General features: G+C 65.6%; 56 protein-coding genes (2 of these 56 running past the window's edge). 42 read left to right on the top strand and 14 right to left on the bottom strand.

Annotation, left to right across the window (positions count from 1 at the left end):
- Positions 1-669 carry the 5' portion of a YggS family pyridoxal phosphate-dependent enzyme gene (locus ACUH78_RS07400; RefSeq protein WP_445333036.1) on the bottom strand. It extends 39 nt beyond the left edge of the window, so 669 of the gene's 708 nt are visible here — the first part of the coding sequence; it begins with the start codon at positions 667-669; its stop codon lies beyond the left edge, outside the window.
- A gap of 114 nt (positions 670-783) precedes the next feature.
- On the opposite strand from ACUH78_RS07400, the gene ACUH78_RS07395 reads away from it, so the two are divergent.
- Both ACUH78_RS07395 and ACUH78_RS07390 read left to right on the top strand, forming a co-directional pair.
- Entirely contained in the window at positions 784-1827 is a 1044-nt protein-coding gene (locus ACUH78_RS07395; RefSeq protein WP_418365466.1) for a type IV pilus twitching motility protein PilT, read from the top strand.
- A gap of 40 nt (positions 1828-1867) precedes the next feature.
- Positions 1868-3001, top strand: a complete 1134-nt coding sequence (locus tag ACUH78_RS07390; RefSeq protein ID WP_418365465.1) for a PilT/PilU family type 4a pilus ATPase — start codon at positions 1868-1870, stop codon at positions 2999-3001.
- Positions 3002-3052: 51 nt separating this feature from the next.
- On the opposite strand, the gene ACUH78_RS07385 is transcribed toward ACUH78_RS07390, so the two are convergent.
- From ACUH78_RS07385 to argS, 4 genes are all read right to left on the bottom strand, one after another.
- A complete protein-coding gene (locus ACUH78_RS07385) occupies positions 3053-3487 on the bottom strand; it encodes a PilZ domain-containing protein (RefSeq protein WP_445333037.1) in 435 nt (144 codons plus the stop codon).
- Between the two features lie 2 nt (positions 3488-3489).
- On the bottom strand, positions 3490-4116 hold the full coding sequence (locus ACUH78_RS07380) for a thiol:disulfide interchange protein DsbA/DsbL (protein ID WP_418365463.1): 627 nt from the start codon (positions 4114-4116) through the stop codon (positions 3490-3492).
- A gap of 93 nt (positions 4117-4209) precedes the next feature.
- A complete protein-coding gene (locus ACUH78_RS07375; protein ID WP_418365462.1) occupies positions 4210-4806 on the bottom strand; it encodes an SPOR domain-containing protein in 597 nt (198 codons plus the stop codon).
- 16 nt (positions 4807-4822) lie between these two features.
- A complete protein-coding gene (argS, locus tag ACUH78_RS07370; protein ID WP_445333038.1) occupies positions 4823-6586 on the bottom strand; it encodes an arginine--tRNA ligase in 1764 nt (587 codons plus the stop codon).
- 226 nt (positions 6587-6812) lie between these two features.
- Between argS and ubiB the strand changes: the two genes are divergently transcribed.
- The 17 genes from ubiB to ilvA all read left to right on the top strand — a co-directional run bounded on the left by ubiB (position 6813) and on the right by ilvA (position 23168).
- Positions 6813-8342 carry a ubiquinone biosynthesis regulatory protein kinase UbiB gene (gene ubiB, locus ACUH78_RS07365; protein ID WP_435750019.1) on the top strand — a complete coding sequence of 510 codons (1530 nt, stop codon included), beginning with the start codon at positions 6813-6815 and terminating at the stop codon, positions 8340-8342.
- A gap of 4 nt (positions 8343-8346) precedes the next feature.
- Entirely contained in the window at positions 8347-9276 is a 930-nt protein-coding gene (locus tag ACUH78_RS07360) for an arginase family protein (protein WP_435750018.1), read from the top strand.
- Positions 9277-9454: 178 nt separating this feature from the next.
- Positions 9455-10915 carry a high affinity choline transporter 1 gene (locus ACUH78_RS07355; protein ID WP_435750017.1) on the top strand — a complete coding sequence of 487 codons (1461 nt, stop codon included), beginning with the start codon at positions 9455-9457 and terminating at the stop codon, positions 10913-10915.
- 122 nt (positions 10916-11037) lie between these two features.
- Positions 11038-12054, top strand: coding sequence for a ubiquinone anaerobic biosynthesis protein UbiU (gene ubiU, locus ACUH78_RS07350; RefSeq protein WP_418363796.1), 1017 nt, complete (start codon positions 11038-11040; stop codon positions 12052-12054).
- Positions 12055-12086: 32 nt separating this feature from the next.
- The gene (locus ACUH78_RS07345; RefSeq protein WP_435750016.1) at positions 12087-12998 is read left to right on the top strand and encodes a U32 family peptidase; all 912 of its coding nucleotides are present in this window, start codon (positions 12087-12089) and stop codon (positions 12996-12998) included.
- Positions 12999-13032: 34 nt separating this feature from the next.
- Positions 13033-13566 carry a ubiquinone anaerobic biosynthesis accessory factor UbiT gene (gene ubiT / locus ACUH78_RS07340; protein ID WP_445333039.1) on the top strand — a complete coding sequence of 178 codons (534 nt, stop codon included), beginning with the start codon at positions 13033-13035 and terminating at the stop codon, positions 13564-13566.
- A 158-nt stretch (positions 13567-13724) separates the two neighbouring features.
- The gene (thiL, locus tag ACUH78_RS07335; protein ID WP_445333040.1) at positions 13725-14684 is read left to right on the top strand and encodes a thiamine-phosphate kinase; all 960 of its coding nucleotides are present in this window, start codon (positions 13725-13727) and stop codon (positions 14682-14684) included.
- 38 nt (positions 14685-14722) lie between these two features.
- Entirely contained in the window at positions 14723-15205 is a 483-nt protein-coding gene (locus tag ACUH78_RS07330; RefSeq protein ID WP_435750013.1) for a phosphatidylglycerophosphatase A family protein, read from the top strand.
- A gap of 4 nt (positions 15206-15209) precedes the next feature.
- Positions 15210-15707 carry a CinA family protein gene (locus ACUH78_RS07325; protein WP_445333041.1) on the top strand — a complete coding sequence of 166 codons (498 nt, stop codon included), beginning with the start codon at positions 15210-15212 and terminating at the stop codon, positions 15705-15707.
- A 153-nt stretch (positions 15708-15860) separates the two neighbouring features.
- Positions 15861-16895 (top strand): recombinase RecA, encoded by a 1035-nt coding sequence (gene recA, locus ACUH78_RS07320; protein WP_418363802.1) that lies wholly within the window; start codon positions 15861-15863, stop codon positions 16893-16895.
- 14 nt (positions 16896-16909) lie between these two features.
- Entirely contained in the window at positions 16910-17359 is a 450-nt protein-coding gene (locus ACUH78_RS07315; RefSeq protein ID WP_445333042.1) for a regulatory protein RecX, read from the top strand.
- Positions 17346-18068, top strand: coding sequence for an LPS export ABC transporter ATP-binding protein (gene lptB, locus ACUH78_RS07310; protein ID WP_435750010.1), 723 nt, complete (start codon positions 17346-17348; stop codon positions 18066-18068). The genes ACUH78_RS07315 and lptB overlap by 14 nt, the downstream gene beginning before the upstream one ends.
- Before the next feature lie 21 nt (positions 18069-18089).
- Positions 18090-19547 carry an RNA polymerase factor sigma-54 gene (locus tag ACUH78_RS07305; RefSeq protein WP_445333043.1) on the top strand — a complete coding sequence of 486 codons (1458 nt, stop codon included), beginning with the start codon at positions 18090-18092 and terminating at the stop codon, positions 19545-19547.
- A gap of 17 nt (positions 19548-19564) precedes the next feature.
- On the top strand, positions 19565-19888 hold the full coding sequence (hpf, locus tag ACUH78_RS07300) for a ribosome hibernation-promoting factor, HPF/YfiA family (protein WP_418363806.1): 324 nt from the start codon (positions 19565-19567) through the stop codon (positions 19886-19888).
- Between the two features lie 140 nt (positions 19889-20028).
- The gene (gene ptsN / locus ACUH78_RS07295) at positions 20029-20514 is read left to right on the top strand and encodes a PTS IIA-like nitrogen regulatory protein PtsN (RefSeq protein WP_418363807.1); all 486 of its coding nucleotides are present in this window, start codon (positions 20029-20031) and stop codon (positions 20512-20514) included.
- On the top strand, positions 20483-21448 hold the full coding sequence (gene hprK, locus ACUH78_RS07290; protein WP_418363808.1) for an HPr(Ser) kinase/phosphatase: 966 nt from the start codon (positions 20483-20485) through the stop codon (positions 21446-21448). The genes ptsN and hprK overlap by 32 nt, the downstream gene beginning before the upstream one ends.
- A gap of 196 nt (positions 21449-21644) precedes the next feature.
- Positions 21645-23168: a threonine ammonia-lyase, biosynthetic gene (gene ilvA, locus ACUH78_RS07285; RefSeq protein ID WP_445333044.1), complete on the top strand. Its 1524-nt coding sequence runs from the start codon at positions 21645-21647 to the stop codon at positions 23166-23168.
- Here ilvA and ACUH78_RS07280 read toward each other — a convergent pair.
- The gene (locus tag ACUH78_RS07280; RefSeq protein ID WP_445333045.1) at positions 23141-23782 is read right to left on the bottom strand and encodes a 5-formyltetrahydrofolate cyclo-ligase; all 642 of its coding nucleotides are present in this window, start codon (positions 23780-23782) and stop codon (positions 23141-23143) included. The genes ilvA and ACUH78_RS07280 overlap by 28 nt on opposite strands.
- 63 nt (positions 23783-23845) lie before the next feature.
- Here ACUH78_RS07280 and ACUH78_RS07275 point away from each other — a divergent pair, with 63 nt between their 5' ends.
- The 5 genes from ACUH78_RS07275 to ACUH78_RS07255 are packed head-to-tail and all read left to right on the top strand — an operon-like array spanning position 23846 to position 29512.
- A complete protein-coding gene (locus ACUH78_RS07275; protein ID WP_445333046.1) occupies positions 23846-25801 on the top strand; it encodes a lytic transglycosylase domain-containing protein in 1956 nt (651 codons plus the stop codon).
- 55 nt (positions 25802-25856) lie between these two features.
- Positions 25857-26816, top strand: coding sequence for a complex I NDUFA9 subunit family protein (locus ACUH78_RS07270; RefSeq protein ID WP_445333047.1), 960 nt, complete (start codon positions 25857-25859; stop codon positions 26814-26816).
- Positions 26817-26847: 31 nt separating this feature from the next.
- Positions 26848-27492 carry a glutathione S-transferase family protein gene (locus tag ACUH78_RS07265; RefSeq protein ID WP_445333048.1) on the top strand — a complete coding sequence of 215 codons (645 nt, stop codon included), beginning with the start codon at positions 26848-26850 and terminating at the stop codon, positions 27490-27492.
- Positions 27492-28712 (top strand): multifunctional CCA addition/repair protein, encoded by a 1221-nt coding sequence (locus ACUH78_RS07260; RefSeq protein WP_445333049.1) that lies wholly within the window; start codon positions 27492-27494, stop codon positions 28710-28712. The genes ACUH78_RS07265 and ACUH78_RS07260 overlap by 1 nt, the downstream gene beginning before the upstream one ends.
- Entirely contained in the window at positions 28709-29512 is an 804-nt protein-coding gene (locus tag ACUH78_RS07255) for an alpha/beta hydrolase (RefSeq protein WP_418363815.1), read from the top strand. Before ACUH78_RS07260 ends, ACUH78_RS07255 begins: the two co-directional genes overlap by 4 nt.
- A 15-nt stretch (positions 29513-29527) precedes the next feature.
- On the opposite strand, the gene ACUH78_RS07250 is transcribed toward ACUH78_RS07255, so the two are convergent.
- The gene (locus ACUH78_RS07250) at positions 29528-30703 is read right to left on the bottom strand and encodes a class I SAM-dependent methyltransferase (protein ID WP_445333050.1); all 1176 of its coding nucleotides are present in this window, start codon (positions 30701-30703) and stop codon (positions 29528-29530) included.
- Positions 30704-30794: 91 nt separating this feature from the next.
- Here ACUH78_RS07250 and ACUH78_RS07245 point away from each other — a divergent pair, with 91 nt between their 5' ends.
- The 3 genes from ACUH78_RS07245 to ACUH78_RS07235 all read left to right on the top strand — a co-directional run bounded on the left by ACUH78_RS07245 (position 30795) and on the right by ACUH78_RS07235 (position 33534).
- Positions 30795-31568 carry a pteridine reductase gene (locus tag ACUH78_RS07245; RefSeq protein WP_445333051.1) on the top strand — a complete coding sequence of 258 codons (774 nt, stop codon included), beginning with the start codon at positions 30795-30797 and terminating at the stop codon, positions 31566-31568.
- 63 nt (positions 31569-31631) lie between these two features.
- Positions 31632-32573: a tRNA 2-thiocytidine(32) synthetase TtcA gene (ttcA, locus tag ACUH78_RS07240; RefSeq protein ID WP_418363818.1), complete on the top strand. Its 942-nt coding sequence runs from the start codon at positions 31632-31634 to the stop codon at positions 32571-32573.
- A gap of 100 nt (positions 32574-32673) precedes the next feature.
- Entirely contained in the window at positions 32674-33534 is an 861-nt protein-coding gene (locus ACUH78_RS07235) for an FHA domain-containing protein (protein WP_445333052.1), read from the top strand.
- A 61-nt stretch (positions 33535-33595) separates the two neighbouring features.
- On the opposite strand, the gene ACUH78_RS07230 is transcribed toward ACUH78_RS07235, so the two are convergent.
- The gene (locus ACUH78_RS07230; RefSeq protein WP_418363820.1) at positions 33596-33979 is read right to left on the bottom strand and encodes a PsiF family protein; all 384 of its coding nucleotides are present in this window, start codon (positions 33977-33979) and stop codon (positions 33596-33598) included.
- A 119-nt stretch (positions 33980-34098) separates the two neighbouring features.
- Here ACUH78_RS07230 and ACUH78_RS07225 point away from each other — a divergent pair, with 119 nt between their 5' ends.
- The 3 genes from ACUH78_RS07225 (at position 34099) to ACUH78_RS07215 (ending at position 38952) form a co-directional block, all read left to right on the top strand.
- Positions 34099-34497, top strand: coding sequence for a YqaA family protein (locus tag ACUH78_RS07225; RefSeq protein ID WP_445333053.1), 399 nt, complete (start codon positions 34099-34101; stop codon positions 34495-34497).
- 67 nt (positions 34498-34564) lie between these two features.
- The gene (locus ACUH78_RS07220) at positions 34565-34945 is read left to right on the top strand and encodes a RidA family protein (RefSeq protein WP_445333054.1); all 381 of its coding nucleotides are present in this window, start codon (positions 34565-34567) and stop codon (positions 34943-34945) included.
- Between the two features lie 128 nt (positions 34946-35073).
- Entirely contained in the window at positions 35074-38952 is a 3879-nt protein-coding gene (locus ACUH78_RS07215) for a DUF3683 domain-containing protein (protein WP_445333055.1), read from the top strand.
- 61 nt (positions 38953-39013) lie between these two features.
- Here ACUH78_RS07215 and ACUH78_RS07210 read toward each other — a convergent pair whose 3' ends face one another.
- The 3 genes from ACUH78_RS07210 to pyrE all read right to left on the bottom strand — a co-directional run bounded on the left by ACUH78_RS07210 (position 39014) and on the right by pyrE (position 41186).
- Positions 39014-39796 carry an NAD-dependent deacylase gene (locus tag ACUH78_RS07210; RefSeq protein ID WP_445333056.1) on the bottom strand — a complete coding sequence of 261 codons (783 nt, stop codon included), beginning with the start codon at positions 39794-39796 and terminating at the stop codon, positions 39014-39016.
- 81 nt (positions 39797-39877) lie between these two features.
- Entirely contained in the window at positions 39878-40561 is a 684-nt protein-coding gene (locus ACUH78_RS07205) for a hypothetical protein (protein WP_445333057.1), read from the bottom strand.
- Positions 40542-41186 carry an orotate phosphoribosyltransferase gene (gene pyrE, locus ACUH78_RS07200; RefSeq protein ID WP_445333058.1) on the bottom strand — a complete coding sequence of 215 codons (645 nt, stop codon included), beginning with the start codon at positions 41184-41186 and terminating at the stop codon, positions 40542-40544. Before pyrE ends, ACUH78_RS07205 begins: the two co-directional genes overlap by 20 nt.
- 41 nt (positions 41187-41227) lie before the next feature.
- Between pyrE and ACUH78_RS07195 the strand changes: the two genes are divergently transcribed.
- Entirely contained in the window at positions 41228-42010 is a 783-nt protein-coding gene (locus tag ACUH78_RS07195; RefSeq protein ID WP_445333059.1) for an exodeoxyribonuclease III, read from the top strand.
- A 68-nt stretch (positions 42011-42078) separates the two neighbouring features.
- Here ACUH78_RS07195 and ACUH78_RS07190 read toward each other — a convergent pair whose 3' ends face one another.
- Genes ACUH78_RS07190 through ACUH78_RS07180 form a run of 3 tightly spaced genes read right to left on the bottom strand, consistent with a single transcriptional unit; the run spans position 42079 to position 44417 of the window.
- On the bottom strand, positions 42079-42744 hold the full coding sequence (locus tag ACUH78_RS07190) for a hypothetical protein (protein WP_445333060.1): 666 nt from the start codon (positions 42742-42744) through the stop codon (positions 42079-42081).
- A gap of 48 nt (positions 42745-42792) precedes the next feature.
- Positions 42793-43629 (bottom strand): formylglycine-generating enzyme family protein, encoded by an 837-nt coding sequence (locus tag ACUH78_RS07185; protein WP_418363829.1) that lies wholly within the window; start codon positions 43627-43629, stop codon positions 42793-42795.
- Positions 43630-43658: 29 nt separating this feature from the next.
- A complete protein-coding gene (locus ACUH78_RS07180; RefSeq protein ID WP_445333061.1) occupies positions 43659-44417 on the bottom strand; it encodes a class I SAM-dependent methyltransferase in 759 nt (252 codons plus the stop codon).
- Between the two features lie 472 nt (positions 44418-44889).
- On the opposite strand from ACUH78_RS07180, the gene nosZ reads away from it, so the two are divergent.
- The 11 genes from nosZ to ACUH78_RS07125 form a co-directional block, all read left to right on the top strand.
- Entirely contained in the window at positions 44890-47178 is a 2289-nt protein-coding gene (nosZ, locus tag ACUH78_RS07175) for a Sec-dependent nitrous-oxide reductase (RefSeq protein WP_445333062.1), read from the top strand.
- 97 nt (positions 47179-47275) lie between these two features.
- On the top strand, positions 47276-47584 hold the full coding sequence (locus ACUH78_RS07170; protein ID WP_445333063.1) for a c-type cytochrome: 309 nt from the start codon (positions 47276-47278) through the stop codon (positions 47582-47584).
- A 92-nt stretch (positions 47585-47676) separates the two neighbouring features.
- Positions 47677-48387 carry a c-type cytochrome gene (locus ACUH78_RS07165; RefSeq protein ID WP_445333064.1) on the top strand — a complete coding sequence of 237 codons (711 nt, stop codon included), beginning with the start codon at positions 47677-47679 and terminating at the stop codon, positions 48385-48387.
- Positions 48388-48479: 92 nt separating this feature from the next.
- A complete protein-coding gene (locus ACUH78_RS07160; RefSeq protein WP_445333065.1) occupies positions 48480-49472 on the top strand; it encodes a hypothetical protein in 993 nt (330 codons plus the stop codon).
- Positions 49473-49487: 15 nt separating this feature from the next.
- Positions 49488-50882 carry a nitrous oxide reductase family maturation protein NosD gene (gene nosD / locus ACUH78_RS07155; RefSeq protein WP_445333066.1) on the top strand — a complete coding sequence of 465 codons (1395 nt, stop codon included), beginning with the start codon at positions 49488-49490 and terminating at the stop codon, positions 50880-50882.
- Entirely contained in the window at positions 50879-51763 is an 885-nt protein-coding gene (locus tag ACUH78_RS07150) for a 4Fe-4S dicluster domain-containing protein (RefSeq protein ID WP_445333067.1), read from the top strand. The genes nosD and ACUH78_RS07150 overlap by 4 nt, the downstream gene beginning before the upstream one ends.
- Entirely contained in the window at positions 51760-52737 is a 978-nt protein-coding gene (locus ACUH78_RS07145) for a NapH/MauN family ferredoxin-type protein (RefSeq protein ID WP_445333068.1), read from the top strand. Before ACUH78_RS07150 ends, ACUH78_RS07145 begins: the two co-directional genes overlap by 4 nt.
- 50 nt (positions 52738-52787) lie before the next feature.
- Positions 52788-53645, top strand: a complete 858-nt coding sequence (locus ACUH78_RS07140) for an ABC transporter ATP-binding protein (protein WP_418363838.1) — start codon at positions 52788-52790, stop codon at positions 53643-53645.
- Positions 53646-53647: 2 nt separating this feature from the next.
- Positions 53648-54142: a hypothetical protein gene (locus ACUH78_RS07135; RefSeq protein ID WP_445333069.1), complete on the top strand. Its 495-nt coding sequence runs from the start codon at positions 53648-53650 to the stop codon at positions 54140-54142.
- Positions 54143-54147: 5 nt separating this feature from the next.
- Positions 54148-54975, top strand: a complete 828-nt coding sequence (locus ACUH78_RS07130; RefSeq protein ID WP_445333070.1) for an ABC transporter permease — start codon at positions 54148-54150, stop codon at positions 54973-54975.
- An 18-nt stretch (positions 54976-54993) separates the two neighbouring features.
- On the top strand, positions 54994-55785 hold the 5' portion of the coding sequence (locus ACUH78_RS07125) for a prenyltransferase (protein WP_445333071.1). 168 nt of this gene lie beyond the right edge of the window; the window shows 792 of its 960 coding nt (coding positions 1-792); the start codon lies at positions 54994-54996; its stop codon lies beyond the right edge, outside the window.

Genomic DNA, 55785 nt, shown 5'->3' with positions numbered 1-55785 from the left:
GAAGATCGCGGTGCCGACGCGCACGATGGTCGCCCCTTCGGCAATGGCCGGCTCGATGTCGTGCGACATGCCCATCGAGAGCGTATCGACTTCCAGCCCACCTTTGAGGAGCGCATCACGCAGACTGCGCAGCAAGCCGAAGCGGGCACGCAGAAGTGCCACATCCTCAGTCGGCTCGGGAATGCACATCAGGCCGCGCAAGCGAAGCTGTGGGAGAACGGCAACCGCGTGCGCCAGCTCGATCGCCTGCTCGGGCGCGACGCCGCTCTTGCTGTCCTCACCGCTGACATTGACCTGGACGCACACGTTCAGCGGCGCCAGGTGCACATCGCGCTGTGCGGACAGACGTTCGGCGATCTTCAGCCGGTCGATGCTGTGCACCCAGTCAAAGGCGTTCGCCACCGGCCGCGTCTTGTTGCTCTGCAGCGGACCGATGAAATGCCACTCCAGCCCCATCCCGCGCAGGGCCTCGACCTTGTCCACGCCCTCCTGGACGTAGTTTTCACCGAACACGCGCTGTCCAGCCTCGGCCGCCTCGCGCACCGCTTCGGCCGGCCAGGTCTTGCTGACGGCCATGAGCCGGACATCATCAGTGGAACGTCCGACAGCGTGGGCAGCGGCCGCGACACGGCTGCGGACGGCAAGCAGGCGCTCGGCGATTGTCGTCATGATTCGTGGCCTATTTCCTTGGGGAGCGAAGCGCGAAAAGTATAGCATTGCGCTGTTCGCCCGATTTTCGTTCAACCTGCCCCGCATACGGGGCGCCACTGCGCCGGAAAGACCATGGACATCACCGAACTGCTCGCCTTCGCGGTCAAGAACAAGGCCTCCGACCTCCACCTTTCCGCCGGTCTGCCGCCCATGATCCGCGTACATGGCGATGTCCGGCGCATCAACCTGCCGCCACTCGAGCACAAGGAAGTGCACGGCATGGTGTACGACATCATGAACGACGGGCAGCGCAAGCAGTTCGAGGAAACCTGGGAGTGCGACTTCTCTTTCGCCGTGCCCAACCTCGCCCGCTTCCGCGTCAACGCCTTCAACCAGAATCGCGGTGGCGCAGCCGTCTTCCGTACCATTCCCTCCAAGGTACTTTCGCTTGAAGAACTGAACTGCCCGAAGATCTTCAAGGATATCGCCAGCCAGCCGCGCGGCATCGTGCTCGTCACCGGCCCGACCGGCTCCGGGAAGTCCACTACGCTCGCGGCGATGGTCGATTACGTGAACGAAAACGAGTATGGCCACATCCTCACCGTCGAAGATCCAATCGAATTCGTGCATGAATCGAAGCGCTGCCTGATCAACCAGCGCGAGGTGCACCGCGACACCATGTCCTTCAACAACGCCCTGCGCGCCGCGCTGCGCGAAGACCCGGACGTGGTACTCGTGGGCGAGATGCGCGACCTCGAGACCATCCGCCTCGCGCTCACTGCGGCCGAAACAGGCCACCTCGTTTTCGGCACCCTGCACACCTCGTCGGCAGCAAAGACCATCGACCGTATCGTCGACGTCTTTCCCGCAGCGGAAAAGGACATGGTGCGCTCGATGCTGTCGGAGTCCCTGCGTGCGGTGATCTCGCAGACGCTGCTCAAGACCAAGGATGGCCAGGGCCGGGTGGCGGCGCACGAGATCATGATCGGCACCCCCGCGATCCGCAACCTGATCCGCGAAAACAAGATCGCGCAGATGTACTCTTCGATCCAGACCGGCCAGAACGCGGGTATGCAGACCCTGGACCAGTGCCTCGCCGACCTGGTGCGGCGCAATGTGGTCTCGGCGGCAGAAGCCCGCCACAAGGCGCAGAACAAGGAAAGCTTCGCCGGTTGACCGGCATCCCCCACTCTCCCGCCCGCAGGAGCACAAGCAGATGGAACGCGATCAGGCCCTCAAGTTCATGCACGATCTGCTGCGGCTGATGCTGCAGAAGAACGGTTCCGACCTCTTCATCACCGCGGGCTTTCCGCCCGCGATCAAGATCGACGGCAAGATCATCCCGCAGTCCAACCAGATCCTGCAGCCCCAGCACACTTCCGAACTCGCCCGCGCGGTGATGAACGACCGCCAGGCCGCCGACTTCGAGGCCCACAAGGAGTGCAACTTCGGCATCTCTCCCGCCGGGATCGGGCGCTTCCGCGTAAACGCTTTCGTGCAGCAGGGCCGCGTCGGGCTGGTGCTGCGTACCATTCCGCAGAAGATCCCGAATTTCGAGGAACTGGGGCTGCCGCCGGTGCTCACCGACATCGCGCTCTCCAAGCGCGGGCTGGTGATCTTCGTGGGCGGCACGGGCACCGGCAAGACGACCTCGCTCGCGGCGATGGTCGATTACCGCAACGAAAACACCTACGGCCACATCATCACGGTCGAGGACCCGATCGAGTTCGTGCATCCACACAAGAACTGCATCGTCACCCAGCGCGAGGTCGGCATCGACACCGAGAACTGGGAGGCTGCGCTGAAGAACACCCTGCGCCAGGCCCCGGATGTGATCCTGATGGGCGAAATCCGCGACCGCGAGACCATGGACTATGCGATCGCCTTCGCCGAGACCGGGCACCTGTGTCTGGCGACGCTGCACGCCAACAGCGCCAACCAGGCGATCGACCGGATCATCAACTTCTTCCCGGAAGACCGCCGCACGCAGCTGCTGATGGACCTGTCGCTGAACCTGCGCGCGATGATCTCGCAGCGCCTGCTGCCGGTGAAGGATCGCAAGGGCCGGGTGCCCGCGGTCGAGGTACTGCTCAACTCGCCGCTGATTTCCGACCTGATCTTCAAGGGTAACGTCCCCGAGATCAAGGACATCATGAAGCGCTCCCGCGAGCTCGGCATGCAGACCTTCGACCAGTCGCTGTTCCAGCTCTACGAGGACGAACTCATCACCTACGAAGATGCACTGCGCAACGCCGACTCGATCAACGACCTGCGCCTGCAGATCAAGCTGAACAGCCGGCACGGCGAACCCATCGCCGACGGCGCGCTGAGCAATCTCGGCCTGATCTGAGCTCACCCATCCCCAGGCGGGCGTCGAGGGACGCACGCCCGGGAAATGCGCTCAGATCAGCGACGGACCGGCGACGATCGCCGCAGCATCCTTTTCGCTGATGCGCACACTGGCGTTCATGATCACCAGCGCGATGAGCCAGTCGCGAAGGCGCTCGGCGCCACGAACTTCCAACTCCACGAAGCGGCAGCCGATCTGCCCGGCCGACTCGGTGCAGTTCATCGGCTCGGCGCGACCACGGATCCGGTCCGGAACGCCTTCGCGTTCGAGCACGAACTCGAACACACTGCCGGAACCGAGCGGAACGTCGGCTCCGATCGAGAAACCCTCGATCGAGATGTCGCGCAGTGCCGTGCGCTGATCACCCGAGCGCAGCCAGATGTACGGGACACCACGACGGGAGGCGATGAAGCGCTGTATGCGCCGCCGCTCACCCCCCTCCATGGCCGCGAGAGCCGGCGCGTGCGCGTGCGCGTTCGCCCCCACCCTCAGCCGCGCTCCTGGCGCACTCTGGCGATGAGTTGATCGGCCACCTTGAGAGTGTTCTCATGGCTACCGGTCATTGATGCCGAGGTCAGGTACTTGCCGCCGACGACGATCGCCGGCACGCCCTGGATCTTCATCGCGCGTGCGAGCTGATCCGAGCGCTGCACCAAGGAGCCGACGCCGAAGGACTTGTAGGTTTCCATGAACTTCGCGGGGTCGGCGACCTTGCCGGTGACGAACTCTCTGACCTGCTCCTCGTTGAAGAGGGGGCGCTTCTCGTCCTGAACCGCTGCAAATACGGTCGAATGGACCGTATCGAGTTCCCCTGCGATCTCGGCGGTGTAATACAGCCGTGCCAGCCCGGCAAGCTGGGCATTGTTCCAGACCGCGGGCACGACACGCAGGACCACATCCTCGGCGAGCGTCTTCTTCCACGCCGAGACCAGCGGATCGAAGTCCCTGCAGTGCGGGCAACCGTAGTGGAAGAACTCGTACACTTCGATCTTCGAGGGGTCGTCACCCGGCTGTGCCGGGTCCAGAACCTGGAAGGGGTCGGCCGCCCCCGCCAGGCCTGCATAGGGCAGCGCAAGGGTCAGACCGGCAAGCTTGAGGGCATCACGACGATTCATGCAGAACTCCGTTGGCTAGGTATGGGGCTGTTGATCCGGCCTTGCTCTGACGCGGCGGACGGCCGGTTGTTCCGCACCGCGCGGCCTCCACGCTCAGGGGTTGCGGCTGACCGAAGCGTTGAATCCGGCCTCGGCCAGGCGGGCCCGCATCGGGTTCATGTCTTCGGGAGTGGCAAACGGTCCCACGCGCACGCGATGCACGACCCGCCCATCGGAAAGCTGGGCACGCTGCGCGCTGGCCTCGATGCCCGACAGCGCAAGGCGGGCCTTGAGGTTGTCGGCTTCGCTCGGATTTTCGAAGGCGCCAACCTGGAGATAGAGCCGCACAGGCGACGGCTGCACGGGCTGCGGCACGGCCTCGACCACGGGCACGGGCTGCACTGCGACCTGCCCGGGTGCGGGCACATTGTCGCCCTGCGGAAGAATGCGATAGAAATCGAAGTCCTGCTTCGCGACCGGCCGGTCTCCCGGCTTTCCGGGCAGCGCGGCAGGCCCGCCCTGCGATGGCGCCTCCACACGCGGCACGGTAGGTGCCGGCTGAAAGGGGTTCGAACGGGTGAAATACCACGCAGCCCCCGCAGCGATCATCGCTCCGAGCACCAGCCCGATGAAGATGCCGATGAGCGTACCCCCCGCGCTTCGGGCGGGCGGGCGCGCGGGCTTGCGGACGGGCTTTCGATCACGACTCACGAGCACTCTCCGTGGCTTACATCGACTCGGGCGCGGATACGCCCAGCATCTTCAGTCCGGTGACCAGCACCTGGCGTACCGCGGCGGCGAGCGCAAGGCGGGCGAGCTTGAGTGCCTCGTCCTCGACCAGCATGCGCTCGGCGTTGTACCAGCTGTGGAAGTCGCCAGCTAGATCCTTGAGATAGAAGGCGACCTGATGCGGCGCGTAGTCGGCAGCGGCGTTCTGCACCAGTTCGGTGAAGCTCGCCAGGCGCGCGCACAGGGCGAGCTCGCGCTCGTTCTGCAACAGGCCGAGATCGGCCTCGGCCAGTTCGACAGTCTCCCCGCCCCACTGGCTGAGCACCGAGCACACCCGGGCGTGAGCGTACTGCACGTAGTACACCGGGTTCTCGTTGCTCTGGCTCTTGGCGAGGTCGAGGTCGAAGTCCAGGTGCTGGTCGGACTTGCGCAGCACGTAAAAGAAGCGGCACGCATCATTGCCGACTTCCTTGCGCAGTTCACGCAGGGTGACGAACTCGCCCGAGCGCGTGGACATCGAGGTCTTCTGACCGTTGCGGTACAGCACCGCGAACTGCACCAGCGCCACCTCGAGCTTTTCCGGCGGCAGGCCGAGCGCGGCGATAGCGCCCTTCACGCGCGGGATGTAGCCGTGGTGGTCGGCGCCCCAGATGTCGATGATGCGGTCGAAGCCGCGCTCGTACTTGTTGAGGTGGTAGGCGATGTCGGAGGCGAAATAGGTGTACAAGCCGTTCTCGCGCTGCACGACGCGGTCCTTCTCGTCGCCGAAGGCGGTGGAGCGGAACCACTTGGCGCCGTCCTGCAGGTAGATGTGGCCCTGCTTCTCAAGTTGGGCGACCGCGCGCTCGACCAGGCCGGTGTCGAACAGGCTCTGCTCCGAGAACCACTTGTCGAAGCGCACGCCGAACTCCTGCAGGTCCTCGCGACCGTCTCCCAGTTGCTCGTTGAGTGCGAAGCCGTGCACCCAGGGGTAGTCCTCGCCGAGCAGTTTCTTGGCGTTGGCGATCAGCGCGTCGAGGTGCTCCTCGCGTTGCTGCTTGGCCTCATCGTCCTTGCGCTCGATCGGCGGCAGGCCAGGCGTGCCCGCGAGCACCTGCTCGACCGTTACCTTCGCAAAGCGGTCCTGATGGGCGTCGCGCATGTCGCGCCCCATGTCGATCACGTAATCGCCCTGATAGGCGTTGGGCGGGAAAGGAATCTCGACACCGAAGAAGGCGAGATAACGCAGCCAGGTCGACAGCGCCAGGATGTCCATCTGGCGGCCGGCGTCATTGACGTAATACTCACGCGTGACGTCGTAGCCGGCAAACGCCAGCACGTCCGACAGCGAGGCACCGTAGGCCGCACCACGGCCATGGCCGACGTGCAGCGGTCCGGTCGGGTTGGCGGAGACGAACTCGACCTGCACCTTGACGCCCTTGGCAGCGCCGCGGCCGAAATCCACACCCTTGCCCAGCACCTCGCGCACGATCGCGGTCTTGGCATCGGCTGCCAGGGTGAAGTTGATGAAGCCCGCACCGGCAACCTCGGCCTTCTCGACCAGCGTCGAGGACGGCAACTCTGCCAGCAACAGGTTGGCGAGTTCGCGCGGATTGCGCTTGAGCGGCTTGGCCAGCTGCAGCGCGAGGTTGGTGGCGAAATCACCGTGGCTGGCCTGTTTCGGGCGCTCCAGCAGGATCGGGGTATCGACCTGATCGGGCGCTACGCTCTTCAGCGCGGTTTTCAGCAGATCGGTCAGAAGGACTTTGGGGTCGGCGCTCATGGCACTCGGATTGAATTCGAAACGGCGGATTATAGCGGAACGGAAAGCCCCGCCCCGGCGAGGATGTGAGCGCGCTTTGCAGGCCAGACGCACAGCACGCGCCCCCGGAGGGTGCCAACCCCGCAGGAGCGGGGGGCGGTACGGTCGGGCGAGCACTTGGGCGCGCGTTCCATCCACGCCACTTTCGGGCTAAAGTCCGCGGTTTGCATCTGTCCGGCTTTCCACCGTGCGCATCTTCCGTCTCGTCAAGATTGTTTCCGTCAGCCTTCGCTTTGGCCTCGACCGCATGGTGCTCGACGCCGACAGCAGCGGCCGGCTGGCACACGTGTGGCACAAGGTCTTCTTCTGGCGGACATTCACCGAATCGCGCGGCGCGCGTCTGCGCCAGGCGCTGGAGTCGCTCGGGCCCATCTTCGTGAAATTCGGCCAGATGCTGTCGACCCGGCGCGACCTGCTGCCCCCCGACCTCGCCGACGAACTTGCCCTGTTGCAGGACCGCGTACCCCCCTTTCCCACCGAGCAGGCGCTGGAAGTCCTCGAAGGCTTCTACGGCAAGCCGATCGACGAGGTGTTCGACGACTTCGAACGCACCCCGGTCGCCTCGGCCTCGGTGGCGCAGGTGCATTTCGCCCGCCTTCCGGACGGCACCGACGTCGCGGTCAAGGTGCTTCGCCCCGGCATCGAACGCGTCATCGAGCACGACCTCGCGCTGCTCGAGGTTGCCGCCGTGCTGCTGGAGCGTATCTGGCCCGAAGGCCGGCGCCTGAAGCCGCGCGAGGTGGTCGCCGAATTCAGCAAGTACCTGCACGACGAACTCGACCTGATGCGCGAGGCGGCCAACTGCTCGCAGCTGCGGCGCAACTTCACCGATTCGTCGCTGCTGATCGTGCCCGAGGTCTATTGGGACTGGTGCGGCCGCAAGGTCATGGTGATGGAGCGCATGCGCGGCGTGCCGATCTCGCAGACGCCAGCACTGCTCGCCCAGGGCACCGACCTGAAGGCTCTGTCGCGCGCAGGCGTGGAGATCTTTTTCACCCAGGTGTTCCGCGACGGCTTCTTCCACGCCGACATGCACCCGGGCAACATCTTCGTGCATCAGGACGGGCGCTACATCGCGCTCGACTTCGGCATCATGGGAACGCTGAACGAGGAGGACAAGAACTACCTCGCGCAGAACTTCCTCGCCTTCTTCAAGCGCGACTACCGTCGCGTGGCGCTCGCCCACATCGAGGCTGGCTGGGTGCCGGCCAAGACACGGGTAGACGAATTCGAAGCGGCGATTCGCACCGTATGCGAGCCGATCTTCGACAAGCCCTTGAAGGACATTTCCTTCGGCAAGACCCTGCTACGCCTGTTCCAGACCGCGCGCCGCTTCGAGATGGAAGTACAGCCGCAGCTCGTGCTGCTGCAGAAGACCCTGCTCAACATCGAGGGTCTCGGCCGTCAGCTCGATCCCGAGCTCGACCTGTGGAAGACTGCCAAGCCCTTCCTCGAGCGCTGGATGGACGAGCGCATGGGTGTGCGCGCCCTGGTGCGCGGCATGAAGGAGGAAGCCCCGGCCTGGGCCGGTACGCTGCCGCAGCTGCCCCGCCTCGTGCATCAGGCGCTGACCGAGTCACAGCGTCATCAGACTGCACAACAGCAGCGACTCGAAGAACTCGCAGCGAACCAGCGCATGCATGGCCGCCTGCTGCTGCTCGTGGGCGCAGCCGCGATGGCCCTGCTCGGCCTGGAGCTCCACCGCCTCTTCGGCTGACCGCATGCACACAGCCCAGCCGAGCGCACCCCCACCGGTCCGGCTCATCGGCGCAGCTTCGGCCCTGGGCGCGCCGCACCCGGGCAGCGCAGACGCACCTGCCGCGCTGCTGCGATCCGGCCTGGTGCGCCGATGCGCCGAACTCGGCCTCGCCCTGGAAACTGCCCTCGTGCTCGCCCCCGAAATGTCCCCGAGCGAAAACGCTGGCGAAGGCACCACGATGAGCGCACGCCTCGCCACCAACGCGCGCTTCGCAGCCCGCCTTGCCGATGCACTCGCAGCGGCACCCGCAACGGCGCGCACATTCGTCCTCGGTGGCGACCATGCGATTGCGGCCGGCAGCTGGCGCGGACTCGGACGGCAGGCCGGCCTGGCGCCGGGCCTGCTGTGGGTGGACGCCCACCTCGACAGCCACACCGAGACCACGACGCACTCCGGCAACATCCACGGCATGCCGCTCGCAGCACTGCTGGGTGCAGGCCCGGCCGCACTGGCCGGGATCGAGGGCCCCACCCTCGACCCCGCCCGCACCTGCATCTTCGGCGCGCGGGCCTGGGAAGCGGAGGAACACAGCCTGCTTGAACGCCTTGGCGTGCGCGTTTTCGCGGCGAACGAGATCCACGCACGCGGGTTTCAGACCTGCTTCACGGAGGCGCTCGGCATCGTGCGCGCCGACCGGCGTGCGGGGTTCGGCCTGAGCCTGGACCTGGATGCGCTCGACCCGCAACACTTCCCGGCAGTGACCTGCCCCGAGCCCAACGGCCTCGAGCCGCTAGCGCTGGAGGCGGCGCTGCACACACTGCGCAATTGCGCCGGCTTCCGCATGCTGGAGATTGTCGAATACCGCCCCGACCTCGATGTGGACGGACGCTGCGCGATCTGGATTGCCCGTCTCGCGGCAGCCGCGCTCGTGAGCGGCACCCCGCACACCTGATGTGGCCTGCGCGACGACCCCGGTCGCGCGTTGCGTCGACGCAATAATTCACGGCCGATCAAGCCCTTGGAGGGGAATTCGCCGCCCCCGCAGCAGCATTCTGTTGCTACACTCCGCCCTCTTTTCGCTTGCCACCCTGCTCATCGCGCGCGGATGCGCCATCACGAAGGGCCTAATCATGCTGCTCTGGCTTGTCGTCGCTTATCTCGTCGTTTCCATCGCCATCGGCCTGTATGCCGCCACCCGGGTGCACAACGCTCGTGACTACATCACCGCAGGCCGCAACCTGCCGATGTTCGTCGTGCTCGCGATGGTGTTCGCCACCTGGTTCGGCGCCGAGACGGTGCTCGGCATCTCGGCGACCTTTCTGGAGGAAGGCTTCCGTGGCCTGATCTCCGACCCGCTCGGTGCCTCGGTGTGCCTGGTGCTGTTCGGCCTCGTCTTCGCCCGCCCGCTGTACCGCATGAACCTGCTCACGCTGGGCGATTTCTTCCGCATGCGTTACAACCGCACGACCGAACTGGTGCTCTCGATCTGCATCGTGCTGTCCTATCTCGGCTGGGTGGCGGCGCAGATCACAGCCCTCGGCCTCGTGTTCAACGTGCTGTCGAGCGACCTGGTGAGCATGAACCAGGGCATGCTGATCGGCGCCGGCGTGGTGCTGGTCTACACCCTGTTCGGCGGCATGTGGTCGGTCGCGATGACCACCTTCGTGCAGATGATCGTGATCGTCATCGGCCTCGTCTGGGTCACCTGGATGGCGGGCGACATGGCAGGCGGCTTTGACAACGTGCTTTCCAAGGCCGCAGCCGAGGGCAAGTTCGACTTCCTGCCCTCCCTCGACATGGTCGACATGATTGCGTGGATCGCCGCCTTCGCCACCATGGCGCTGGGCTCGATTCCGCAGCAGGACGTGTTCCAGCGCGTGAACTCCTCCAAGAACGAAGCCGTCGCGGTGTGGGGCACCACGCTCGGCGGGGCGAGCTACTTCTTCTTCGCCGCCGTGCCGCTGTTCCTCGCCTACACCGCCAACATCATCGACCCGGCCATGGTCGAGCGCCTGATGGAGCAGGACTCGCAGCTCATCCTGCCGACGCTGATCCTGCAGTACATGCCCTTCTACGCGCAGGTGATCTTCTTCGGCGCGCTGCTCTCGGTGATCATGAGCACCGCGTCCGGCACCCTGCTCGCACCCTCGGTGACCTTCTCGGAGAACGTACTGCGCGGCTTCATCCCCGGCATGAGCGACCGCGCCTTCCTGCTCAGCACGCGCATCACCGTGATCGTGTTCACCGCACTCGTCACCTGGTACGCGACGAGCACCGAATCATCGATCCACGAGATGGTCGAGAACGCCTACCGCGTGACCCTGGCCGGCGCCTTCGTACCGCTGGCGGCCGGGCTGTTCTGGAAGCGCGCCAACAACCTCGGCGCGGCGCTGGCAGTCATCCTCGGTCTTTCGACCTGGATCCTGTTCGAACTGTTCGTTCCCGAAGGCGACATCGAACCTCAGTTGTACGGTCTGGCCGCGAGCGCGCTCGGCATGCTGGCAGGCGGCCTGCTCGGGCCGAAGCAACACCATCGCCCGCACATGGGCGGGCGCCACGCGGCAGCGGGGACCTACCACACCCCGCGCTGAACGGCGCCCCCCGAGACGGGCAACAAATCCAGCCGGCCGCCCCGCGTTTGACGGTAATCAACGCGCGAGCGGCCGGCCTCGTATATGGTTGCGGCGTTTTTTCCCTTGGAAATCCGCCTGCCATGACCGCGTCTTCCCCGATCGAGCTCGTCTGCCCCGCAGGCAGTCTGCCGGCCCTCAAGACCGCCGTCGACCACGGTGCCGACTGCGTGTACCTCGGCTTCAAGGATGCCACCAACGCGCGCAACTTCACCGGCCTCAACTTCGATCCGCCGCAGATGCGCGAGGGCATCGCATACGCCCACGCTCGTGGCAAGAAGGTGCTGCTGGCCCTCAACACCTACCCGCAAACCAGCAACTGGTCGAGCTGGACCCAGGCAGTGGACCGCGCAGCCGAGTTCGGACTCGACGCACTGATTCTCGCCGACCCCGGGCTGATGGCCTATGCGGCCAAGACCCACCCGCACGTGCGCCTGCACCTGTCGGTACAAGGCTCGGCCACCAGCTACGAGGCGATCAATTACTACCACGAGCGCTTCGGCATCCAGCGCGCAGTGCTGCCGCGCGTGCTGTCGATGGCCCAGGTCGAGAGCGTGGTCGCCAACACCCCGGTCGAGATCGAGATCTTCGGTTTCGGCGGACTGTGCGTGATGGTCGAGGGCCGCTGCGCGCTATCGGCCTATGCCACGGGCGAGTCCCCGAACTGCAATGGCGCCTGCTCGCCGGGCAAGCACGTGCGCTGGGAAGACACCCCGCGCGGGATGGAAACGCGCCTCAACGGCATCCTGATCGACCGCTTCGCCGAAGGTGAGCGCGCAGGCTACCCGACGCTGTGCAAGGGCCGCTTCGAGGTCAATGACGAGACCTACTACGCACTTGAAGAGCCGACGAGCCTGAACACCCTCGAGCTGTTGCCCGAACTTGCCCGCATCGGCATCCGCGCGATCAAGATCGAGGGCCGCCAGCGCAGCCCTGCCTATGTCGCCCAGGTGACCAAGGTATGGCGCGCCGCGCTCGACAAGCTCAAGACCGGAGGCGCGGAGAACTTCAGCGTTCTGCCCGCCTGGATGGCCGAACTCAACAAGGTCTCCGAAGGCCAGAGCCACACCCTGGGCGCCTACTACCGCCCGTGGAAGTGAGCCCCGCCCCTACCCCAACGAGAACACCCCTCATGAAACTCGCCCTCGGCCCCCTGCTCTACTACTGGCCGCACCAGAGCGTGCTCGATTTCTACGCCGACATGGCCGAAGCGCCGGTCGACAGCGTCTATCTCGGCGAGACCGTGTGCTCGCGCCGCCATGAACTGCGCCTGGAGGACTGGATTGAAGTCGGCAAGGTGCTTTCCGCTGCTGGCAAGGAAGTGGTGATGAGCACCCAGGGTCTGATCGAGTCCGAGTCCGACCTCAAGGTGCTGCGCCGCATCGTGCGCCAGAGCGCCGAAGGCGACCCCGGCTTCCGCGTCGAAGCCAACGACATGGGCGCGGTGCGCCTGCTCGTCGAAGCCGGCGTGCGAAACTGGATCGCCGGCCCCACGCTGAACATCTTCAACCCCGGCACGCTGCAACTGATGATCGACTCCGGCGCCACACGCTGGGCGGTCGCCCCCGAAATGTCAGGCGCAGCCCTCGCCGAAGTGCGCGCAGCGCTCGCTGCGCCGGTCGAGACCGAAGTCTTCGCCTATGGCCGCCTGCCGCTGGCGCACTCGGCGCGCTGCTTCACCGCACGCCACTTCAACCTGCAGAAGGACACCTGCGAGTTCCGCTGCCTGTCGATCATGGACGGCATCACCCTGCGCACACGCGAAGGCGAATCCTTCCTGACCCTGAACGGCGTGCAGACGCAATCGGCGCGGGTGCACAACCTGCTCGGCGACCTGCCCGCAGTGGGGCAGAACGCCGAAGTGCTGCGCATCAGCCCGCAGGGCGCGAACACGCGCAGCATTGTCGAAATCTTTCGCGCTGTGGTCGACGGTAAGCGCGCACCCGCCGACGCACTCGCCGCAAGCCGCGAATGGATGGTCGAGGAGCCCTGCAACGGGTTCTGGCATGGCCGCGCCGGGGTGGAACAATACGTCGCCGCCTGACTCAGCCTGCCTAGCCCTGCAACGGAGCCCGAACATGCCCGCCCTGCCCTCGCTTCCCCGCCCGCCCCTGCCCGCCGAGCTCCTGCCCGGCAGCCTCCGCCAGCGCATCGGTGAGCGCCTGGAGAACTTCCGCGTCCCGGACTTCAAGGTGCCCGCCACGCTCGCGAAGCTGGTGTCGCGCCTGCCCCAGCAACCGCCCACCCACGTGCTGACGCTGGCCCTGAACCTCGCGCTCGGTCGCATTCTGCCGCGCGAGACGCTGGCGCCGCTCACCGGACACCACCTGCAGATGCGGGTGCTCGACGCCGGCCTCACGCTCGATTTCACGCTGGACGAGAGAGGTTTCCGCCGCGTCACGCCCACGCCCGGCAACAAGCCGGCGCTGATCATCTCCGCGACCACCCGCGACTTCATGGCGCTGGCGCTACGCGAGGAAGACCCGGACACCCTGTTCTTCAGCCGCCGCCTGCGCATGGAGGGCGACACCGACCTCGGCCTGCTGGCCAAGAACACTCTGGACGCAGTCGACTGGGACGCGCTGAAGGCGAAGCTCACCGGTCGACGCTGAATCCACGCATCCGCCCCGCGGTCGTAGCCGCCGGGCACCCACCCCGAAGCCTCCGCCGCATACCGATGCGCCGGGGGCTTCGCACATACAGCGACTGCGTTAAAGTAGGCGTCCGCCCCGCCCCCCTGCGTTCCGCGCGCACGCCGGCCCGCATCACGATGCCTTCCGAATTCGACCTGATCCGACGCCACTTCACCCGCACGCCCCGCCACACCGTGCTCGCCGTCGGCGACGACGCCGCCCTGCTGCAGCCCCGCGCAGGCATGCAGCTCGCCGTCTCGACCGACATGCTGGTCGCCGGCACGCACTTCTTCGCCGACACCGACGCCTGCGACCTGGGCTGGAAGGCCCTGGCGGTCAATGTGTCCGACCTCGCCGCCATGGGCGCAGAGCCGCGCTGGGCGTTCCTCGCGCTCGCGCTGCCGGCGCCGGACGAAGACTGGATCGCGGCCTTCGCCGAGGGCTTCTTCGCGTGTGCGGAGCGCTTCGGCGTTGACCTCGCCGGTGGCGACACCACCCGCGGGCCGCTCACGCTGTCGGTTACCATCGCCGGCGAGGTCCCGCCCGGATCAGCCATCACCCGCACCGGCGCGCAAGCTGGCGACGAACTCTGGGTGTCTGGCCAGCCCGGCCTGGCCGCACTCGGGCTGGCCGCCCTGCGGGGCGAAGCGACCCTGGCCGGGGCCGCACGCACACGCTGCCTGCAGGCGCTGCAGCGTCCGCAGCCGCGCGTGGGGCTCGGAAAAGCGCTGCGGGGGATCGCCTCCGCAATGCTGGATGTTTCAGACGGGCTGCTCGGCGACCTTGGCCACATCCTGGACGGCTCGCAAGTCGGCGCCATCCTCGAAGCCGGGGCGCTTCCCACCGCGGCGCTGCGCGCCACCGCGACCCCCGAGGCGACCTGGCACCGCTGCCTGCTCGCCGGCGGGGACGATTACGAGTTGCTCTTCAGCGCCCCGCCCGAACGACGCGGCCAGGTCGAGGCGCTGTCACAGGCGCTGCACTTGCCGCTGCACCGCATCGGCACGCTGAATCCCGAAGCCGGAACCCTGAAGCTGCGCGAACACAATGGCACGCTGGTGCACCTGACGCGCAGCGGCTACGATCACTTCCGCTGACCCTGCTGCCCACACCCGACCCGAGAGAATCCGCCCCGATGCGCCCCACCCTCCGCCTGATGATGAGCCACCCAGCCCACTTCATCTCCCTGGGCTTCGGCTCCGGCCTGTCGCCCTGGGCCCCGGGGACGGCCGGCACACTGCTCGCCTGGCTTCTCTACCCGCTCCTCCGCACACCGGTGTCCGAGTTCGTCTTCCTCGCGCTGCTCGCGAGCTTCTTCGTCGCAGGCGTGCTCGCAGCCGAGCGCACCGGCAAGGCCCTGGGCGTACCGGACCATGGCGGCATCGTGTGGGATGAGATGGTGGCCACCTGGCTGGTGCTGATGTTCGTCCCTGGCACCCTCGCATGGCAGGCGGTGGCCGTCGGACTGTTCCGCGCCTTCGACATTCTCAAGCCGCCGCCGGTGCGCTGGGCGGACCACAGCTTCAAAGGCGGCTTCGGGGTCATGCTCGACGACCTCTTCGCCGCAGGGTACACACTGCTCGCGGTGGCCGCGCTGGTCGCCCTCTTCGGCGCCTGAGCCCATGAACGACAGCGAGCTTGATACGCTGGCGTGTGCAGCCGGTGCGGCACTTGCGGGGCGCGGGTGGTGCATGGCCACGGCCGAGTCCTGCACTGGGGGCTGGATCGCCGAAGCCGTCACGGCCATCAGCGGCAGCTCCGCCTGGTTCGACCGCGGCTTCGTGACTTATTCCAACGCTGCCAAGATCGACATGCTGGGCGTGTCCCCAGCCACCCTCACCGCACACGGCGCCGTAAGCGAGACCACGGCACTCGAGATGGTGGCCGGCGCACTCGAACGCAGTCTGGCAGACATCGCGGTGGCGGTCTCCGGCATCGCCGGACCGAGCGGCGGCACCCCCGACAAGCCCGTCGGCCTGGTGTGCCTGGCGTGGGCCACGCGCAACGTGCCGGCGCGCGCGCTCACCCTGCGTTTCGCGGGCGACCGCTACGCCGTGCGTCGGCAAACCGTTCTGCGCGCCCTGCAGGGTATCGTTGAGCTCGCCTCGCCCGCCGATTGAATCACGGCCTGCCTCCAACTGCTTGCAGCCGTCCAGGGCTTCACGTATTTACTGTACTCCCATACAGGCCTTACACTGATGGCGGCGGCACGGCAGACCGCAGGCCTGCAATCTTTGTGCCATAATTCGCTCAACCAGACAGGACGCACTCCAATGGACGACAACAAGGCCAAGGCTCTCGCCGCAGCGCTCTCGCAGATCGAGAAGCAGTTCGGCAAGGGCTCGATCATGCGCATGGGCGACGGCAACGTCGAGCGCGATATCCAGACCGTCTCCACCGGGTCCCTCGGGCTCGACATCGCACTCGGCCTCGGCGGCCTGCCGCGCGGTCGGGTGGTCGAAATCTACGGCCCCGAATCTTCCGGCAAAACCACGCTCACGCTGCAGGTCATCGCCGAGATGCAGAAGCTCGGGGGCACCGCAGCCTTCATCGACGCCGAGCACGCGCTCGACGTCGGCTACGCCGAGAAGCTCGGCGTCAACATCGAAGATCTGCTGATCTCGCAGCCCGACACCGGCGAGCAGGCGCTGGAAATCGCCGACATGCTGGTGCGCTCGGGCGGCGTGGACATCGTGGTGGTCGACTCGGTCGCCGCGCTCACGCCCAAGGCCGAGATCGAAGGCGAGATGGGCGACCAACTCCCCGGCCTGCAGGCCCGCCTGATGTCGCAAGCGCTGCGCAAACTCACCGCAAACATCAAGCGCACCAATACCCTGGTCATCTTCATCAACCAGATCCGCATGAAGATCGGTGTGATGTTCGGCAGCCCGGAGACGACCACCGGCGGCAACGCGCTCAAGTTCTATGCCTCGGTGCGCATGGACATCCGCCGCACCGGTACGATCAAGAAGGGCGACGAAGTGGTCGGGTCCGAGACCCGCGTCAAGGTGGTCAAGAACAAGGTCTCGCCACCATTCAAGGAAGCGCACTTCGACATCCTCTACGGCGAGGGCATCTCACGCGAGGGCGAGATCATCGACCTCGGCGTGGAGCGCAAGATCGTCGACAAGTCCGGCGCCTGGTACGCATACAACGGCGACAAGATCGGCCAGGGCAAAGACAACTCGCGCGAGTTCCTGCGCAACAATCCCGCGCTCGCACGCGAGATCGAGAACAAGGTCCGCGCCGCGGTCGGCCTGCCCGAGATGGCGCCTGCCAGCCCGGCTTCCGCCCCTGCCGAGGCCTGAGCGGAGCCGCGCACATGGGCGAGCCGAGCCTGCGCGAGCGCGCGCTTCGCCACCTCGCCCGCCGCGACCACTCGCGTGCCGAGTTGGCGCGCAAGCTCGCCTCGCATGGCGAGCACGACGAGATCCAGGCCGTGATCGCGCGCATGGGCGAACTCGGCCTGCAGTCCGACAGCCGCTATGCCGAAGCCTTCGTGCGCGGCAAGTCGGCCCGCTTCGGCGAGACACGGCTGCGCAGGGAGCTCACACTGCGCGGAATCGACCGTGATCTGATCGACGCTGCGCTCGCGACCGAGTGCGTAGAATCGGAGCTCGACCGTGCTCGCAGCGTGCTGCGCGGCCGATTTTCCACGCCGCCCAGCGAGACCCGTGAATGGGCCCGCCAGGCGCGCTTCCTGCAAACCCGGGGCTTTGCACCCGAACTGATCCGCAAGCTGCTGAAAGAGCCCCACGATGAGTCTGCTTAAGGTCGCAGGACTGCAAAAGCGCTACAAGGCGCGCACCGTGGTGCACGACGTTGGCTTCGAGGTCGGCTCGGGCGAGGTGGTCGGCCTGCTCGGACCCAACGGCGCAGGCAAGACCACCTGCTTCTACATGATCGTCGGCCTCGTGCGCGCAGACGGCGGGCAGATCACCCTGGACGGGAAGGATCTGACCCATCTGCCGATCCACGCCCGCGCACGCCTGGGCCTTTCCTACCTGCCGCAGGAGATGAGCGTCTTCCGCAAACTCACCGTGGCCGAGAACATCCAGGCGGTGCTCGAGTTGCAGGGGCTGGACAAGCGCAATGTCAGCGAGCGGCTCGAAGAGCTGCTGATCGAACTCGGCATCCACCACCTGCGCGACAGCACCGCGATCTCGCTGTCGGGCGGCGAGCGCCGCCGCTGCGAGATCGCCCGTGCGCTGGCCACCGATCCGCGCCTGATCCTGCTCGACGAACCCTTCGCCGGCGTGGACCCGATCGCGGTCATCGACATCCAGAAGATCATCCGCTTCCTGAAGGAGCGCGGCATCGGCGTGCTGATCACCGACCACAACGTACGCGAGACGCTCGGTATCTGCGATCGCGCCTACATCATCAGCGAAGGCCGTGTGCTCGCCAGTGGCGCACCGACCGAGATCATCGAGAACGAGCAGGTGCGCCAGGTCTACCTTGGCGAGCACTTCCGGCTCTGACTGCGCGCCCCTCCTCACGCCATGAAGCCCAGTCTCCAGCTCAAGCTCTCGCAGCACCTCACACTGACGCCGCAACTGCAGCAGTCGATCAAGCTGCTGCAGCTATCGACGATCGAGCTGAATCAGGAGATCGAGCGCTTCCTGCTGGACAACCCGATGCTCGAGCGCGAGGAGGGCGAAGGCGAGTTCCTGCCCGCCGCCGCAAGCACGCCCAGCGAACAATCCCACCAGGAAGCGCCGCAGGGCGAAGGCCCCGCCGAGTCCGGCAGCGAGGCCCTGCAGCATGAAGGCGGAGAGGGCAGCAGCGAGGATGAAGGCATCGACTGGTCCAGCGTGGGCACCGGGGCCTCCAGCCGCAGCGAGGACGATGAGGACGTCGATTATCAAGAGTTTCAGGCCGCCGGCATCGCGCTGCGCGACCACCTCGATCAGCAGATCGCCCTGTCGCCGCTGTCGGATCACGACCGCGCACTGGTGCGATTCATCGTCGAGGCGCTGGACGATGACGGCTATCTGCATCAGCCGCTCGAGGAACTGCTCGAACTGCTGCCGCCCGAATCGGGCATCGAACTCGAAGACCTGAGCATTGCCCTGCACCACGTGCAAAACCTCGAACCAGCGGGCATCGGCGCGCGCTCGCCGCAGGAGTGTCTTGCGCTGCAGTTGCGCACACTGCCCGAGTGCGCGACGCGAGCACTCGCCCTCGAGGTCGCCACCAAGCACCTGGAACTGCTCGCCGAACGCAACTTCGCCAAACTGAAGAAGCTCACCGGCTCGGACGACGAAGCGCTGCGCGCAGCGCACGCACTGATCTGCAGCCTCGACCCGCACCCCGGCTCGCGCTATTCCACCAGCGAGACGCGCTATGTGCTGCCCGACGTGGTCGTACGCAAGGTGCGCGGGCGCTGGTCGGTCAGTCTCAACCAGGACGCCATGCCGCGCCTGCGCATCAACCGCCTGTACGCCAGCCTGCTGCAGCAGAACCGCGCCCAGGGCGGCGGACTGGGCGGCCAGCTGCAGGAGGCACGCTGGCTGATCCGCAACGTGCAGCAACGCTTCGACACCATCCTCCGCGTTTCCCAGGCCATCGTTGACCAGCAGCGGCAGTTCTTCGATCATGGCCCTGTGGCCATGCGCCCGCTCACGCTGCGGGAGATCGCCGACCAGCTTGAACTGCACGAGTCGACCATTTCGCGCGTGACCACGCAAAAGTACATGGCGACACCGCGCGGCGTATTCGAGCTCAAGTATTTCTTCGGCAGTCATGTCGCCACCGACACCGGTGGGGCGGCCTCTTCCACGGCGATTCGCGCGCTGATTCGCCAGTTGGTGGAAGCCGAAGACAGCAAGAAACCGCTGTCCGACGCCAAGATTGCCGAGATTCTAGGCCAGCAGGGTATCGTGGTCGCACGGCGCACCATCGCCAAGTATCGCGAATCCCTCAATATCCCGCCGGTCAGCATGCGCAAATCCATCTGACAACCACAGGAGTCACCATGAATCTCAACATCACCGGGCATCATGTCGAAGTTACCCCGGCCATCCGCGACTACGTCACCTCCAAGCTCGATCGCGTCATCCGCCACTTCGACAACGTCACCAGCGTTGCGGTAATCCTCTCCGTCGAGAAGCTCAAGCAGAAGGCCGAAGTGACCCTGCACGTGCGCGGCAAGGACATCTTCGTTGAAAGCGACGATGCCGACCTGTACGCCGCCATCGACTCGATGACCGACAAGCTCGACCGCCAGGTGCAGAAATACAAGCAGAAGATGGCCGAGCACAACCACGAGTCGCTGAAGCACCAGACCCCCGAGGACTGAGCCTTTCGTTACAGCCCCATGACCGGGGCGCGGTTGTGGTTATAATGCGCGCGTTTTGACCACGCCTGCGGCGCCCGCCCCGGAACGACAGTCGCCCCGGCGACCTGGAAGACCGGGGCGTCGTGTTTGCACACCTGCGAATGAGCCTGATATCCCAACTCCTGCCACTTCCCAATGTGGTGGTCGACCTCGACGCCAGCAGCAAGAAGCGCGTCTTCGAGCAGGCCGGCCTGCTTTTCGAGAACAACCAGGGCATCGGTCGCAGCACCGTTTTCGACAGCCTGTTCACCCGCGAACGCCTGGGCTCCACCGGCCTCGGGCAGGGCATCGCGATCCCGCACGGCCGCATCAAGGGTCTCAAGGATGCAGCGGGCGCCTTCCTGCGCCTGGCCACGCCAGTCCAGTTCGATGCGCCGGACGGTCGCCCGGTCAGCATGCTGTTCGTACTGCTCGTGCCCGAACAGGCCAACGAGACACATCTGCAGTTGCTCTCCGAGCTTGCGCAGATGTTCAGCGATCGCGCATTCCGCGAAGCACTGCTGAATGCGCCGGATGCGGCACACATCCACCAGATGTTCATGAACTGGGGCGCCCATGCGGCAGACCAGCCTGACCCGGCTGTATGAGACCCATCGCGACAGCCTCAGCCTGATCCACGTCAGCGGGCCGCTCGAGGCCCGCCTCAGCGTGGGCGAAGAGCGCATCTGGCCGGCCGATCTGGTCGGCCACCTCAATCTGATCCACCCCACCCGACTGCAGGTGCTCGGCAGCGCCGAACTGGCCTGGGCGCAACGCCACTCCAACGAGAAGGTCGCTCACCATCTCAACGAGATCCTGTCGGCGCACCCGCCAGCCATCATCGTCGCCGACGGCTGCGAGGTGCCCAACATCCTGCACGGCATCTGCGAGGCCCACGACGTAGCGCTGTTCACCGCGCGCCACCCTTCGGCAGGCGTGATCGACCAGCTCCGCCTCTATCTCTCGCGCGAGCTCGCCGAGAAGGTCTCGCTCCATGGCGTGTTCATGGATGTGCTGGGGCTCGGCGTACTGATCACCGGCGACTCCGGGGCCGGCAAATCCGAGCTCGGCCTGGAGCTCATCTCGCGCGGCCACGGCCTCGTCGCGGACGACGTGGTCGAATTCTCGCGCATCGCGCCCACTGTACTCGAGGGGCGAAGCCCCGAGATGCTGCAGGATTTCATCGAGGTACGTGGCCTGGGGCTGCTCGACATCCGCACGATCTTCGGCGAGACCGCCTGCCGCCGCAAGATGCGCCTGCGCCTGATTTGCCACCTCGACCGCCGCCAGCCCGGTCCTGGAGATCCGAGCCGTCTTCCGCTACAGCAGGAGACCCAGGACATTCTCGGCGTGAAGATCGCCCGCGTCGTGCTCCCGGTGGCCGCCGGGCGCAACCTCGCCGTGCTGCTCGAAGCTGCGGTTCGCTCCACCATCCTGCGCCTGCGCGGCATCGACTCCACGCAGGAGTTCATCGAGCGCCAGTCGCGCGCGCTCCGAGCGAGTGAGGACGACATCCGGAGCGCCGGGGGCGGATATCCATGAGCGGCTGCGTGGCACAGGCCAACGGTCCGGCTCGCCTTCACGGTCGTCTTCACCGTTAGTCGCCAACTCCTCGCGCGTCCATACGCGCAAACGCTTGGGCATACCCCTGCCCCGAACGCTTGCCCAGCATGCACTTGCCGCCGGCGGCACGCGACTGTTACGCTCGGCCGCTTTGCAGCAGCGCACCGGCACCGCCATGAACACCCCCAACGATTACCTCGAACGCATCCTCAACGCACGGGTGTACGACGTCGCCGTCGAAACGCCGCTTGAACTCGCGAGCAATCTGTCCGCGCGCGCGCACAACCGCATTTTCCTCAAGCGTGAGGACATGCAGCCGGTATTCAGCTTCAAGATCCGCGGCGCCTACAACAAGATGGCGAACCTCTCGCCGCAGGCGCTGAAACGTGGCGTGATCTGCGCTTCGGCCGGCAACCACGCGCAAGGCGTGGCACTCTCTGCCGCCCGGCTCGGTGTACGCGCCGTGATCGTGATGCCCAGCACGACACCACAGATCAAGGTGGACGCCGTCCGGGCACGCGGCGGCGAGGTCGTTCTGGCCGGTGAATCCTATTCCGACGCCTACGCACACGCGAAGGAACTCGAGAAGTCCGAGCGGCTCACTTTCGTCCATCCGTTCGACGACCCCGACGTGATCGCAGGCCAAGGCACCATCGGCATGGAGATCCTGCGCGCGCACTCCCAGCCGATCCATGCGGTCTTCTGTGCAATCGGCGGCGGCGGGCTGATCGCGGGGGTGGCGGCCTACATCAAGCGCCTGCGCCCGGAAACCCGGATCATCGGGGTCGAAACCGTAGACGCGAACGCGATGGCAGTCTCGCTTGCCGCCGGCCAACCGGTGGAACTCGATCAGGTCGGGATCTTCGCCGACGGCACGGCCGTGCGCCGGGTGGGCAACGAAACCTTCCGCCTGTGCCAGCAGTACGTGGACGAGGTCATCCTGGTCGACAACGACGCGATCTGCGCCGCGATCAAGGACGTGTTCGAGGACACGCGCGCCATCCTCGAGCCCTCGGGCGCACTTGCCATCGCCGGAGCGAAGGAGTACGCCCGCCAGCACAAGTTGCGCGACAAGAGTCTGGTCGCGGTCGCCTCGGGCGCGAACATGAACTTCGACCGCCTGCGCTTCGTCGCCGAGCGCGCCGAGCTTGGTGAACAACGTGAAGCCGTGCTTGCGGTGACCATTCCGGAGAAGCCCGGCTCGTTCAGGAAGTTCATCAGCGTGCTCGGCAACCGCAACATCACCGAATTCAACTACCGCTACGCCGACACGCAGCAGGCGCACATCTTCGTCGGCGTCACCGTGCACAACCGCAACGAGGTCGCACGCCTGGTCGAAATGCTCGCGCGTCATGAACTGCCCGCGATCGACCTCACCGACGACGAACTCGCCAAGAGCCACGTGCGCTACATGGTGGGCGGGCGAGCGCCCCAGGCGGAAAACGAGGTGGTGTACCGCTTCGTGTTCCCGGAGCGCCCCGGCGCGCTGATGAATTTCCTGTCCACCCTTCGCTCGGACTGGAACATCTCCCTGTTTCACTATCGTAACCATGGCTCCGACTTCGGTCGCGTGCTGGTCGGCATGCAGGTACCGCCGCAGGACAAGGCCGCCTTCGACGACTTCCTGCAGCGCCTGGGTTACGACTTTGCGCCGGAAAGCGAGAACCCAGCCTACCGCATGTTCCTGTCGGCCAGCTGATTCCGGGGGCGTGCCTCGAACGCACCCGCCTCCGTCACCAGCCACTGCATGGGGCGGTCGTGCGGCTGCGGAAAGGTGTCCGGCACACGCCCGGCCTCGAAACCCACTCCGACCGCCACCGTGCGCATCACCGCGAGCGTGCGGTCGAAATACCCCCCGCCATAGCCGATCCGGTAGCCGTGATCGTCAAAGGCGTTGAGCGGGACCAGCACCAGTTCCGGCTGCACCTCGACACCATCGGCGGGGTGCGGAATACCGTGACGATCGAGCGGCATCGGCACGCCGGGCGTCCATGCACGGAACGTCATGGGCGCATGGCGCTCCAACACCACCGGAAGCGACGCGACCCGCCCCGGCCGCGCTGCCAGCCAGCCCTGCACCCAGTCACGCAGATCCGGCTCAGCGCGATAGGGCCAGCAGAAACCTAGGGTATCGGGCTGCAGGCGTGCGACGAGTTCGTCAAGGTGCCGGGCGATACGCAGGGTAAGCTGCGCCCGGCGCTCTGCAGGCATCGCCTGCCGGTGCGTGAGCGCGCGTTCACGCAGGCGCTTGCGCAGTGCCGCCTCGTGGGCGTCGCCCTGCCCGTCGGGGATGGGGGGGTGCTCGTGGGTCATGCCGCAAACCAGAAGATTCGTACTGCAGGATTCATCGGGGAAATGCAGCCGCCCCGGAAGAACATGAAAAAGACGTCTTTCACCACCCGCTTCTTCACAAGCCTGCTGACCGCAGGCCTGATCCATGCCACCAGCGCGCACGCGCAGGCGGTGGCGCCCGCAGGGGACGAACGTATCGTCGCCGCTCGCGAGGCCCTGCGCAAGGGCGACCGCGAGCAACTCTCGCAGTTGGCCGCGGTGCGCGATCCGCACGTGCTCGACGCCTATCCGCGTTACTGGCACCTGGTGCACCTGCTTGCCCGGCCGGAACTTCCGCCGCAGGCCGAACTGGAGGCATTCCTCGCGCGCGAGGCCGGCACGGTGCTTGCGGACAGACTGCGGGCAGACTGGCTGAAACGGCTGGCCAAGGAGGGCGACTGGCAGGGCTTCCTGCAGCGCTACGACGGGCTGGTGAACGCCGACGACGCGTTGCACTGCAGCGCATGGACGGCACGGCTGATGAGCGGCGACACCAGCGTGCCCGGCGAGGTCGCGCAGCAGTGGCATGAACGCCTCACGGCCCACGACGCCTGCGCCCCCGCACTGCGCAGCGCCACCAGCAGCGGCGCGGTGGATGAGGACGGCGTGTGGTGGCGCATCCGCCGCCAGATCGACTCGCGCACCCCCGAGGCCGCCTTCGCCAGCCTCGCCCTGCTTCCCACCGGACGGGCGCCTGCCCACGCTGCCCTCGACCAGGCTGTGCGCTCGCCCGCCCCCTGGCTGGATCGCCTGCCGCCCAACTTCGCGGTCACGCGCGCCGGCCGCGAAGTGGCACTCGCCGCGCTGGTGCGTCTGGCCCGCGAGGATGTAAGCGCAGCGCAGACACGCCTGCTGCGCATCCAGGACCGCCTCAGCGCGGAGGAGAGGAACTACATCCACGTGGTGATGGGCCTGCATGCCGCGCAAAGCCGGCTACCCGAGGCGGTCGACTTCTTCACCGCTGCCGGTGACGTCACCACAACGCCCGAGCAGCGCGCCTGGCGCGTGCGCGCCGCATTGCGCGTGCAGGACTGGCGCCGCGTACGCGCAAGCATCGAGGCCCTCCCCGCGCAGGAGCGCGAGCGCCCCGAATGGATCTACTGGCTGGGCCGGGCCCATGCCGCGCGCGGCGAGCGCGAGGCCGCTGAGGCGCTCTTCCAGCGCATCGCCGGAGAACCCGACTTCTACGGCATGCTTGCCAGCGAGGCGCTCGGCCAAGCCTTCCTGCCGCCACCGGCCAGCCCGCCGTTGCCGCGCGCCGCGCTGGAGGCCGCAGAGCGCGACCCGGGGTTGCAGCGGGCGCTGGCCCTCTACCGCCTCGATCTGCGCACCGAGGCCGTACGCGAGTGGATCTGGGCCGTGCGCGACCGCGACGAGTTCTTCCGCCTGGCTGCCGCGCACCTGGCCTTGCGCAACGAGCTCTACGATCGCGCCATCAACACCGCCGAACTCGCCAATCCGCGCAGCCACTTCGAGCTGCGCTTCCTGACCCCCTACCGTGAGGTTGTAGAGCCGCAGGTGCGCGCACAGGGGCTGGATCTGGCGTGGGTATATGGGCTGATGCGCCAGGAGAGCCGCTTCGTCGTCCCCGCACGCTCCAGTGCGGGCGCCCAGGGGCTGATGCAGGTCATGCCGGCCACGGGTAAGTGGGTCGCGGGCAAGATCGGCCTGAACGGCTACCATCCACGCATGCTCAACGATCCCCACACCAACGTCCTGCTCGGCACCAGCTACATGCGTCTGATTCTGGAAGGATTGGATAGCCACCCGGTGCTGGCGAGCGCGGGGTACAACGCAGGGCCGGGGCGCGCGCGGCGTTGGCGCGACAGCGGCCCGCTCGAGGGCGCGATCTACGCCGAGACCATCCCATTCGACGAAACCCGCGATTATGTCAAGAAAGTGCTCGCAAACGCGGTGATCTATGCCGCAATGATGGAAAAACGGCCACAATCGCTCACGGCGCGCCTGGGGACCATCGCGCCCGCGCCCGCCAGCGAGTAAGCTCCAGCCCTGCGGCATCGCCGCATCAATAACGAGAAACCCTCCGAGTCGAACCATGAATCCGAAACGCGTCGTCCTCATCGGCGGCTCCGGCTTTATCGGTAGCGCCATTGCCAACCGCCTGTGCGAAGCAGGCGTAAAGGTCATCCTTCCTACCCGCCGCCGCAGCCGTGCCGGTCATGTGCTGCTGCTGCCCAACGCCGAGGTGGTCGAAGCCGACGTGCACGACCCCACAACCCTTTCCGCACTGGTGGCTGGCGCAGACGCCGTGGTCAACACGGTCGGCGTGCTGCACTCGCGCCCCGGCACGCCCTTCGGCCCGGACTTCGCGCGTGCGCACGTCGAGCTGCCGCAGAAGATCGTGGCGGCCTGTCGCGCCGCACGCGTGCCGCGCCTGGTGCACATCAGCGCGCTCGGCGCGGACTCGGGCGGCCCCTCCGAATACCAGCGCTCCAAGGCTGCGGGCGAAACCGCCATCCGCACCTCGACACCCGAGACCGAGTGGACCGTCCTGCGCCCCTCGGTGGTCTTCGGTCGCGGGGACAGCTTCCTCAACCTGTTCGCGGACCTGGTGCGCATGTTCCCGGCAATCCCCCTCGCCGGCGCCAGCGTCCGCTTCCAACCGGTTTACGTGGAAGATGTGGCCGAAGCCGTCTGGCAGAGCCTGGTCCGTCCCGACGCCACCGGCAAGACCTTCGATCTCGCCGGCCCCACCGTCTATACCCTGCGCCAGCTGGTCGAGTACGTGTCCGAACTCACGGTCGGCAAGCGCCGCAAGGTGATCCCGCTGCCCGAGAACATCGCGATGATGCAGGCGCGCCTGATGGAACTCGCCCCCCAGCCGCTGATGAGCCGCGACAACGTGCGGTCGATGCGGGTGGACAACGTCGCCCACGGCGATCACTTGCCCTACGGCCTTGCGGCCACCCCACTCGAGGCGGTGGCACCCGGCTGGCTGGGCGATGCCGGGCCGCGCGCCTTCTACTACCCGTTCCGCCGCCACGCGCGGCGCTGAAATTCCACCCACACCAGCCCCGGAGCCCGCGATGAAGCTCATCATCGGCAACAAAAACTACTCGTCCTGGTCCCTGCGCGCATGGTTGGCCGCGCGCGAGGGCGGCTTCAACTTCGAGGAGATCCGCATCCCGCTGTTCATCCCCGGCAGCCGCGAACGCATCCTGTCGCACTCGCCTTCGGGCAAGGTGCCCTGCCTGAACGACCATGGCTTCAAGGTATGGGACTCCCTCGCCATCGGCGAATACCTCGCCGAGAAGAATCCTGCGCTGTTGCCCGAGGACGCTGCCGCGCGCGCCATCGCCCGCGCGGTGACCGCGGAGATGCACGCTGGCTTCCAGAATCTGCGCAGCCGCATGCCGATGAACGTGCGCAAGGACTACACCGGCTTCGGCCACAGCCCCGAAGTGGATGCCGACATTGCGCGCATCATCGCAATCTGGACCGACTGCCGGGCACGCTTCGGCAACGACGGCCCCTATCTGTTCGGCCGCTTCAGCCTCGCCGACGCAGCCTTCGCCCCGGTCGCCTTCCGCTTCCAGACCTATGGCGTGAAGCCCGAGGGCGAGGCCGGTCAGTACCTCGCCACCCTGCTGGCCAATCCGCACATGCAGGACTGGGCCGTAGCTGCGCGCGCCGAGACCGAGTCCATCCCGGAAGAGGATCTTTACGGCTGATGCAGGCATATGTCGTTGGCGGGGCGGTGCGCGACGCCCTGCTGGGGCTGCCGGTCAAGGATCGCGACTGGGTCGTGGTCGGCAGCACCCCCGAGGAAATGATCGCACGCGGGTTCCGCCCGGTCGGGCGCGACTTTCCGGTCTTTCTGCACCCACGAACGAATGAGGAATACGCGCTCGCACGCACCGAGCGCAAGTCGGGCCATGGATACACCGGCTTCGTCTGCCACGCCTCCCCCGAGGTCACGCTGGAGGACGACCTGCTCCGCCGCGACCTTACCATCAACGCAATCGCACGCGCGGAAGACGGCACGCTGATCGACCCCTGCGGTGGCCAGCGCGATCTCGCTGCACGCGTGTTCCGTCACGTCTCCCCCGCCTTCGCCGAAGACCCGCTGCGAATCCTGCGGGTGGCACGCTTCGCCGCACGCTTTACCGCCTTCGATGTCGCCCCCGAAACCATGGCGTTGATGCGGCACATGGTCGACGCCGGTGAGGTGGACCACCTGGTCCCCGAGCGCGTGTGGCAGGAATTCGCCCGCGGGCTGATGGAGGAGCGGCCCTCGCGCATGATCCGTGTACTGCGCGACTGCGGCGCGCTCGCCGCGATCCTGCCCGAACTCGATCGGCTTTTCGGTGTGCCCCAGCCCGAGAAGCACCACCCCGAGATCGACAGCGGCGAACATGTGCTGCTCGTCGTCGACGCTGCGGCCAGGGGGGAGCAACCGCTACCCGTGCGCTGGGCCTGTCTGCTCCACGACCTGGGCAAGGCCGACACACCGGCCCATGTTCTCCCCCACCACTATGGCCACGAGGCGGCGAGTGCCCGACGCGCCCGCGAGGTCTCCACCCGCCTGAAGGCGCCCGCCGAATGCCGCGAGCTCGCCGAGATGGTGGCGCGCGAACACGGCATCCTCGCGCTCGCCGAGGCGCTGCGCCCCGAAACCATGGTGAAGCTGATCGAGCGCTGCGACGGGCTGCGACGCCCGGAGCGCTTCGAGCTCATGCTCCAGGCCGCAGCCTGCGATCATGCCGGTCGCGGCGGAGAAGATCGCGGCATCTGGCGACCTTTGTCACACTGGCGCACAGCGCTGAGCGCCGTACGCAACGTCGACGCCGCTACAATCGTCGCAAGCTGTCCCGACAAGAAAGACATTCCGCACGCACTGCACGCCGCACGTGTGGCAGCCGTGAAGGCGCGGAACAAGGATCCCCAATGAACAACACCCGCTTCGGCGAACTCGAGGTGCTGTGTCACGCACCCGAACGACCGACACACGACCATCCCCTGCTCTTCGTGCACGGCGCCTATGTCTCGGCCTGGTGCTGGGAAGAGCACTTCCTGCCCTGGTTCGCACGTCAAGGCTGGGCTGCCTATGCGGTTTCGCTGTCCGGACACGGCAGGAGCCGTAGCCGAGAACTGCTGGACACCTATTCCATCGACGACTACGTGCGCGACGTCGCCGAAGTTGCAGCCAGCCTGCCCGCCCCGCCAATCCTGGTCGGACACTCGATGGGAGGTCTGGTGGTACAGAAGTACCTCGAGCAGCACGACGCTCCGGCCGTGGTGCTGATGTCCTCGGTGCCGCCTCAGGGCCTGATGAGCTCGGCGGTGGGGCTGATGTTCAAGCGCCCCAACCTGCTGTCGGACCTCAACCGGATCATGGCGGGCAACGAGGTAGACATCGAGAGCCTGCGCGAAGCACTGTTCCACCAGCCGGTCGCAGCCGACCAGCTGCAGCGCTACTACCGTCTCAGTCAGCCCGAGTCCCACCGCGCGATCTGGGACATGTCGCTATTCAACCTGCCGCAGCCGGCGCGCATGCACCGCCCACCGATGCTGATCCTGGGTGCCGAGCACGACGCCCTGATCCCGCCCGACCAGGTGCACATGACCGCGCTGACCTATGCGCGTCAGGCGGAGATCTTCCCCAACGTCGGCCACGGCATGATGCTCGAGCACGACTGGGAACTGGTCGCGATGCGCATCGCAGCCTGGCTGGAGGAGCGCACGCTCTGAGCCCTGGAAGGCGGCTCACAGGGTGTGCAGCCGGTCTCCGCGCGCAAAGCCCAGCAGCGGCGTATCGATTCCGCGCGACAGCGCCAGCACCTTGAACAGTTCGCCCATCTCCTGCGGCGTGGTCAGGCGCTGCACCGCGCGCGCGGCGCGGATGTAGTCCGCACTTTCCTGCGGGCCACGGCGGGCGAGGCAGTCGAGCACGCCGCAGTTGAAGAGGAACTGTGCCTGCGTGGTATAGCCCTGCACATCCAGGCCGGCAGCAAAGCCCGCCTCCGCCACCGCAGTGAAATCCACGAACGCGGTGATGTCGTTCAGCCCCGGCCACAGGAAGGGGTCGCCATGGGCGTGGTGGCGGTAATAGCAGAGCAGGGTGCCGCTCGCGCGCGAGGGCAGGTAGTACTCGGCGCGCGGATAGCCGTAATCGATCAGGATCATGGCGCCACGCACCAGACGCTGGGCCCACGCGCTGACCCACGCGCCCCCCGCGAGGTTCAGCTCAGTCACGTATTCACCCTGTTGCGGCGCGGGCAGCGCGAGAGCGCCTGCCGCCTCGGCGACTGCACCCTGCGCCGGCGTGTCAGCCCAGCACAGGCGTCGGACGCCCGCATCATCCTGGGCCATGACGACCCCGCGCTCGAACAGCCCATCGGCGCGCGAAACGATCAGATGCACCGGCATCACGTCCAGCACCTCGTTCGCCACCACCACGCCGCAGAAGGTGTCGGGCAACGCGTCCAGCCAGTGCACGCGACCCGCCAGATGGGGCGCCTTCGCAGCAAGGGTGTCGAACTGGCGCGCGCGCAACTCCCCCGAAAGCTCGAGGATGCCGTAGCGCTCCGGCGCACGGCCGCGGTGTTCGAGTTCGAGCAGCAGGTCGGCGGCGAGCAGGCCGGTGCCGGCGCCGACCTCGATCACCTCTGCCTCGCTCGCGCACATCACCTGCTCCACCTGGGCCGCAAGCGCCTGACCAAAAAGGGGCGTAAGCTCAGGGGCAGTGATGAAATCGCCACCAGGACCGAACTTTCGCGCGCCGCCGCTGTAATAACCGAGACCGGGCGCATAGAGCGCGAGCTCCATGTAGCGCGAGAACGAAATCCAGCCGCCGGCCGTCTCGATCTCGGCCTCGATGCGTTCGAGCAGGCGCGCGCTCTGCATGAGCGCATCGGCGGAGGGCTGGGGCAATGCAGACATGGTCGGGCGATCCAGGGTCGAAGAAAGCCGGAGATTGTACCGGCAGCTTCCCGGGCGCAGCCGACCGAGCGAACCACATCAGGGCAAGCGCATGAACGACACGCAGCACTCCTCCCCCTCCGGCCCCACGCACGCACCGCGGATCCTCGTCACCGGCGCGGCACGCCGTGTGGGCGCGGAAATCGCACGTTGCCTGCACGCAGCGGGCGCGCGCGTAGTCCTGCACTATCGCAGCAGCGCCGGCGAGGCCGAGGCGCTCGCAGCCTCGCTCAACGCGCTCCGGGCCGACTCGGCCTTCACCGTCCGCGGCGACCTCGCCCGCTTCGGCGCCGCCGAGGATATCGCTGCCCAGGTGCTGGCACGCGGCGAAGGGCTGGACGGCCTGGTGAACAACGCATCAAGCTTCTTCCCGACGCCGATCGGCGGCATCGACCGCGCGGCGTGGGACGAGCTCGTGGGCTCCAACCTCATGGGGCCGCTGTTCCTGTCTCAGGCCCTGGCGCCCGCCTTGCGCCGCGCCGGAGGCGCCATCGTAAACATCGTGGATATTCACGCCGACTGGCCGCTCACCGGCTATACGGTCTATAACGTTGCCAAGGGGGGGCTCGCCACGCTCACCCGATCGCTGGCCGTCGAGCTCGCGCCCGAGGTCCGCGTCAATGGCGTGGCGCCGGGGCCGATCGACTGGCCGGAAGACGGGCAGTTTCCCCCCGAGGAGCGCGAACGGATCATCGCACACACCCTGCTCAAGCGCGTGGGATCGCCTGCCGACATTGCGCGCACGGTACGATTTCTGATGCTCGACGCCCCTTACGTCACCGGGCAGATCATCGCAGTCGACGGGGGGCGCAGCGTGCATTTGTGATCGGGTAGCGCACCGTGCTTTCTGGGATAATCCCGCATTGACTTCCAGACAGGCCCTTGCACCGTGACTGCCGCTTACGCCCCCGCAGAGAACCGACCCGCCCCCGACAACACCGGCGACGAACGTTTTTCCAACACCTTTCTGCGCCTGAAGAAGAAGCTCGAGCGCGGGGTCGGCGAGGCGATCGGCGACTTCAACATGATCGGCGACGGCGACACCGTGATGGTGTGCGTTTCCGGCGGCAAGGACTCCTACACCCTGCTGTCCTGCCTGCTCGCACTGCGTGAGCGGGCCCCGGTCGACTTCCGCATCGTGGCGATGAACCTCGACCAGAAGCAGCCCGGCTTCCCCGACCATGTGCTCCCGGCCTACTTTGAATCGATCGGGGTCGAGTATCGCATCGTCACCGAAGACACCTATTCGATCGTCAAGGACAAGATTCCCGAGGGCAAGACCACTTGCTCGCTGTGCTCGCGCCTGCGCCGCGGCATCATCTACCGTACGGCGAAGGAGCTTGGTGCCACCCGCATCGCGCTCGGGCACCATCGCGACGACATGCTCGAGACCCTGTTCCTGAACATGTTCTTCGGCGGCAAGATCAAGGCCATGCCCCCGAAGCTCGTGAGTGACGACGGCAACCACGTGGTGATCCGCCCGCTCGCCTACTGCACCGAAGCCGAGATCGCGCGCTTCGCACGCACGATGGATTTCCCCATCATCCCTTGCAACCTGTGCGGCTCGCAGGAGAACGCGCAGCGCAAGCAGATCAAGAACATGCTCCAGGGTTGGGCACGGGACTACCCGGGGCGCATCGAGTCGCTCGCCACCGCACTGAAGAACGTCGTGCCTTCCCACCTCGCCGATCGGCGTCTGTTCGACTTCGTCGGGCTGACGCAGCAGACGATCGTCGAGGAGGGAGACACCGCGTTCGACCCGCCAGAGCTGCCTGTCGCGCCACAGTCCGCAACGATCAGCCTGCTCCGGCCGGGCCAGAGCGAGGCGTAGGTTCATGCACGACGCGGCCACCGACGCACACGGAAGCTCCCTTCACAGATCCTGACCCGGCCCGACAGGCCGACGTAACAGAGTGCCGATGTCCGATCGCATGAACATCTGTATCCTTGCCGCCCTGCATGGGGGCGATGAAACGCTCGCGACGCGGGTCGGCGATGATGAAGCCGATCGCGCAGCGGCGCGTTGCGCACATCGGATCGAGCGTGCGATCAGCGCACATGGGGGGCGACTCATCGAGGCCACCCGTGAGCGGACCCTCGCACGCTTCGATGATGCAGACGCGGCCATTCAGGCCGCCGTCGACGCGCTCGACCGCATCCGCAACCTTCCGCCGCTGCGCGGAAGAAAGCACCCCGCTCGCTTGGGCGTGCATGTCGGTGCACTCTCGACCGAAATGGGCAAGCCCAGTGGCGAAGGTGTTGTCCAGGCGCTGCGTATCGCGAATCAATGCGAGGCGGAGCAGGCGCTCGCCTCGGCACAGGCAATTGCACGGCTCGGGAGTGCAGCGCGTCATCTGGTAGCAAGCAGGCCCGTAGCCGGGCTCGACACAAGCCGGTTCGACGTGACGGTGCATGAGATCGGCCATGGCAAAGCAGAAGCCGTCCGCCAACCGCTGGCACAGCGCAATGAACGACTTCAACTGCGACACCGGAACGGCGTCGTCCACGTCGAGGAAATCCGGCCGGTGGTCTTGCTCGGGCGCGAACTTGGCAATGACATCGTAATCGGCGACCCACGTGCTTCGCGACAACACGCCCGCATCGAACGCCGTCATGAGGGCTTCATCCTGTTCGACGAGAGCACGAATGGGACCTATGTTGCCGTGGAAGGACAGGTCGAGCGCCTAGTCCGCCAGGATCGTCTGTTGCTTACGGGCCAAGGCCGGATCGGCTGTGGCTTCGCGTGCGAAGAGGGCGACGAGCGCGAGATCGTATTCTTCGATTTCGAATGAGCGAAAGCCTGTCGGTGCAGCACCTGGCTGCCAAAGGGCACCAGGCGCTTTGCGGACGCGCTCAAACCTTTACGCACTCGGCCATGAAGGCCTTGCGCTCGGCCCCCTTGAGTGAGCGCTCGGTGGCCGTCTGGTTGCAGGCCTTGCGGCGCGTCTTTTCGTCGGGCGCTGCAAGGCTCGCACCCGTCTGTGTCGGCGCTTCGCCCACCGGTGCAAGCGCTTTCTCCCGCTCGCCCGCCTCCTCTTCACCGCCGTTGATCGCATCCTTTTGCCCACGCAGGCAGGTGCTCATGAACGCCTTGCGTGCATCGCCCTTGAGCGCCTGCTCACGTGCCTGCGCGTTGCACTGCCGCATGCGCTCGTGCTGCGGATTGGCCCAGGCCGAATCCGGCACTGCGGCTACCAGGGTCAGCATCAGGCCTGCAACACCAAAGACTCTCTTCATGGCTTCATCCTCCTCGATAGGGTCACGCATGTCGCGTGCATGCATTTTGCATTTTCCACAGCCTCGCAGTCAATTCCATATTCATATCTCTATCGCCACAGTATCCTTGGAGCCCCTCCTTGAGTGAGCTCACGACCCTCTCCACCCTCGCCGTTTCGGCCTTCCTTGCCGCCACGCTCCTGCCGGGTGGTTCGGAGGCGGTGTTCGCGGGCATCGTCGCCTTGCAACCCGGGCTGGCAGCCACAGCGCTGCTGACGGCAACCATCGCCAACACCGCGGGGGGCATGAGCACCTACCTGCTTGGACGACTGCTGCCACGCAAGGAAGTCCCGCCCCGACTGGCGCAGGTGCGCCGATGGGGCAGCGCCAGCCTGCTGCTGTCCTGGGTGCCGCTGATAGGCGACGCCCTGTGCGCGGCCGCTGGCGTTCTACGCCTGAACTGGGTCGCCTGCCTGTGCTGGATGGCACTCGGCAAGGGCCTGCGGTACGCGGCGATCGCATGGCTGCTGGGGGGTTAGCCGCAGCCTGATCAGCGGAGACGGCCTATACTGAGCCGTACCCCTCCACACGCGAGACGCACTTCCCATGTCAGACATCGAACGCCACGGCGTCACCGCCCGCTACGCCGACGCAGTCGTCCATGCCGGAGTCATTCACCTCGTCGAGGTTCCTGCCAGCAGCGGCACCGACATCCGCACCCAGACCAGCGAAGTCCTCGCCAGCATCGAACGCCAGCTGCGCCTGCTCGGGAGCGCGCCGAACCGCATCCTGATGGCCACGATCTACCTCACCGACTTCGCCGACTATGGCGCCATGAACGCCCTCTGGGACGCCTGGATCCCCTCCGGAAGCGCTCCGGCGCGCGCCTGCGTAAAGGTCGCCGGACTAGTCGACCCGGGCTGGCGCATCGAGATCGCGCTCTCCGCCGCGTGCGGCGCAGGACATGCGGGACCCGGGGAGCGATGACCGTCTGACGTCGCGAAACCCGCGCCACGCCTAATCCCTGACGCGCTTAAGGTCTTGTTTTTTGCTGCATGGTGCACTGCGGTTCGTTAGAATGAAACGCTTTCCAGCAGCAGTCCCCGGATAGCCAAATGAGCCAACGCCTGCGAGAGATCCCGTACAACTACACCTCGTTCTCCGATCGCGAGATCGTCATTCGGCTGCTCGGCAATGAAGCCTGGGCGGCGCTGGACGAGCTGCGCGGCGAGCGCGTGACCGGCCGCTCGGCACGCATGCTGTATGAGGTGCTGGGCGACATTTGGGTGGTGCGCCGCAACCCCTACCTCGAGGACGACCTGCTCACCTCGCGCGAACGGCGTGAGGCGCTCATCGGTGCGCTTGACCATCGCCTGAACGAGGTCGAGAAACGCCGTCAGGGCAATGACCTGGTCGCGCTGCTGATCGCGCGCGCCCGCGAGGCCGTCTCCGACTTCGAGCGCTGGTTCGACGACACCGCGCGCCGGCGCAAGATGGTGCTGAAGGCGCTGGCACGGCACACCCGGCGCGACAACATCTGCTTCGACGGCCACGCCCGCGTCTCGCACGTCACCGACGCCACGGACTGGCGGGTCGAATACCCCTTCGTCGTCCTCTACCCCGATACCGAGGAAGAGATGGCACCGCTGGTGCGCGAGTGCATCGCGCTCGGCCTCACCATCATCCCGCGCGGCGGCGGCACCGGCTACACCGGCGGCGCGATCCCGCTCGACGCCAGCTCTGCGGTGATCAACACCGAAAAGCTGCTCGCAATGAGCCCGGTCGAAGCCACCGTGCTGCAAGGCGTGGACGGGCCGATGTCCGCGCCCTACCCCACTATCCGCACCGGCGCCGGCGTGGTCACCGAGCGCGTGTCCGAAGCTGCCAGCCTGGCCGGGCGCGTGTTTGCAGTCGACCCGACCTCGGCCAGCGCCTCCTGCATCGGCGGCAACATCGCCATGAACGCCGGTGGCAAGAAGGCCGTCCTATGGGGCACTGCGCTCGACAACCTGGCGTGGTGGAAGATGGTCACGCCCGACGGCAACTGGCTCGAGGTTGAGCGCCTCGATCACAACTTCGGCAAGATCCACGAGCAGGAGACGGTGCGCTTCCGGCTGCGCCGCTTCGACGGCCTCAGCAACGCACCGCTCGGCGAGGAAGTCATTGCCATGCCAGGCGCCGCCTGTCGCAAGGTCGGGCTGGGCAAGGACGTCACCGACAAGTTCCTCGGCGGTGTGCCGGGCGTGCAGAAGGAAGGCACCGACGGCCTCATCGTCGCCGCGCGCTGGGTGCTGCACAAGATGCCGCCGGTCACGCGCACGGTGTGCCTGGAGTTCTTCGGCCAGGTACGCGAGGCGGTGCCAGCCATCGTCGAGATCACCGACTACTTCAAGCCGGGCGGCGCAGGCCACGCTGCGGGCGTTCAGCTCGCGGGCCTCGAGCACCTCGATGAGCGCTACGTGAAGGCGGTGGGCTATGCCACCAAGGCCAAGCGCCACGGCCGCCCCAAGATGGTGCTGATCGGCGACATCGTCGGCCATGACGAAAACGCAGTCATGCAGGCGGCCTCCGACGTGGTGCGCATGACCAACGCGCGCGGCTCGGAGGGCTTCATCGCCGTGAGCCCCGAACAGCGCAAGCGCTTCTGGCTCGAGCGCAGCCGCACCGCGGCGATCTCGCGCCACACCAACGCCTTCAAGATCAACGAGGATGTGGTCATCCCGCTGCCACGCATGGGGGAATACTGCGACGGCATCGAGCGCATCAACATCGAGCTCTCGCTGCAGAACAAGATCGCACTCTGTGATCGCCTCGCCGAGTTCCTGCAGGGCGAGCTGCCGGTCGATTCCGGCGACGCCGAGGTCGACCGCGAGGAGCTCATCGGCGACCGCCGCCAGGCCGCGCTCGAGCAGGTCGCCGCGGTGCGACGCCGCTGGCAATGGCTGCTCGACAATCTCGACCTGCCGCTGGCCGCAGCCGAAGCGCAGTTCGCTGAACTCGGCATCACGGCCGGCGAGCTCTCCAACCGCACGGCCGACCCGGTCCTGTTCCACCGCCTGCAGGACTATTCGATCCGCGTGTCGTGGAAGACCGAGCTGCGCCCGCAGTTGCGCAACATCTTCGATGGCAACCTGTTCGCGCCGGTGCTCGCGCGCATCCAGGACCTCCACAAGGAAGTCCTGCGCGGGCGCGTCTTTGTCGCCCTGCACATGCACGCCGGCGACGGCAACGTACACACCAACCTCCCGGTCAACTCCGACCACTACGAGATGCTGCAGACCGCCAACCGAACGGTCGACCGCATCATGGCGCTCGCGCGCAGCCTGGACGGCGTGATCTCCGGCGAGCATGGCATCGGCATCACCAAGCTCGACTATCTCACCGACGACGAGATGGCGAACTTCTGGCGTTACAAGGAAAAGGTCGACCCCGAGGGCCGCTTCAACCGCGGCAAGCTCATGCGCGGCGGCGCGTGGAAGGCCAACCTCGAAAACGCCTACACCCCCAGCTTCAACCTGATGGGCCACGAGTCCATCATCATGGAGCAGACCGACGTCGGCGAGATCGCCCACGACATCAAGGACTGCCTGCGCTGCGGCAAGTGCAAGCCGGTGTGCTCCACGCACGTGCCACGCGCCAACCTGCTGTATTCCCCGCGCAACAAGATTCTCTCCACCTCGCTCCTGATCGAAGCCTTCCTGTACGAGGAGCAGACCCGCCGCGGCGTTTCGCTCGCGCACTGGGCAGAGTTCGAGGACGTCGCGGACCACTGCACGATCTGCCACAAGTGCGAGAAGCCCTGTCCGGTGGACATCGACTTCGGCGACGTCACGGTGAAGATGCGCAACCTGCTGCGGAAACAGGGCAAGAAATCCTTCAACCCCGGCAAGGCCGCGGCGATGGCCTTCCTGACCATCAAGGATCCGACCACGATCAAGGCTATCCGCACCGGCATGATCGAGTGGGGCTACAAGGCGCAGCGACTCGGCTACGAGATGGGCCGGAAGTTCGGCCTCATCCAGCCGCAGGTGAAGGCGCCGCCGGCCACGCTCGGCAAGGCGCCGATCAAGGCCCAGGTGATCCACTTCATCAACAAGCCCATGCCGGGCAACCTGCCCAAGAAGACCAGCCGCGCGCTGCTCGATATCGAAGACGACAAGGTCATCCCTGTAATCCGGGACCCGCACAAGGCCAACGGCGAGTCTGAGGCGGTGTTCTACTTCCCCGGCTGCGGCTCGGAGCGCCTGTTCAGCCAGGTCGGCCTCGCGACCCAGGCCATGCTCTACCACGTCGGCGCACAGACCGTGCTGCCGCCGGGCTACCTGTGCTGCGGCTATCCGCAGACGGCTGCCGGCGAGGACGAAAAGGGGCAGAAGATCACCACCGACAACCGCGTCCTCTTCCACCGTGTCGCCAACACACTGAACTACCTCGACATCAAGACCGTGATCGTGTCCTGCGGCACCTGCATGGACCAGTTGCAGAAGTACGAATTCGAGAAGATCTTCCCCGGCTGCCGCCTGCTCGACATCCACGAGTATCTGATGGAAAAGGGCGTCAAGCTCGAGGGCGCGCAGGGCGTGAAGTACATGTACCACGAGCCCTGCCATACCCCGATGAAGGTGCATTCCGGCATCAAGGTGGCCAACACGCTGATGGGTACGCGCGTGGACCTCTCAGACCGGTGCTGCGGCGAATCCGGCACGCTGGCCGTGGCGCGTCCGGACATCTCCACCCAGGTCCGCTTCCGGAAGCAGGAGGAGATCGAGAAGGGCGCCGCAAAACTGCGCGAAGACGATCCGAATGCGAAGATCAAGATGCTCACGTCCTGCCCAAGCTGCCTGCAGGGCATGCATCGCTACGCCGATGACGCCGGCGGCATCGAGCCCGACTACATCGTGGTCGAGCTCGCAAAGCATCTGTTAGGCGAGAACTGGCTGCCGGAATACGTCGCCAAGGCCAACAACGGCGGCATCGAGCGCGTTCTTCTGTAAGCGCATGCGGCCTGCTGGGGTCTTGCAACCCCGCGGGTCCATCACCCCCGTCAGGCTTGTTTCAGTCCTCGGCGGGGTCGCGAGGGTGCATGCGGAACCAGAGTTCGGGCAGCGCGTCGGCTGCGCACATGCGTAGCCGATGTGTTACCAGAGCGCTCACCGGTGTTTCGCCGGGGTTGATCTCCACCGTTGGAACGCCCCGCTGCGCAGCCCACACGACCGGACCGGCAATGTACGGGAAGACGCTGCTCGTCCCCACGGACAGCACGGCATCCAGGCCCTGCGCCAGCAACGCCTCGATCCGCTCCACCGCCCGCGTCGGCAGGGGCTCGCCAAACAACACGACTGCTGGGCGCATGACGCTGCCGCACTGCGGACACTCGGGCGGCAGCGCGAGCCCGGCATAGTCCGGCAGCGTGCGCCCATGGTGGCAGGCCATGCACTGCAGGCGGTGCACGGTGCCATGTATCTCGATGACGTTGTGCGATCCGGCGGCGCGATGCAGCCCGTCCACGTTCTGCGTCAACACGCAGACCATCCGCTTTTCCTGCTCAAGCGCGGCGATCAGACGATGTGCGGCATTGGGCTGCGCGCCGCGGCAGCTGGCCTCGATCTCGGCAATGTAGCGCCAGGCGATCTCGGGCCGCGTGGCCATCATCTCGCCCGACAGCGCCTCTTCAATGGTAAGCCCCTCGCTAGTGAGACGATCGTGGTACAGGCCGCCGATGCCGCGATAGGTCGGCAGCCCGGAGTCCACCGAAATGCCGGCGCCAGTGACGAAGAGGATGCGCTGCGCGCAGGAAAGAAGGGCCGCGACTGCATCCAGCGTCCGGGCTTGGGTCATGCGGGACTCCCTTCGATTGAGGGTTCGACGCCTCTCATCCCCCGCAGCCGGGCGGCGCAGTCCGCTCCCATGCGATGCCGCTCAGCGGCGCTCGAGGATGGCGGCGCGCGCCTCGGGGTTGCCCCCCTCGGTGAGCTCGATGAAGCGGGCACGATGCTCCTCGAAGCGCTCGACCACCGCGCTACGGTCTCGAAGCTTTGCCGAGATCACCGAGGACTGGGCGGCAATCTCACTGTCGAGCAGACGGATGTCGTCTTCCAACCCGGCAGCCACATCGCTCTGGTTGGTGCGCGTTGCCTCATCGATGAGCTGATGCTGGCGGGCGATCAGCTCACTCTCACGCTCGCGCAGCTGACGGATGCTCTGGTCGAGCTCGCGCAGCTCTCGATCGCGGCGGAAATCGAGATCTTCGAGGTTACGGTAGGTTTCGAGCAGGGCCTGGTCCAGGCGCAGCTGGCGCTGGCGCTCGGCCTCATCGACGCGGCGCTGGCGCTCCGCCGCAGCACGCGCCGCGATCTCCTCTCGCGTCAGCGGCGCGGCGACGATACGCCGTACCACCCCGGAGGGGCTCATCTCGCGGTACGCGCGTCCGTAGCACGCCGCCGGCAGGATGTCACCGCACACCGGCTGACCACCAACATCGCAACAGTAGATGCTCTTCGAGGTCGGCTGTGCGACCGCCTGCCCGGACATGGACGAAAGGGCGACCAGAGCGGCGAAAGTGCAGGCCCGTGCGATCTGCACGCTAGCTTGACGAGATTCCATATTGCTCCCGATAGGCTTTCACCACCTCGAGGTTCGCAGCGAGATCAGGACTGTCGGCAAGATAGCCGATGAGATCCTCAAGCGTGGCAACCGCGATCACCGGAATGCCGAAGCTTTCCTTCACTTCCTGCACCGCCGACAGGCTGCCCTTACCACGCTCCATGCGGTCCAGCGCGATCACCACCCCAGCAGGCGTGGCCCCAGCAGCACGGATCAACTCCACCGACTCGCGGACCGAGGTGCCGGCCGAGATCACGTCATCGAGGATCAGCACCCGGCCCTTGAGCGGCGCGCCGATCAGTGTGCCGCCCTCGCCGTGGTCCTTGGCTTCCTTGCGATTGAAGGCGAAGGGCAGATCCACCCCGTCCTCGGCGAGGCGGATCGCAGTGCCGGCCACGAGCGGAATCCCCTTGTACGCCGGCCCGAACAGCATGTCGAAGCCCACGCCCGAGGCGCGGATCGTGCGCGCATAGTAGCCGCACAGTTCGCGGAACGAGGCGCCGTCGTCGAACAGGCCCGCATTGAAGAAGTACGGCGAGTTGCGCCCCGCCTTGGTCACGAAGGCGCCGAAGCGCAGCACACCCTTGCGGCAGGCGAGGGCGATGAAATCCCGGCTAAAATCCACGGCTTTCTGGGCTGCCAAGCAGCTTGAACTGGAGGCTGTCCATGTTACGCATCATCTCCCTCAACCTCAACGGCATCCGTTCTGCCTGCCGCAAGGGCCTGCTCGACTGGCTGCCCGCGCAGCAGGCCGACTTCCTCTGTGTGCAGGAGCTCAAGGCGCAAGCGAACGACCTGGACGAGGCCATGCGCTCGCCGGACGGCATGAAAGGCTGGTTCCACCACGCAGAAAAGAAGGGGTATAGCGGGGTCGGCATCTACAGCCGGCGGGAACCCGACCGCGTAGTCGAGGGCCTGGGCATCGCCGACATCGACGCCGAGGGCCGCTTCCTGCAGCTGGACTTTGGCAAGCTGTCGGTGATCTCGCTCTATCTACCCTCGGGCTCCAGCTCGGAAGAGCGCCAGCAGGTAAAGTTCGACTTCATGGACCGCTTCCTGCCGCACATGGACATGCTCTACCAGAGCGGACAGGAGGTGGTGGTATGCGGCGACTGGAACATCGCCCACCGCGAGGCCGACCTGAGGAACTGGAAGTCGAACCAGAAGAACTCCGGCTTCCTGCCCGAGGAGCGTGCGTGGCTAAGCCGCCTGTTCGACGAGCAGGGCTGGATCGACGTCTATCGCCGCCTGCACCCTGAGGCGACCGACGCCTGCTACACATGGTGGTCGAACCGCGGCCAAGCGTGGGCGAAGAACGTTGGCTGGAGGCTGGACTACCAGATCGCCACGCCAGGGCTGGCCGCAGCCGCACGCAACGCGCAAGTCTATAAGTCGGAGCGCTTCTCGGACCACGCGCCGCTGACGGTCGACTACGACTGGGCGGTCTAGCCTACCGCACCAGCCCCCAACCCGCGCCTCGAGCGCGGACGACCTTTTCGCTCACGCCCTTGCGCCGCTTAGCGCTCCCAGGCGCAACCTTGCAAGGTTTCGCCGGTCCTGAGCCGCAACGAGGCCTTCCAGCCCGTCATCGTACTGCCGTCCTCGAGGCGGCAGATGCCCGGCTCGACCTCCAGGGTCGTACCCGCGCCTCCGATGCGATGGCGCTCGCCGTCGCGTTCGGCCTCGCCGTACAGGACCCGCGACTCAGGCTCGCCGGCGCGGTGGATGAGCAAGGTGCCGCCCCCGACCACCGCCTCCCAGTCGGACTGCAGGCCGACCGCACGCCAGATCTCGGCATGCTCCGTGTCGCCCAGGCATCGCGCCGTCGTGTGAACGAAGTTGATGCCGGAAACCTCGAGCAGGCCGCCACGCTGGACGGCCAGTAGCTCCACATAGAGGTTGCGCCCCGGGGCGAGGCCGAAGTCCTTCAGCGCACCGATCACCGCCTGCTCCGTCGAGACATCCTCCACGTTCAGGTAGCTGCGGTCGCGGCAGGGCGTCATGAAATAGCGCCCTTCATGTGCGAGCATCAGCCCCTTGCCGATCTTCGGCTCGCCCGGTTCCTGCTGCCCCTCGAACACCGGCGGGATGGGCGGGGACGGCAGGATCTGCTGTGCATGGGAGGGCAGCGCCGCGGCAAGACCCAGGCCGAGCGCAAGACCGACGAACTTCTGTGTATTCATGAACATCCACCTTCAAGTGAGACGTCGGCCCGCAGGACGGGCCGGCATTCAATCAGACGCGGCAGCCCCCTGCTCTTCGAGCACGAGGCGGAAGCCGACAAAGTCGAAGCGGGCACTGGGCCGGCAATGCATGTGCCGCTTGCTGCAGCGGGCAAAGGCGCCGGGATGGGACCAACCTCCACCGCGCAACATCCGGGCCGGGCCGGCGGCCTGATAATGCGGATTCTCCGCCGCATGCTGCTCGTAGGCGTCGGCAGCATAGACGTCCGACACCCACTCCCACAGGTTTCCGCTCATGTCGTGCAAGCCCAGTGCATTCGGCGCGAAGGCGCCCACCGCGACACTGCCCTCGCCATGCTCATCCGCATACTCGGCGGTGTTGGCGCCCTCGGGCGGCGCCTCGCCGCCAAACTTCTCGGCCTTGCCGGCGGCGCGGCAGGCATATTCCCACTCGGCCTCGGTCGGCAGGCGGAACACCTTGCCGGGATGGTGCTCGCCGAGTTTGCGGACGAAGGTCTCGATGTCGATCTGGTTGACGCTGTCCACCGGGTGCTGCGGCGAAGTCGCAAAAACGGACAGGTTGTAGTCCATCAGCGACGTCCACTGCGCCTGCGTCACTTCGTGGCGACCGATCCAGTACGCGCTCATGCACACCTTGTGCACCGGCAACTCATTGGTCTCGCCATCGCCGAAGGTGTCGCCCATGTCGAAGCACCCCGCCGGCACGCGCACGAACTCCATGCCGGTGGCCGGCTCGCGCCACACCTCCTGCGCCATCGCGGACGGCAGGCAAGAAATGACGCTTGCAAGCGTGAGCAGCGCGGCACTACCCAGGTTGCGAAACGCGTCACGCGCCCCAGCAATACGATTGCGAACTCTTGCCATGACTCGGCCCCTCCCCTTTCTGCGAACGCTTAGCGCTCTCCCGACCACTGGGGCGGCTTGCGCCCCTGATGGATGCAGGCGATGCCGAGGCTCAGATTGCGCCAACTCACCGACTCCAGGCCAGCCCCTTGCAGCATGGCTGCAAAGCGCTGCTGGTCGGGGAAGTTGCGGATCGATTCGACGAGATACTCGTAGGCGGCCGGATTCTTCGCCACCCAGGCGCCCAGGCGCGGAATGACGTGGAACGAGTACGGGTCATAGAGGTGCCGGAACCACTTGACCGGACGGGAGAACTCCAGGCAGGCGAAGGTGCCGCCCGGCCTGAGGACGCGCACCACCTCGGCAATGGCGGCATCGAGCCGAGTCGTGTTGCGCAGGCCGAAGGACACGGTGAGCGCGTCGATCGAGGCGTCGGCAAAAGGCAGGCACTCGGCCTCGCCCGCGACCCATTCCACACCCTCCGCGTCTTTCCGGGTCCGGCCCTCGCACATCATGGGGATGGAGGGGTCGAGCACGACGACACGGCGGTCGTTCCGGCGTGCGAGCAGCGCCGCCACGTCACCAGTACCGCCCGCCAGGTCCACGAACAACCCCCGCTCCGGCAGGCGAGCCACGAAGCTGCGCTTCCAGGCTCGGTGGATGCCGAAGCTCATCAGATCGTTCATCAGGTCGTACCGGCTCGCCACCCGGTTGAACACGTCCCGGATACGCTGCTTGCGCTCCTGTGCACTGACCTTGTACCGGCCAAAACTGTCGTCGAGCGGAGAGTTGCGGTAATCAGAGCTCATTATTCTTGGGTCCGGGGCCGAGCCAGAGAGCAGACAAAGCCCGGATTCGAACATGAATCCACCCGGCCGCGCCAGACATACACAGGGGTTTCAGGATCATATTTTCGCCCAGAGGGCATTCTTGCTCTGCATCAAGTCAATTCTGGATAAGCATTGTATTATTTTCTTGCCCTGTAATTCTTTGACTAAGTCTAGACTTATCCAAGTCGCACCCATTAGGGCTCGCACTATTGATCAATATCAAGCTTTGGAAATTCCGCGCGCCCGATAATTTGTCTGCACCACAGCATCGCCTTTCCGCAAAGGGCGATGAAGAACCGGAAACTTCATATCCGGACGAAGCAGGAGCATGTAGCACTCACCCCTGAGCGGCTCTCGGAACAGCCACCCGGGGACGAGAAAAAAGCGGTGGCTCGCAAGGCCATCAGGGTGAAGGTAGCTCGATTAAGTTGTTTCCTAGGGAGTACCCAAAATGAAAACTCTGGCAGTTAAGACCACAGCCCTGCTCATCGCGGCGGGACTCGGCCTCGGCGCCGGCGCATCGTTTGCCGCCGAATCGCTGCAGGACGTCATGAAGCGTCGCAACCTGACCCAGCAGGATCTGCTGGCGGCAGCCAAGACCTACACCCCTACCGGCGGTCGCGACGAATTCATCGCGCTCAGTTCGGGCGGCCAGTCAGGCCAGATGCTCGTATATGGCATCCCCTCGATGCGTATCCTCAAGTACATCGGCGTGTTCACACCTGAACCCTGGCAAGGCTACGGCTACGACGAGGAGTCCAAGAAGGTGCTCGCCCAGGGCCGGATCGACGGCAAGGACATCACCTGGGGCGACACGCACCACCCGGCGATCTCCGAAACCAATGGCGAGTACGACGGCCAGTTCGTGTTCATCAACGACAAGTCGAACCCGCGTATCGCCGTCATCGACCTGCGTGACTTCGAAACCAAGCAGATCGTCGTCAACCCGATCATGAAGTCGGCCCACGGCGGTGCCTTCGTCACCCCGAACACCGACTACATCATCGAGGCCGCCCAGTACGCCTCGCCGCTCGAGAACCAGAAGTTCTATCCGCTCGAGCAGTTCAACGAGAAGTACCGCGGCGCCGTCACCTACTGGAAGTTCGACCGCGAGCACGGCAAGATCAAGCCCGAAGAGTCCTTCTCGCTCGAACTGCCGCCGTATTCGCAGGACCTTTCCGACTTCGGCAAGCTGGGCTCGGACGGCTGGTCCTTCACCAACAGCTTCTGCACCGAGCGGTACGTCGGTGGCATCGAGAAGGGTCGTCCCCCGTATGAAGCCGGTTGCTCCGCCAAGGACACCGACTACATGCACGTAGTCAACTGGAAGCGCGCTGCCGAGATCGCCAAGGACGACAGCAAGGTCCAGATCATCAACAACCACCGCGTGATCATGATGGAAACGGCGATCAAGGAAGGCATCCTCTTCCTGATCCCCGAGCCGAAGAGCCCGCACGGCGTTGACGTGACTCCGGACGGCAAGTACATCGTCGTGTCCGGCAAGCTCGACACCCACGTGTCGGTGTATTCGTTCGACAAGATCATGGACGCGGTCAAGAACAAGCGCTTCGAGTCCACCGATCCGTACGGCATCCCGGTCATCAGCATGAAGGACACCCTGCACACGCAAGTGCAGGTCGGCCTTGGCCCGCTGCACACCCAGTTCGACTCCAAGGAGTGCGTCGCCTACACCTCGCTGTATGTCGACTCCATGGTTGCCAAGTGGGACTTCTGCAACGGCAAGCTGCTCGACAAGATCTCCATCCACTACAACATCGGCCACCTGATGACGATGGAAGGGGACACCACCAAGCCGAAGGGCAAGTATCTGGTGGCGCTCAACAAGCTGTCGATCGACCGCTTCAACCCGGTCGGTCCGCTGCACCCGCAGAACCACCAGCTGATCGACATCAGCAACGACAAGATGCAGTTGCTGTACGACATGCCGCTGCCGCTGGGCGAGCCGCACTATGTGGCCGCGATTCAGGCTGACAAGCTGAAGCCCGCGATCCGCTACAAGGTCGGCACCAACACCCGTACCGACAGTGTCCACGAAGGCAAGGTGCGCGCGGGCGAGGAAAAGACCGTCCGCGAAGGCAACAAGGTGTCGGTGTATGGCACGCTGATCCGCTCGCACATCACCCCCGAAACCATCGAGGTCGAACAGGGTGACGAGGTTACGGTGTATCTGACCAACCTCGAGCGCGCGCAGGACGAGACCCACGGCTTCACCGTCTCGACCTACAACGTGCACGCGTCCGTCGAGCCGGGCAAGACCGTCTCGGTGAAGTTCACCGCCGACAAGGAAGGTGTGTATCCGTACTACTGCACCGAGTTCTGCTCGGCGCTGCACCTCGAGATGCAGGGTTACCTGCTGGTCAAGCCGAAGGGCTGGGTGGCTGAAGAGGGCGCGACCCTGGCTGCCGCCAACTACACCGAAACCGACTACAAGAACACCTTGAAGAAGGTTGCGGACACCCAGGCGGTGCTCGACCAGGTCGTCGGCTACATCACCTCGGTGAACTACAAGGCCTATCCGGAAGTCGTCGCGCTGATGGAAGACGCGACCGACCAGCTTGGCAAGATGCCGGAAGCCAAGGCCAAGCACGAGGCCGCAGCCGCCAAGCAGGACTGGGAGCAGGCGAACCTGTGGGCCGAGCAAGTGTGGCAGTACCAGGTCAAGGCGGCCGACATCGGTCTGCGCGCCAAGACCTTCCTGGAGCAGAAGGGCGCGAAGTAATAGCGTCTCTCTGGTCTGAAACGAAAATCAAGTAGGTCCATGTCGGGGAGCGAAGCGACAGGCAAGCTCCCCGATATTCTGAGAAGGAAGGAAAACCATGAAACTGATCGCTGCACTGCTCGCATCGGCCTTCATCGCCGCCCCGGCCTCGGCCGCCCTCGATGGTGCCAAGCTGTATATGGAAAAGACCTGTAACGCCTGTCACGGCGCCGACGCCAAGAAGCCCTTGATCCCGACCTATCCCAAGCTCGCCGGGCAGAACGCCGCCTACGCCGAGCAGCAGATGAAGGACATCAAGAGCGGCGCCCGCAACAATGGTCAAACCGCCGCGATGAAGGGCGTGATGCACCTCGTCAATGACGAAGAGATCAAGGCCATCGCAGTCTGGCTCGAGACTCTGCAGTAAGATCGCCGCTGCCTGCCCAGTCGACTAACCGAGCAGGCACGACGACACCCCGGGCGAACCCCCTTCGCCCAGCAACCGAAAAGGACTACACCATGAAGATCTCCGTTCTGCTCGCCGCGCTCCTCTCCGCCAGCGTCGCCTTCGCCGGCCCCCCGGCTCCGAAGAAGACCGGCATCGAAGGCGAGGGCTACGTCTGGAACGCCCAGGAAGGCGAAAAGATGGAAGCCCTGCACCTGAAAGGCGACATCGTCAACGGCGAGGAAGCCTATGAAATCTGCGGCGCCTGTCACCTCCCGTCCGGCGCGGGCCGTCCCGACGGTACCTTCCCGCAGCTTGCCGGCCAGCACACCACCGTGCTGATCAAGCAGATGGCCGACATCCGTGCCGGCCTGCGCGACAACCCGACCATGTATCCCTTCGCCGTGACTCTGGTCGACCCGCAGGAGCTGGCCGACGTTTCTGCCTACATCGAGAGCCTGTGCATCCCGACCGAGCACGGCAAGTACGAAGGCGCCGACGCCGCCATCCAGATCTCCAAGGGCAAGGAGATGTACGAGAAGGACTGCCAGGAATGCCACGGCCCGAACGGCGAAGGCGACAAGGAAAAGTTCTATCCCGTGATCGCCGGCCAGCACTACAAGTACCTGCTGCGCCAGATGACCGAGATCCGTGACGGCCACCGCCGCAACGCGAACCCGGACATGGTCAAGGTCATCAAGCCCTATAACGATGACCAGCTGGTGGCAATCTCGGCCTATCAGGCCAGCCTGAAGATGCCCGGCTCGATGTGCGAAGCGAAGTGATCCTTTAGCGGGCAACCGCTTGCCGTTGCGCGTGCGCATTTTTCCGCCGCGCGCAACGGCATCCCCAACCCCTCTTGCGACCGGAGCTTGAAATGTCTGCAACACAAAACAAGAACGGCCTGATTGCCGGCCTCACGCTGGTAGCCCTGGTAGCGATGGTCGTTGCCTATTTCGCGCCGATCTGGTGGGTTTCCCTCACCGCCCCGAACTACCCGGAAGATGCCTTCCCCGATGGCATCCGCATCCACTTCCATTTTGACGGCGTACATAACGGTTGTTCCACGCCGCCCAAGAAGTCCCGTCTCGCCTCAGAAACCATGGCCGAGGACCTGGGCGAAGGCACCGGCCGCTACAACCCGATCCTGGCCGAGCAGACCACGCTCAGCGGCAAGGCGACCGCGCTCGATTGCGTGCATGAGATGAATACCATCAACCACTACGTGGGCATGTACCCGATCGCCACGGGCGGCCCGGTGGAAACCAAGCTCTCCAAGTTCTTCATCGCCTTCTTCGCCGTGATGCTGGTCACCTTCGCCGTACCTCAGAAGAAAGCCCGTCTCGGCGTCATGATCGTCGGCTTCGGCGCACTGTCCGCCTGGATGATCGTGGACCAGTTTGTCATGGGCAATCTCGCTGCCCACGTCAAGCACTACATGGACGAGTCCGCGACCTTCTTCAACGATCCCGAGCGCATTGCCGCATGGGGCAAGAACGTCGAGGTGATCTCCAAGGTTGCGATCTTCGGCATGATCGCCGCGATGGGCGTAGTGATCTTCGGTGTGATGAAGATTCGCGGTTTCGAATTGCTGCTGGCGCTCATCCCCGGCCTTCTACCGATCTTCTATCTGATCGAGTATTCCGGCTGGCTCTGGTTCTTCGGCCACAACCTCCATCCTTGGGGCGCTTTCACGGTCAAGCCCTTCATGCCCACGGTGTTCGGCGAAGGCAAGGTGGCGCAGTTCTCCACCTATTCCTATCCGCACTGGGGCTACGCCCTGCTGATGGTGGTGTTCGTGTGCCTGATGCTCGCCCTGCTGCTACGCCGCAAGCAATTGCGCGAAGAGCGCGAACAGGCTTCCGCCTGACGGGGATGAACGCACGTGACGATCTTGCACAAGCTGACATTGCTGGCTGCAGCAGTGATGCTTGCCCTTCCGGCCGCGCAGGCCCAGGAGGGTGACGACGAACTCCGGGGCCGCGGCCCCGGGGGCGGCGCGGATTTTTCCACCGCGCCGCGGGTGGATGTACATAAGCCGGTCCAGCTCATCCCGCTCTACATGCGCGACCCGCGCATCCACGGCCTGCAGCCCTTCCAGGAACTGGTCGACAAGACCCCTGAAGGCGGTGTGCTCAAGGTGCCCGCCGGACATTACTCCGGGCCGGTCCACCTGAAGAAGCGGATGGTCATTGAAGCCGCCGGAGATGGCGAAGTGGTCATCGACGGCGGCGACAAGGGCACGGTGTTCGTGCTCGAGACCAACGAAGCCACGCTGCGCAACCTCACCATCACCGGATCAGGCGAGTCCCACGATTCAGACGACGCCTGCCTGAACGTGCGCGGCCACGGCAACCTGATGGAAGGCCTCAACATCGCCGACTGTCTGTTCGGCGTCGACCTCAAGCAGGCCGACCACAACATCCTGCGCAACAGCAAGGTGCGCTCGAAGGACTTCGAGCTCGGCGTGCGTGGCGACGGCATCCGCCTCTGGTACAGCCACGACAACCTGATCGAGAACAATCTCATCACGGATACCCGCGACATGGTGGCCTGGTATTCGCACCGCAACGTCTACCGCGGCAACGAGGGCCGGCGCAGCCGCTACTCGATCCACTTCATGTTCGCCAACGACAACATCGTCGAGTACAACCGCTTCTACGACAACGCGGTCGGCGTGTACTTCATGTACATGGAAGGCGGCGGTGCGCGCGGCAACATCATTTCGCACGCGACCGGCGCCACCGGCATGGGTCTGGGCTTCAAGGAGTCCTCGGACATCTTCCTCGAAGACAACGAGATCATCTACTGCGCCATCGGCGTCGGCTCCGATCTCTCGCCCTTCCAGCCCGACACCACCATTCGCTTCAAGAACAACCGCTTTGCCTACAACGGCGTCGCGGTCTATCTGACCAGCGAGTTGGGTGGAAACGAGATGTACGGCAACGTCTTCGAAGGCAACCTGACCGACGTGTTCCAGGCCGGCCGCGGCCGCGGCGAAGGCCCCAAGAACAAGTGGGCCGGAAACTACTTCGACACCTATCAGGGGTTCGACCGTAACGAGGACGGCTACGGTGACACCCCACATGAAGAATATGCCTATGCGGACCGGATCTGGATGGAGATCCCGAACGCCCGCTTCTTCAAGACTTCGCCAGTCCTCGAGCTGCTCGACTTCCTCGAACGCCTTGCCCCCTTCTCCACACCCGATCTGCAGGCGAAGGACGACAAGCCACTGTACAGGAAGCCAGAACGGCGCACCCCAGGGAGCGCATCATGAGCGAAAACCAGACCCCCCCTCCTGAACCCAAGGCCAGCCCCAAGGCCGAAACCGCCAAGGCTGCCCCGCCCGTATCCAAGGAGCGCAAGCGCCAGGGTCGGCGCAAGGTACTGCGCACGATCCTGCTCACCGGCGGCGTGCTGGGCGCCGGCCTGTCCGGCTACCTGCCGCTGGTCTATGCACGCACCAACCGACTGCGCCCGCCCGGCGCGCTGGACGAGAAGGAATTCCTCTCTTCCTGTATCAAGTGCGGCCAGTGCGTGCAGGTCTGCCCGGTGAATGCGATCAAGCTCGCTGACCTGGTGGACGGCTTTGGCGTTGGCGCCCCCTATATCGATGCGCGCGAACAGGCCTGCGATTTCTCCTGCGATGCGGTCCAGTGCATCCTCGCCTGCCCCACCGGCTCACTGACCTACGAGAAGCCCGACTTCATGCCGGTGCGCGCAGGCGCCGAACTCTCGCAGAAACCCACCCTGATCGCCAAAATGAACGACCCGGAGCCCACGCTCAACCTCACCGAGCGCATGGGCGTGGCGCGGCTGACGCGTCCCGAGTCCTGTCTTGCGATGAAGGGCGAAGGCTTCAAGGGGCAGGCGCGCGGCCCCGACTTCAAGGGCACGATGCGCTACATCAAGGTTGACCGCTGGAAGCCCATCCCGATCGCCGACCACCCCTACGACCTCGAGCTGTGCGATCTGTGCATGCGCGAATGTCCGATCGCCGGCGCGATCTCGCTGGAGAAATTCACCGGCCCCGATGGCACCACGCGTGCTCGGCCGATCGTGCATGAGAACTGCGTAGGATGCGGCGTGTGCGAGATGATCTGCCCGACCGAGCCCGCCTCCATCACCATCATCGCCCGCGAGGTGTGGCAATCATGAGCAAACTGCTGACACGCCGCTACATCGACCAGATCAAGGTGATGTTCGGCAAGGAACCCGACAAGCCCAAGGAAATCTCCCCTGCGGCGCAGAAGATCCACTTCTACAAGAAGAACAACCGCGACGAGATCGCCGAACTCAAGCACATCCGTGCGCACGAGAAGCCCAGTCACAAGTGGCGCAACCGGCGCTGGGCCACGCTGATCTTCGCCAACCTGCTGTTCGTATTCTCCTACTGGCTCGACATCCAGGTGCTCGAGGGCGCGCTGACCGCATCCCGTTTCGTCGGCTTCCACATGGCGGACCTGAACTCTGCCCTGCAGGTGATGCTGGCGCACAAGCACATCATCACCAACCTGCTGATCGGTACCGCGACCGTGCTGCTGCTGTGGGCGCTGCTGGGCGGCCGAACCTTCTGTTCCTGGGTCTGCCCCTATCACCTGGTTGCGGAATGGGCCGAGAAGATCCACCTCTGGCTCGCCAAGAAGAAGCTCGTAACCGACCAGCCCATGGATCGTCGTCTGCGCACCGTGTTCTGGATCATCTTCGCCGCGCTCGCCGTCGTCACCGGGTACACCGTGTTCGAAGCGATTTCGCCCACGGGTATCCTGTCACGCGCGCTGATCTACGGCGTGGGGCTGTCAATCCTGTGGGTCGTGGCCCTGCTCATCTTCGAGATCTTCTTCTCGCGCCGTGCCTGGTGTCGCTACGCTTGCCCGATCGGCCTTACCTATGGCGTGGTCGGCATCATTTCGCCGGTGCGCATCAAGTACAAGCTCGAGGGCTGCTTCCACGAAGGCGACTGCCGCAAGGTCTGCCTGGTGCCGCACGTGCTCGACACGGTCATCAAGGGCCGCGCGATCGAGCCCGAGGTGCCGCTGGGTCCCGACTGCACGCGCTGCGGCCTGTGCGTGGACGCCTGCCCCACTGGCTCACTGAGCTTCGAAGTCAAGGGACTTTCCAAGCTGCTCTGAGATAATGACGACCAGACCCCCAACCCCGCAAAGCACAACAGAGTCGATTCATGATCCGACTAGATAACGTCATCAAAACCTTTCGTGGTGCGCGCGTCCTCAACGGCATCTCGCTCGATGTAGAACTGGGCGAGCGCATTGCCCTCATCGGCTCAAACGGCGCAGGCAAGACCACACTGATCCGCTGCCTGCTCGGGGAGTATGTGCACGACGGCGTTGTGACCATCAATGGCATCAACCCGCGCAAGGCACGTGCCGACGTGCTGGCCGAGGTCGGCTTCGTCCCCCAGTTGCCCCCGCCGCTGAAGATGCCGGTCGGCCAACTGATCGATTTCGCTGCCGGCCTGTGCGGCTCCGATCCCAGGCGCATCGACGACATCGCCAAGCGACTGGGCTTGGAGATCGACACCATTCGATCACGCCAGTTCGTCCGGCTTTCGGGCGGCATGAAGCAGAAGCTGTTGATCGCCATCGCGCTCGGCCGCGATGCCCGACTCCTGATCATGGACGAGCCCGCAGCCAACCTCGATCCCGAGGCGCGCAAGATCTTCTTCGACCTGCTCGCCGAGCGGGTGCAGAACGCGACCATGATCATCTCCAGTCACCGTCTGGACGAAGTCTCCGCCCTCGTGAACCGCGTGATCGAGATGGACACGGGACGCGTCGTGCTTGACGACAAGGTGGCCGACATGGGCGCACTGCATAGCCGCCTCGACTGCCAGATCCTGCTCAAGCAGGCCGATCCGGCCATCGCCAAGGCGCTCGAAAGCTGGAAGTTCAGCTTCGACCCCGCAGCAACGGCATGGAATGGCGAGATCGCCGGCGCCGACCGTCTGCGCTTCCTCGGCGTCGTTTCCCGATACTCCGGCCTGGTCACCAAGCTGGAAATGACAGAAAGGCCCCACTGACCATGTGCGACCAACATCGACGCCAGTTCATGGGAAGTCTGGCGAAGGGGGGGCTTTTGCTCACGCCCCTCGCCGCTGCCCTGTCGGGTTGCCGTGACGACGGCAAATGGCCGGAAGGCATGAAATCCATCATCTGGGACCGCGACACCTGCGTGCGCTGCAATATGGCGATCTCGGACCGCCGCTTCGCGGCCGAATTGCGCGGCGGCCCCAAGGACACCGTGTTCAAGTTCGACGACGTCGGCTGCCTCGTCTTCTGGCTGGAAGAGAAGCGCGATCGCTTCCCGTGGATGGACGACCCCTCCACCCGCATGTGGGTCGCCGACTACAACAGCAAGAGCCGTGACGAGATGACCTGGCACGATCCGCGCCAGGTGCGCTACATCACCCGCACCTCGCCCATGGGCTACAACTACGGCGCAGCGGGCGGTATGAGCGACGGTGAAAGCGTGACCTACGAAGAAATGCGACAGCAGACGCTGGCGAAGGGAAGATAAGACAAATGAAACAGTTCTGGCTCACCGCCCGTCTGGACATCGTGGAATCGCTGCGCGCACGCTGGTTCCAGATCTACACGCTGGTGTTCGGCGGCATCGTCGCACTGCTGTTCCTGTTCGGCCTCACGGAGTCGCGCGTGCTCGGCTTCATTGGCCTGTCGCGCCTGCTGGTCACCTACATCCAGCTCACCATGGCGATCCTGCCGATCTTCGTGCTCATCACCACGGTACGCTCCGTGGCCGGCGACCGCGAGGCGGGCGTGTTCGAGTACCTGCTCTCGCTGCCGGTGTCCCTGTGGGCGTGGTTCTGGGGCAAGTTCGTCGGCCGCTACATCGTCATCTTCCTGCCGGTGTTCGCTGCCATGCTGCTCGCGGTGGGCTGGGCAACGATTCAGGAGATCGAGGTGCCGTGGGGTATGTTCGCCTACTACACCGCACTGATCGCGGCGATGGCGATGTGCTTCCTCGGCTTCGGCATGCTGATCTCATCAATTGCACGCACCACCGACGTCGCACAGGGCGCTGCCTTCCTCGCCTGGCTGATCTTCCTGCTCTTCCTCGATCTGATCCTGCTTGGCGTGATGATCCAGGAGCGCGTTTCCCCCGATATCGCGGTCACGATCGCCCTGGCGAATCCGCTGCAGGTGTTCCGCACCGCAGCGCTGTCGATGTTCGATCCGCACCTGATCGTGCTCGGCCCCTCCGCGTACGTGATCCTCGACCTGTTCGGCGAGGTGGGATACCGCTACTTCGCGGTGCTCTACCCGGCAGCGCTCGGCATCATCAGTGCCGGCGCAGGCTATCTCGTCTTCCGCCGCGGCGATCTGCCCTGATCGTCGGCGCCCGCCTGCATGAACGCCGACAAACCCTGCGACGAAAGCCTCCGCAACCCGTTCCCCAACGGGTTTGCGCGCTACTTCGCAGCCACCCGGCCCGCATTCCTGACGGTGACGCTGGCCGGCTCGCTCATCGGGCTGGGAACTGCGGCCGCCAGCGGGCTGGACATCAACCTGGCGAAGGCACTGGTCACGATCCTGTTCGCACTCGTCGCCCACGCGGGAGCGAACGTCATCAACGACTATTTTGACGCGCTCAACGGCACCGACGGCTTCAACACCGAACTGCTGCATCCCTATACCGGCGGCAGCCGCTTCATCCAGAACGGCTACCTGAGCCTCGCGGAGATGCGCCGCTTCGGCTATCTGCTGCTCGCTGCCGTGATCCCGGGAGGCCTGTGGCTGACCATCCTGTCCGGCCCCGGCCTCGTCGCGATCGGCCTGGCCGGGCTTCTCGTGGCCTGGGCGTATTCCGCGCCGCCGCTGAAGCTGATGTCGCGCGGCATGGGAGAAGGGGCGATCACCGCGGGCTGGCTGCTGGTGGTGCTGGGTACCGATTTCGTACAGCGCGGCGAGTTTTCCTTACTGCCGCTGGTCGCCGGCCTTCCCTTCGCACTGCTCGTGGCAGCCATCCTTTACATCAACCAGTTCCCCGACATGCGTGCCGACGCACAGGCGGGCAAGCGCACCCTGGTCGTGCGCCTCGGCCCGCGTGTTGCCAGCCGCGGCTATGTGCTGCTGGTCGCCTTCGCCTACCTGTGGCTGGCCGGGGCGCTCGCCGGCGGACAGCTCCCGTGGGCCGCGGCC

This window comes from Thauera sp. ZXT1-4, assembly GCF_052598215.2.
This window is presented reverse-complemented; position numbering and strand designations above follow the sequence as displayed.

Excerpts from the sequence above, each read along its gene's own strand:
- ACUH78_RS07395 (WP_418365466.1), top strand. The coding sequence starts at position 784 with ATGGACATCACCGAACTGCTCGCCTTCGCGGTCAAGAACAAGGCCTCC.
- ACUH78_RS07390 (WP_418365465.1), top strand. The coding sequence starts at position 1,868 with ATGGAACGCGATCAGGCCCTCAAGTTCATGCACGATCTGCTGCGGCTG.
- ACUH78_RS07380 (WP_418365463.1), bottom strand. The coding sequence starts at position 4,116 with ATGAATCGTCGTGATGCCCTCAAGCTTGCCGGTCTGACCCTTGCGCTG.
- argS (WP_445333038.1), bottom strand. The coding sequence starts at position 6,586 with ATGAGCGCCGACCCCAAAGTCCTTCTGACCGATCTGCTGAAAACCGCG.
- ACUH78_RS07360 (WP_435750018.1), top strand. The coding sequence starts at position 8,347 with ATGCACACAGCCCAGCCGAGCGCACCCCCACCGGTCCGGCTCATCGGC.
- ACUH78_RS07355 (WP_435750017.1), top strand. The coding sequence starts at position 9,455 with ATGCTGCTCTGGCTTGTCGTCGCTTATCTCGTCGTTTCCATCGCCATC.
- ubiU (WP_418363796.1), top strand. The coding sequence starts at position 11,038 with ATGACCGCGTCTTCCCCGATCGAGCTCGTCTGCCCCGCAGGCAGTCTG.
- ACUH78_RS07345 (WP_435750016.1), top strand. The coding sequence starts at position 12,087 with ATGAAACTCGCCCTCGGCCCCCTGCTCTACTACTGGCCGCACCAGAGC.
- ubiT (WP_445333039.1), top strand. The coding sequence starts at position 13,033 with ATGCCCGCCCTGCCCTCGCTTCCCCGCCCGCCCCTGCCCGCCGAGCTC.
- thiL (WP_445333040.1), top strand. The coding sequence starts at position 13,725 with ATGCCTTCCGAATTCGACCTGATCCGACGCCACTTCACCCGCACGCCC.
- ACUH78_RS07330 (WP_435750013.1), top strand. The coding sequence starts at position 14,723 with ATGCGCCCCACCCTCCGCCTGATGATGAGCCACCCAGCCCACTTCATC.
- ACUH78_RS07325 (WP_445333041.1), top strand. The coding sequence starts at position 15,210 with ATGAACGACAGCGAGCTTGATACGCTGGCGTGTGCAGCCGGTGCGGCA.
- recA (WP_418363802.1), top strand. The coding sequence starts at position 15,861 with ATGGACGACAACAAGGCCAAGGCTCTCGCCGCAGCGCTCTCGCAGATC.
- ACUH78_RS07315 (WP_445333042.1), top strand. The coding sequence starts at position 16,910 with ATGGGCGAGCCGAGCCTGCGCGAGCGCGCGCTTCGCCACCTCGCCCGC.
- lptB (WP_435750010.1), top strand. The coding sequence starts at position 17,346 with ATGAGTCTGCTTAAGGTCGCAGGACTGCAAAAGCGCTACAAGGCGCGC.
- ACUH78_RS07305 (WP_445333043.1), top strand. The coding sequence starts at position 18,090 with ATGAAGCCCAGTCTCCAGCTCAAGCTCTCGCAGCACCTCACACTGACG.
- hpf (WP_418363806.1), top strand. The coding sequence starts at position 19,565 with ATGAATCTCAACATCACCGGGCATCATGTCGAAGTTACCCCGGCCATC.
- ptsN (WP_418363807.1), top strand. The coding sequence starts at position 20,029 with ATGAGCCTGATATCCCAACTCCTGCCACTTCCCAATGTGGTGGTCGAC.
- hprK (WP_418363808.1), top strand. The coding sequence starts at position 20,483 with ATGCGGCAGACCAGCCTGACCCGGCTGTATGAGACCCATCGCGACAGC.
- ilvA (WP_445333044.1), top strand. The coding sequence starts at position 21,645 with ATGAACACCCCCAACGATTACCTCGAACGCATCCTCAACGCACGGGTG.
- ACUH78_RS07280 (WP_445333045.1), bottom strand. The coding sequence starts at position 23,782 with ATGACCCACGAGCACCCCCCCATCCCCGACGGGCAGGGCGACGCCCAC.
- ACUH78_RS07275 (WP_445333046.1), top strand. The coding sequence starts at position 23,846 with ATGAAAAAGACGTCTTTCACCACCCGCTTCTTCACAAGCCTGCTGACC.
- ACUH78_RS07270 (WP_445333047.1), top strand. The coding sequence starts at position 25,857 with ATGAATCCGAAACGCGTCGTCCTCATCGGCGGCTCCGGCTTTATCGGT.
- ACUH78_RS07265 (WP_445333048.1), top strand. The coding sequence starts at position 26,848 with ATGAAGCTCATCATCGGCAACAAAAACTACTCGTCCTGGTCCCTGCGC.
- ACUH78_RS07260 (WP_445333049.1), top strand. The coding sequence starts at position 27,492 with ATGCAGGCATATGTCGTTGGCGGGGCGGTGCGCGACGCCCTGCTGGGG.
- ACUH78_RS07255 (WP_418363815.1), top strand. The coding sequence starts at position 28,709 with ATGAACAACACCCGCTTCGGCGAACTCGAGGTGCTGTGTCACGCACCC.
- ACUH78_RS07250 (WP_445333050.1), bottom strand. The coding sequence starts at position 30,703 with ATGTCTGCATTGCCCCAGCCCTCCGCCGATGCGCTCATGCAGAGCGCG.
- ACUH78_RS07245 (WP_445333051.1), top strand. The coding sequence starts at position 30,795 with ATGAACGACACGCAGCACTCCTCCCCCTCCGGCCCCACGCACGCACCG.
- ACUH78_RS07235 (WP_445333052.1), top strand. The coding sequence starts at position 32,674 with ATGAACATCTGTATCCTTGCCGCCCTGCATGGGGGCGATGAAACGCTC.
- ACUH78_RS07230 (WP_418363820.1), bottom strand. The coding sequence starts at position 33,979 with ATGAAGAGAGTCTTTGGTGTTGCAGGCCTGATGCTGACCCTGGTAGCC.
- ACUH78_RS07220 (WP_445333054.1), top strand. The coding sequence starts at position 34,565 with ATGTCAGACATCGAACGCCACGGCGTCACCGCCCGCTACGCCGACGCA.
- ACUH78_RS07215 (WP_445333055.1), top strand. The coding sequence starts at position 35,074 with ATGAGCCAACGCCTGCGAGAGATCCCGTACAACTACACCTCGTTCTCC.
- ACUH78_RS07210 (WP_445333056.1), bottom strand. The coding sequence starts at position 39,796 with ATGACCCAAGCCCGGACGCTGGATGCAGTCGCGGCCCTTCTTTCCTGC.
- ACUH78_RS07205 (WP_445333057.1), bottom strand. The coding sequence starts at position 40,561 with ATGGAATCTCGTCAAGCTAGCGTGCAGATCGCACGGGCCTGCACTTTC.
- ACUH78_RS07195 (WP_445333059.1), top strand. The coding sequence starts at position 41,228 with ATGTTACGCATCATCTCCCTCAACCTCAACGGCATCCGTTCTGCCTGC.
- ACUH78_RS07190 (WP_445333060.1), bottom strand. The coding sequence starts at position 42,744 with ATGAATACACAGAAGTTCGTCGGTCTTGCGCTCGGCCTGGGTCTTGCC.
- ACUH78_RS07185 (WP_418363829.1), bottom strand. The coding sequence starts at position 43,629 with ATGGCAAGAGTTCGCAATCGTATTGCTGGGGCGCGTGACGCGTTTCGC.
- ACUH78_RS07180 (WP_445333061.1), bottom strand. The coding sequence starts at position 44,417 with ATGAGCTCTGATTACCGCAACTCTCCGCTCGACGACAGTTTTGGCCGG.
- nosZ (WP_445333062.1), top strand. The coding sequence starts at position 44,890 with ATGAAAACTCTGGCAGTTAAGACCACAGCCCTGCTCATCGCGGCGGGA.
- ACUH78_RS07170 (WP_445333063.1), top strand. The coding sequence starts at position 47,276 with ATGAAACTGATCGCTGCACTGCTCGCATCGGCCTTCATCGCCGCCCCG.
- ACUH78_RS07165 (WP_445333064.1), top strand. The coding sequence starts at position 47,677 with ATGAAGATCTCCGTTCTGCTCGCCGCGCTCCTCTCCGCCAGCGTCGCC.
- ACUH78_RS07160 (WP_445333065.1), top strand. The coding sequence starts at position 48,480 with ATGTCTGCAACACAAAACAAGAACGGCCTGATTGCCGGCCTCACGCTG.
- ACUH78_RS07150 (WP_445333067.1), top strand. The coding sequence starts at position 50,879 with ATGAGCGAAAACCAGACCCCCCCTCCTGAACCCAAGGCCAGCCCCAAG.
- ACUH78_RS07145 (WP_445333068.1), top strand. The coding sequence starts at position 51,760 with ATGAGCAAACTGCTGACACGCCGCTACATCGACCAGATCAAGGTGATG.
- ACUH78_RS07140 (WP_418363838.1), top strand. The coding sequence starts at position 52,788 with ATGATCCGACTAGATAACGTCATCAAAACCTTTCGTGGTGCGCGCGTC.
- ACUH78_RS07135 (WP_445333069.1), top strand. The coding sequence starts at position 53,648 with ATGTGCGACCAACATCGACGCCAGTTCATGGGAAGTCTGGCGAAGGGG.
- ACUH78_RS07130 (WP_445333070.1), top strand. The coding sequence starts at position 54,148 with ATGAAACAGTTCTGGCTCACCGCCCGTCTGGACATCGTGGAATCGCTG.